Source organism: Pseudarthrobacter chlorophenolicus, from assembly GCF_000962805.1.
Classification (GTDB): Bacteria; Actinomycetota; Actinomycetes; order Actinomycetales; family Micrococcaceae; genus Arthrobacter; species Arthrobacter chlorophenolicus_A.
Genome location: NZ_JZTW01000007.1, coordinates 173,015 through 223,853 on the forward strand (window position 1 = coordinate 173,015; position 50,839 = coordinate 223,853).

Here is a 50,839-nt window from a genome sequence, read left to right on the forward strand (position 1 = left end):
ACCCACTACCAGCTGGCCGAACGCAAAGCCCAGGGTGGTCCCTGCCAGGGTGAGCTGCACCTGCGCCTCGGTAACCCCAAGGCTGGCCTCCAGGGCGGGGAAGGCCGGCAGGTAGAGGTCGATCGTGAAAGGCCCCAGGGCGGTCAGGGCACCGAGGAGGAAAATGTACAAAAGTCTGCGGCGGGGGCTGAGCAGGTCGCCCGGATTGGAAGCAGTGGTCACGGATGTCCATCCTAGGCCCGGCACCCCACGATTTGCAGCGTTGTAGTCAGTGCCGCCCGGCAAGCCCCGAAGTTCCCCCTGAACCTGAATGGTAGTTTTGTGGCGGGGACTGTGCCTGTGCACATTTCCCGGGACACACGATGCCGGATCGAGCACACAAACCAGTTAGGCGGAACCGATGAGCGGACGTCACAGCGGGCAGACCAGACCCGGATTGCGCATTACTGCGCTGCCCGGAACGGTCAAGCTCCTTGCCAGGTTGGCGCCCCGCCAGATCAATGACGAGATTGCGTTCGCCAAGATCGAACTTAAGCGCAAAGGCACCCAGGTGGGCGTCGCGGCCGCCTTCTTCGCCGTTGCCCTCGTCTTCCTGGCGTTCCTGGTGGTCGGACTGATCGTTGCAGCCATCATGGGCCTGGCCACCATCATGCCCGCCTGGCTTGCGGCCCTGCTGGTCTCCGCCGCGTTCCTGCTGATCGCCCTGGTCGGCGGCCTCATCGGCCTGTCAAGGTTCAAGAAGGCCATGCCCCTGCTGCCGGAAGAAACCATCCGCGGAATCAAGCACGATATCGGCGTGGCCAAGGAAGGCTCGGCCTTCAACCCCGCCGTGCTGGACCCGGCAAGCCCCGAGGCCAAGGCCGCGAAGGCTGCCAAGGAAGAAGCCGCGGCCAAGGCAAAGGCTGAGAAGGCTGCCAAGGCCGCCGAGCACGACAAGGAATTCCCGCACGCTTCGGAGCCGGAACTGTCGCGGCGCCTGAGCCAGCGCCGCCAGCACCTCACCGAGGTCCGCGACAACCTGGGAACGGAACTGGACGTCAAGACCCAGGGGAGGTACCTGCTCGCGGTTGCCCAGGACAAGGCCCGGCAAGGGCAGGCGCTGGCTGGACGCGGCAAGGACGCAGCAGCCCACAAGCTCGCTGGCCTGTCCGAATCCTCCGGCGGACTGCAGGACCGGTGGAAGCCGCTGGCCGCATTGGGCGCCGCCGGAACTGTCCTGGTGGTCCTGCTGCGGAAGCTGATCCGCACCTACTAGGACCAACCGGCCGGGCAGGAGCGCCCGGGCCAGCAGCTTAATCGACATTCCAGGCCACGTGGTGGCGGGCGGCACAGCTACCGCCGGCAGGCCACTGTCCGGCAGGACCACGCCGCAGGGCGGCAACAGGAAGGGGGGGACAGGTGAAGTTCATTGGCGCCGGTTCCCGTCCGGACCGCCCCCAGGTTGACCACGACATCGTGTTCACCATCCCCAATCTGCTCACCGTGGTGCGGTTCATGGGGGTTCCGCTCTTCATCTGGCTTGTGCTGGCGCAAAAGGAATACGGCGCCGGTGTTGTGGTCCTGGCAGTCATGGCGTGCACCGACTGGGTGGACGGCTATGTTGCCCGACGGTTCGACCAGGCTTCCCGGCTCGGCCGGGTCCTGGACCCCATCGCGGACCGGCTGGCGCTCCTGGCCGTAGCCGTCACCCTGGTGATTGCCGGCGTCGTGCATTGGCTCTACCTTGCCGCGCTGGTCATTCCGGACGCAGTCCTGCTCGCGCTGACGCTCTCGCTCTTCCGCGGCCACCCGGACCTCCCCGTCAGCGCGGTGGGCAAGGTGCGCACCGGGCTGCTGCTCCTTGGGACCCCCATGCTGGTTCTTTCCAGGCTGGACACCGGCTTCTCCGACGCACTCTTCATCGCGGCGTGGATCGTGCTGGGCCTGGGCCTGGTGGGCCACTGGATCGCCGCCTACAACTATGTCTGGGCCATGCTGCGCAAGGGCAGGGCCCGGACAACGCCCGACGGCGGGGCCTCCTGATGGTATGGATAGCCGTCCTCCTCGCCGTGCTGGGAGCGTTCTGCCTCGCCCTGGGAGCCCAGCGCCAAGGCAGCGCCGTGAAGGCAGATACCGGGGGACTCGCCCTGAGCTCGAACGGATTCCTGCGCCTGCTGCGCAATCCCCGCTGGGTGTTCGGGCTGCTGCTGCTGTGCGCCGGAATGGCCATGAATGCGGTGGCCCTGGTATCCGCACCGCTGACCGTGATCCAGCCGATCGGCGCGATCGCCCTGGTGATCACCACCATCGTGAACGCGCGGGACCAGGACCTCACCATCAACCGCGCCACGGTGGTCGCCATTACCGCCTGCGTGACGGGGTCGGCGCTCTTCGTCCTCCTTGCGGTCAACGTCACCCAGGAGAACCACCACGTCAGCCCCGAGGACGAACTGACCATCGTGCTGCTCCTCGCCCTTGCGGTCGGCCTCTTCGGGACCCTGGCAGTCATGTTCCGGCACCGGATGAACGCCTTCATCTACATCCTTGGCGCCGGTGTCCTGTTCGGCTTCGTCGCGGTGCTGACCCGCATCATCGGCAAGCACCTGCTGGACCCCAACGGACTGTTCCTGCTGAACGTGCAGTGGTACTCCGTGGTGGCGATCATCGCCGCGGGCGGCCTGGGGTCCTGGTTCGTGCAGAGCGCGTACTCCTCGGGTCCGCCGGACCTGGTGATCGCCGGCCTGACGGTCATCGATCCCATGGTGGGAATCGCCATCGGCATCGTCATCCTGGGTGAACTGCGCCCCGACGTCCACGCCGTCATGGCCATTGCCATGGGAACCGCCGCGCTCCTTGCTATCGTTGGGGTTATCGCCCTTTCGCGGCACCACCCCGAGGTCACCAAGCGCAAGAAGGACGCACGGAAGTCCCCGGGCAGGCCGTCCCACTAGCCCATCCGCCCACCAGCCATCCAGCCCATGAGGCCCAGCCGCGCCGACGCCGGCGGCCAACCGTGCAGCCAGCCACTACTGTCCGCACCGTGACCATCAGGAGCCCTCCACGTGACCACGCCAGCCGACCAGCCACTGACCATCCTGATCGCCGCGGACACCTACCCGCCCCACGTGAACGGCGCCGCCCAGTTCGGCTACCGCCTTGCCAAGGGCATGACCGGCAGGGGCCACAACGTCCATGTCCTGGCCTGCCGCGACGGCAAGGGCAAGAGCTACTCCGAGTTCCGCGACGAAGCGACCGTACACCGGCTCCGCTCGCACAGCGTGCCTACGCATGAGACGTTCCGGATCTGCCTCCCCTGGGAGATCAAGAAAGAAATCAGCCTGCTGTTCGACAGGGTCAAGCCTGATGTGGTGCACATCCAAAGCCACTACATGATTGGCGAGCACGTCCTCTACGAGGCCGTGAAGCGCGGCATCCGGATCGTGGCCACCAACCACTTCATGCCGGAAAACCTCAACCCCTTCCTGCCGTTCCCGCAGTGGTTCAAGGACATCGTGGGACGGATCTCATGGAAGGACATGGGCAAGGTCATGGGCCAGGCGGACGTGGTCACCACGCCCACTCCGCTGGCAGCCAAAGCAATGCATGAGCACGCATTCCTGCGCAAGGTGCTCCCGCTCTCCAACGGCATTGACTCCGCGGCCTACGAGCCGCAGCCCGGGGAAACCATTGAACCGCACGCCCACCCCACAGTGCTGTTCGCAGGCCGGCTGGCCGAGGAGAAGCACGTGGACGTGCTGATCAAGGCCATCGGCAAGACCCCGCCGGAACTGAACGTACACCTGGAAATTGTTGGCGGCGGCGAGGTGCGGCCGGCACTCGAAGAACTGGTGCAGCGCCTCGGACTGGGGAGCCGAGTGAAGTTTCTGGGCCTCGCCAGCGACGAGGACCTGCGGAGGGCCTACATCCAAGCCGACCTCTTCTGCATGCCGGGAACGGCCGAGCTGCAGTCGCTGGTGACGCTCGAGGCCATGTCCGCATCCACCCCGGTGGTCCTGGCAGACGCCATGGCACTGCCGCACCTGGTCCGGGACGGCCAGAACGGCTACCTGTTCACCCCCAATGACAGTGACGACCTCGCCAAGAAGATCACCCAGATCCTGGAGCTTCCGAAGGATCAGCAGGCCGCCATGGGCCAGGCCAGCCGCCAGATGGTGGAACCGCACAGCATCCAGGGCACCCTGCAGACCTTCGAGGACCTGTACCGCGGCGCGCGGTACGAGGACATGGTGGTCTGACAGCACTCCGGCATTTGCTAGAGTGTTCCTGCCCTGCCGCCGCGCCCCGCGCGGAAGGCCTGGGGCTTTTTGGGGCTATAGCTCAGCTGGTTAGAGCGCGGGACTCATAATCCTAAGGTCCTCGGTTCAAGTCCGAGTAGCCCTACTGTGCCGTGTGGAACGGCGGGCAGAAATGCGCAACCGCGGCCGACGATCAACGTCGGGCCGCGGTTCTTTTCTTTAAACCGGATTCGTGCGCCGGTCAGTAACCTGCTGCCTCCACCGGGAGGCCCTCGTCCGGGATCCGGCTTCCTTTCCTAACCACACGATCTGAGGTATGTTACTGACCAGTAACTTATGGCGTCCCTGCATATGGGCGTCGGCCGCTGATCTTCCGGAAGGCAACCATGTCCACACCTGCTGCAGACCCCCGCGACCTCCCCTACGCGGACGGCGACTTCTACGCCTTCGAACAGCTCCTGTCCGCCAAGGAGCGGGACCGCCTCGCCGAGGTCCGCGACTTCCTGGCCCGTGAGGTGCGCCCCATCGCCGCGGACTGCTGGAACAGGGGCGAGTTCCCCATGGACCTCATTCCCAAGCTCGCCGAAGTGGACCTCGTCAGCCCTGTCCGGCGCCAGGGTCACTCCAACCTCTTTGCCGGGCTGGTCCATGCCGAATTGACCCGCGCCGACGCCTCCATCGCCACCTTCCTGGGGGTCCACGACGGGCTCTTTACCGGGTCCATCGAAGCGCTGGCATCCCAAGAGCAGCAGGAGGAGTGGCTGCCCGACATCTACGCGCTGAAGAAGATCGGCGCGTTCGGCCTCACCGAACCGCTTGGAGGCAGCGACGTGGCAGGCGGGACCCGCACCACCGCCCGCCGGGACGGCAACGCGTGGATCCTCAATGGCGCCAAGCGCTGGATCGGCAACGCCACCTTCTCCGACTGGGTGGTCATCTACGCCCGCGACGTCGCTGACAACCAGGTCAAGGGCTTCCTCGTGGACACCACCCTGCCGGGTTTCACTGCCACCAAGATCGAGAACAAGATTTCGCTGCGCACCGTCCAGAACGCCGACATCGTCCTCAAGGACGTCGTGGTGCCGGACTTCTTCAAGCTCGCCCATGCCAACAGCTTCCGGGACGTCAACAAGGTCCTGAAGGTAACGCGGCTGGCTGTAGCGTGGCAGGCCGTGGGCCAGCAACTGGCGGCCTTCGACGTCGCCAGGAGCTACGCCGTGGAGCGCAAGCAGTTCGGCCGTCCACTGGCATCCTTCCAGCTCATCCAGAACCAGCTGGTGCAGATTCTTGGCAACGCCGTCAGCTCCATGGGGATGATGGTGCGGCTTGCCCAGCTCGAAGACAACGGACTGGCCAAGGATGAGCAGTCCGCCCTGGCCAAGGCCTTCACCACCGAACGGATGCGCGAGAGCGTGGCCCTGGGGCGGAGCATCCTCGGCGGCAACGGCATCGTCACGGACTATGGAATGGCAAAGATCTTCGCCGACGCAGAGGCGATCTACTCCTATGAAGGCACGGCCGAGATCAACACCTTGGTCACCGGGCGCGCCATCACCGGCATCTCGGCCATCGTCTAGGGCGATCCGTGCAGGGGCAGCAACACTGAAGGCCTCAGGTCCAGGACGAACTGCAGGGGATTGACGTACTCCTCGTCCTCCCGGACGCCCCAGTGGATACAACCGGCGGCCTGGCAGTGGCCGGGGAGCGCGGTGCCGATGACCTGTCCCTTCGTCACGGTACTGCCAACCGTGAGGGGACTCTCCACGGGCTCGAAGCTGCTCCGCAGGCCGGCGCCGTGATCTATGGTGATCACGGGCCGGTCCACCACCACGCCCACGAAGCTGACGGTTCCGGCCGCCGGCGACACAACTGCCGCCGCCGGACCTGCCGTTTCCAAGTCCACGCCGCGGTGGCCGCTCAACCACGGTTTGGGCGGCGGGTCAAAGCCGCGCAGCACCGACGGGCGGGGAGCCAGCGGCCAGTCCCACGACGGGCGGGCAAGGCGGGCAACGAGGGCACCCACGTCCTCCGCCGCCGCCGGTAGCGCCGGAAGCGCTGCCTGCGCTGTACCCGGCACCTGCGGGCTGTAGGCCAGCGGCTGCGGGGTGGATGAGACCGACGCAGGAAGCAACAGCAGCGCGGCAAGCAGGACCGGTGGTTTCATGTTCCCCAGCATGCGCCCGTCTAACCGGCGCGGTCACCGAGCGCCCCGGCCTATGTGGAAAAGCCCCGGAGGCGCCCGCTGGGCGTCCTGTGGGCGGTGGTCCCTGTAGTACTATTGACGGAGCAGTTTGCTGCGCCCTCAACGCGTCCCGCCCCGGCAGTCCACCTTTTCGGTAATGCTGCCTGTCCAGGTTGCGTCGGCACAACTCATTCAGGAGTGTGGGGGAGCAGCCGGCTGACTACGCGCATCCAGCCCTCCAACGGCACGGCCCCGGCCGCACCATCGGAGGATCGCGCCTCCTGCGGTCCGTCCAACAGTACGGATGGGAAGCGCGATGGATGCCAGGAGCACGGCCCAACCCGGGCCACGCTAATCAACCGTCAACTATTGGCAGGGTAAGAAGCCTCGCGGCTATCTCATGAATGACCTGCCGGAAGGAGCGTCGGCATGCCCGTCGTAACCATGCGCCAGCTGCTTGACAGCGGCGTCCACTTTGGACACCAGACCCGCCGTTGGAACCCGAAGATGAAGCGCTTCATCTTCACCGAGCGCAACGGCATCTACATCATTGACCTTCAGCAGTCGCTGTCCTACATCGACCGCGCCTACGAGTTCGTGAAGGCCACCGTTGCCCACGGCGGCACCGTACTCTTCGTCGGCACCAAGAAGCAGGCCCAGGAAGCAATCGCAGAGCAGGCCACCCGTGTAGGCCAGCCCTACGTGAACCAGCGCTGGCTCGGAGGCATGCTGACCAACTTCCAGACGGTCGCCAAGCGCATCCAGCGTATGAAGGAACTCGAAGAGATTGACTTCGACGACGTCGCCGGTTCCGCTTACACCAAGAAGGAACTGCTGCTCCTCAAGCGCGAGCTCACCAAGCTCGAGTCCAACCTGGGCGGTATCCGCAACCTGACCAAGGCACCTTCCGTGCTCTGGATCGTGGACACCAAGAAGGAGCACCTCGCCGTTGACGAGGCCAAGAAGCTGAACATCCCGGTTGTGGCCATCCTGGACACCAACTGCGATCCCGACGAAGTCGACTTCCCGATCCCGGGCAACGACGACGCCATCCGCTCCGTGAACCTGCTGACCCGCGTTGTTGCCGACGCCGTCGCCGAGGGCCTGATCGCCCGCAACAACCGCGGCTCGGGCACCACCGAAGCTCCCGAAGAGCCCCTGGCTGAGTGGGAGCGCGAGCTCCTCGAAGGCAGCAAGGCCGAGGAAGCCGCTGCGGCCGCTCCGGCGGAAAACGCTGAAGCCCCGGCTGCTCCGGCCGCCGAAGCCCCGGCTGCTGCCGAGGCTCCCGCCGAAGACGCCAAGTAACACAGCTAAATCCGGATTCTCCGTGCTGTCCGCAGCCGGAGCTGCTGACAGGATGGCCGCCCGCACTGCGGGCAGCCATCCTGTCAGTCCGTACACCACAACAAATTTCTAGACAGAGGGGTTCACATGGCGAACTACACTGCCGCTGACATCAAGGCCCTGCGCGAGCGCACCGGCGCCGGCATGATGGACGTCAAGAAGGCTCTTGACGAAGCCAACGGTGACGCCGAAAAGGCCATCGAAATCATCCGCATCAAGGGCCTCAAGGGTGCCACCAAGCGCGAAGGCCGCTCCACCGCCGAAGGCCTCGTTGCTGCCAAGGTCAGCAACGGCGTCGGCGTCATGATCGAGGTCAACTGCGAGACCGACTTCGTTGCCAAGGCTGACAAGTTCATCCAGCTGGCCGACAAGGTCCTGGCCGTTGCCGTCGAGTCCGGCGCTGCCGACCTCGAAACCCTCCTCGCCACCGATGTCGACGGCAAGCCGCTGTCCGAGGTCGTTATCGAAGAAGGCGCTGTCCTGGGCGAAAAGGTCGTCGTCCGCCGCATTTCCCGCATCGAGGGTGCAACGGTTGATGCCTACCTGCACAAGACCTCGAAGGACCTCCCGGCCCAGGTGGGCGTCCTGTTCGCTGTCGACGGTGAAAGCGAAGCCGCTGCCACCGCCGCCCACGACGTCGCCGTCCACATCGCCGCCATGGCCCCGAACTACCTGACCCGCGAGGACGTCCCGTCCGACCTGGTCGAGTCCGAGCGCCGCATCGCTGAAGAGACCGCAAAGGCCGAAGGCAAGCCCGAAGCCGCCCTCACCAAGATCGTCGAAGGCCGCGTAACGGGCTTCTACAAGGGTGAGGTACTGGTTGACCAGGCCTTCGCCAAGGATGCCAAGAAGTCCGTGGCACAGATCCTCGAAGAGGCCGGTGTCAAGGGAACCGCTTTCGCACGTTTCCGCGTCGGCTCCTAGCCGAACATGTAAGGGGGTGGCCACTTCGGTGGCCGCCCCTTTTGCATGCGCAGGGTTCGTGCCCTGAGTTTTGCGCCGGGCGCCGGGCGCCGGTCGCCGGGCACCGCCGGTTCCGGCCACCGGTTCAGGCAGGATAACCTTTTTTCGAAAGACACCAACGGGAAGGCACCATGGAAGCCGTCAATACTGTAATGCAGCCAGAGAAGAGCCGGCGGCGGGTCCTCCTGAAGCTCTCCGGCGAGGTTTTCGGCGGCGGGAAGCTGGGTGTCGATCCCGAGACCGTCCGCAACGTCGCCAAGCAGATTGCCGCTGCCGTCCCGGACGTTGAAGTGGCCATCGTGGTGGGCGGCGGCAACTTCTTCCGCGGTGCCGAACTGTCCCAGAGCGGGATGGACAGGTCGCGGGCGGACTACATGGGAATGCTCGGCACCGTCATGAACTGCCTCGCCCTGCAGGACTTCCTGGAGCAGGCGGGCGTTGAGACGCGCGTGCAGAGCGCCATCACCATGGGACAGGTGGCTGAGGCCTACATCCCGCGCCGCGCCATCCGCCACATGGAAAAGGGCCGCGTCGTCATTTTTGGGGCCGGTGCCGGCCTGCCGTACTTCTCCACTGACACCGTGGCCGCCCAGCGTGCCCTTGAAGTCCACGCCGATGTTGTCCTCATGGCCAAGAGCGGCGTTGACGCCGTCTACACCGCGGACCCCAAGAAGGATCCCACCGCCGAACGGCTGGAGACCCTGAGCTACGACGACGCCCTGCGGCGGGACATCCGGGTCATGGACCAGACCGCCATGACCATGTGCAAGGACAACGACCTGTCCATGGTGGTGTTCGGCATGGAAGGCGAAGGCAACGTCACCCGCGCCATCCGGGGCGAGAAGCTGGGCACCCTGGTCACCACCTAGCTCCGGCTAGGATGTTTTCAGGACAGTTCCGCTGCCGCCCCCGGGCGGTGGCGGAAGCAGCGACAGAGAACCACGCGTGCATGGAACCGGCGCCCCGGACCGCACCAGAACCCCAGGAGAGACCGTGATCGAAGAAACCTTGCTCGAAGCCGAAGAAAAGATGGACAAGGCCGTAGAGGTTGCCAAGGAAGACTTCGCTTCCATCCGCACCGGCCGCGCCAACCCCGGCCTGTACAACAGGGTCCTGGTGGACTACTACGGCTCGCCCACACCCCTGCAGCAGCTCGCCTCGTTCGCCATCCCCGACGCCCGGACCATCCTCATCACCCCGTTCGACAAGACCGCGCTGCGCGAGATTGAACGCGCCCTGAGCGATTCCGAGGTGGGGGCCAACCCGTCCAACGACGGCAACGTCATCCGGATCACCATCCCGGAACTGACCAAGGAACGCCGCAAGGAATACGTCAAGATCGTCAAGACGAAGGGCGAGGACGCCAAGGTGTCCATCCGCAATATCCGCCGCAAGGCCAAGGAAGCCCTGGACCGCCTGGTCAAGGACGGCGAAGCCGGCGAAGACGAAGGCACCCGGGCCGAAAAGGAGCTGGACGGCCTGACCAAGGCCCACGTGGATGGCATCGATGAGCTGCTCAAGCGCAAGGAAGCAGAGCTGCTCGAAGTCTGATGGGCCAGGCAGATCAGGCCCCCGCACCACGGGCGCGCATACGGGGGAAGCAGCCCAGGAGCAATCCGACACCGAAGGCCGGCCGGAACCTCCCGGCGGCCGTTGCGGTGGGCCTGGCCATGCTGGTTGCCGTACTCGGCGGACTGCTGTTCCTCCCGTTGGCGTTCGTGGCCATCGTTACGGCTTTCGCCGTGTTCGGGGTCTGGGAGATCTACCGTGCCCTGGAAGCCAACGGGACCAGGATGCCCATCGTCCCGGTAATGACCGGAACTGTGGCCATGCCCTTTGTGGCGTACTTCGGAGGCATTGAAAGCCTGCTCTTCGGCATGCTGCTCAGCTCCGTGGCTGTGCTCCTTTGGCGGTCCATCGACACCGCTGCCGGCTCGGCCAACAGCATCTTCGCTGGTGTCTTCACCCTGGGCTGGGTGCCCTTTTTCATCAGTTTCGCCGCGCTGCCGCTGCATGCTGCGGGCGCCGCGGCTCCGCTGGGGCTGTGGCCGGGCGGCACCATTCCCGAAGGCGCCTGGCAGATCGCCGTCATGCTGCTGCTGGTGGTGTCCAATGACACGTTCGGCTACCTGGTGGGGGCATCGCTGGGCAAGCACCCCATGGCGCCCAAGATCAGCCCCAAGAAGTCCTGGGAAGGTTTCGCCGGATCAGTGGCCGGCGCCGTCCTGATCGGCGTCCTCGCCTGCATCTTCATCCTGGACAAGCCCTGGTGGGTGGGTGTGGTCCTGGCCGTCGGCACCGTGGCCGCCTCCACTGCCGGCGACCTTGCCGAGTCCATGGTGAAACGCGAACTTGGCGTCAAGGACATGAGCAGCATCCTCCCCGGGCACGGCGGGGTCATGGACCGGCTGGACTCCATCGTGTTCGCGTCCCCGCTGGTCTACGTCCTCTACGGGTTCGTCACCGGAAGCTGGTGAACCCCCTGTTTGCGGGGAAGCCCGGCCCTCACAGGGCAGCATCATCCCGGCACCAATAGACTGGTGCCACAGCGCTACGGCTGAAGAGCATTGAAGGAACCAACAGTGGCATTGGATATTCATCGGCAGATCCCTGCGTCATTTGAGCGCGTGCAGCGCAGTGAATACGGTTACAACGCCAAGCAGGTGGACCAGTTCCTCCAGCGGGCACGGGTGTCCCTGGAGTCACCCCACGATGCCGCGCAGCCCATCAACAGCTCAGACGTCCGGGCTGTGTCCTTTGACCCGGTCAAGGGCGGCTACTCCGCTTCCGTGGTGGACGCGGCCCTGGACCGGTTGGAAGACGCGTTCGCCCGCAGGGAGCGCGACGAACTGATTGCGGCCAGCGGCGAGGAAGCCTGGCTGCGCGAAATCGGCAAGCTCTCGGGAATCCTCCGCGGACGCCTCCACCGCCCGGATGGGGAACGTTTCCGGCGGCCCGCCAAGAACAAGGCCCGCAGCTATAACACCGCCGATGTGGACCGGCTTTGCCACGAACTCGTGGCCTATCTGGAACACGACAAGCCGCTCAGCGTGGACAGCGTCCGCCGCGCCGTGTTCCGCCCGGAAACCGGGCGCGACGGCTATGAAGAAGCCCAGGTGGATGCGTTCCTGGACCGCGTCATTGAGCTGATGGCCGCCATCGACTGACGCCTTCCGGCCCGCACGCCTCCTAGATTCCTTCTGGTGGCGTGGGGGAGAGCGGCGTGAACCGGCTCCAGATGTCCCGGTAGCTCCGGTAGCCGTTCACTGCCGAGACGGCCAGGAACGAGAACCCGCACGCACCGCCCATCAGCAGCGCCGCAACAGTTCCGGCCCCAAGAAGGGTCAGCAGCAGCCCAGCCAGGATGGCAATCAGGGCACCGTTCGCCATCGACATGAAAATCATGCTGCTGCCGGCCACGTGGCGGAAATTGCCGCGGTTGCCGAAGAAATAGTACGTCTGGACAGAACCGGCCTCATCGTCGTGATGGGCTGCCATCAGGTACGGGGCGACGCCCGGATCAAGCTCGACGTAAGCAGCCCTGAGCCGGTTCATGGCGGTGACGTACATCAGGTCCTCATGCGCCACGTTCATGACCCGCAGCTGGGTCAACAGCCCCATGGCAACGTCAATGAACAGCACCACCACGGCCAGCAGGACGAACGAATCCGAGAATCCGGTGGCCTGGCCCACCAGCGCGACGCTCACCAGTCCTGCCGAGGTGAAAGTCAGGAACATGCTGATCCTGGTCAGCACCTCACCCTGGGCCGTACTGCGGGACGCCAGCAGGCCCCAGTGCTCCGTGGCGAGCAGCTGCGCCCGCACGGACGGCGGAACCGGTTCCGCTGCCGGGTTTTCGTCCCGGATGGACATGGCGTAATTGTCCACCCAATCAGCGTCCGGTAGCCAGCGGCCTTTCCGGCGTGTGCAGCCGGGTCATGACGCGGACCAGCGTCTTGGGTACGCGGCCTGCCGTGGCCCGGGACACCAGCACCATGACGGCGAAAGCCGTGGGGACGGACCAGGCCGCGGGCTGGGCGAGCCATGCCGGCGTACTGGCCGCCCCCGCCAGCGAGCCGGCGATCATGGCACCGCCGCAGAGCACCCCGCCGGTCACCATGCCGGCGATGGCTCCGGCGTCGGTCAGGCCCCGCCACCAGATACCCAGCAGCAGGACCGGGCAGACGGTGGAAGCGGTGAAGGCGAACACCAGCCCCACGCTGCCGGCCAGCGCCAGGGAGCCCGTCATCAGGGCGAAGCCGAGAGGCACGACGGCGGACACCACCGCTGCGAGGCGGAAACCTCCTACGCCGGCCCCCAGGACGTCCTGGCTGATGACGCCGGCCAGGGACACCACCAGCCCGGACGTGGTGGACAGGAATGCTGCGAAAGCGCCAGCCACCACCAGCGCAGAAAGCAGGTCTCCGGCGGGGCCACCGATGAGTTCACGGGGCAGCAGCAGGACCATCGCGTCGGGCTGGCCCGAGCGGGCAAGGTCCGGCGCGAACATGCGGCCCACCAGGCCGTAGGCGGTGGGGAACAGGTAGAACACGGACAGCAGTCCCAACACGATCAGGGTGGTGCGCCGCGCGGACTGCCCATCCGGGTTGGTGTAGAACCTGACCAGGACGTGCGGCAGGCCAAGGGTCCCGAACAGCAGTGCAACGAGAAGCGAAACGTTGGTGTACCACCCTGCAGGGGCCAGGCCGGTGGGATTTTCGGACGGCGGGGCGAGGGCCGGTGTTCCGGTGCCGGCAAGCAGAAAGACGATGAAGAGGATGGGTACCGCCAGGGCGGTCAGCTTCAGCCAGTACTGGAACGCCTGGACGAACGTGATGGACCGCATTCCGCCCGCCACCACGGTCAGGCAGACAACCACCACCACCGCCACCGATCCCACCCAGGACGGCAGCCCGGTGGTGATCCGGATGGTCAGGGCTGCCCCGTGCAGCTGCGGAACGATGTACAGCCAGCCCACCAGCACCACCACCAGGCTGGTGACCTTGCGGACCGCCCGGGAGTCCAGCCGGGCTTCGGTGAAGTCAGGGATGGTGTACGCCCCGGAACGCCGGAGCGGGGCGGCCACGAACAGCAGCAGCATCAGGTAGCCGGCCGTGTAACCCACCGGGAACCACAGGGCGTCCGTCCCGGAGAGCAGCAGCAGGCCCGCGACGCCAAGGAAGCTGGCGGCCGACAGGTATTCGCCGCCGATCGCGGACGCATTCCACCATGGCCGCACAGTCCGCGACGCCACGAAGAAATCGCCGGTGGTCCGCGAGATACGGAGGCCGTAGAAACCGATCACCGCGGTGGCCACGGAGACCACGGCCAAGGCAGCGGCTGCAATCCCCGGGTTCACGCCGGGCTCCGCTTCACCATGTACCCGGGGGAATCACTGGTCACCGGCCAGGTCCCGGTAGCGGGCCTCGTTGCGGGCGGCCGTCCGGGTGTACAGCCAGGCGCTGAGGCCGATCACCGGGTAAATGCCCACACCCAGGAGGATCCAGTCGAACGGGATGCCGGCAATGGTCGTCTCGGCCAGGCCGGGGACGGCGGCCAGCAGAAGGGGGAAAGCGCCGAGGATCACCAGGAATCCGCCGGCCACCACCAGTGCCAGGCGCAGTTGCGACCGGATGAGGGACCGCACGAACACCTGGCCCACATCGGACTCCTGCGCCGCTTCGCGGGATTCCGTGACGGGGCGGGCAGCCGCGGCCGGGGCCGTCACCCGAACCCTGGTCATGCGTTCGGCCTGATCCGGTTTGCCTGCAGGCGCTCCCGCACGGTGGGCAGGTGCCGGCGGCTGATGGGCAGCCCGGCGCCCGCCACGGTGACCCGGGGGCCGTCCGCCGCAAGCTTCATGGAAGTGATGTGCTTCAGTGCCACCAGGTATGAGCGGTGCGTCCGGATGAACCCGGCATCGGCCCACTGCTGTTCCAGGTCGGCCAGCGGAACCCTGATCAGGTAGCTGGCGTCGGCGGTGTGGAGCCGCGCGTAGTCTCCCTGCGCCTGGACGTACGTGACGTCGTCGCGCCTGATCATCCTGGTGGTGCCGCCCTGGTCCACGGTGATCATCTCCGGTGCGCCGCCGCCGTCGCGCAATTCGCTGATGCGGCCCACGGAGCGCGCCAGCCGCTCGGCCCGGATGGGTTTGAGGAGGTAGTCAACGGCAGCCAGTTCAAAGGCGGCCAGGGCGTGGTCCTCGTCAGCGGTCACGAACACCACCGCGGGCGGATGGCTGCCGGCGGCAATCGCGCGGGCGATTTCCAGCCCCGACACGGCAGGCATGTGAATGTCCAGGAAGACCGCGTCCACCTGCGCGGACGCCAGGGCGCGGAGGGCTTCGCTGCCGGAGGTTGCCCGCAGGACCTTGCCGATGCGCTCGTCGCGGCCCAGCAGGAAGGCGAGTTCTTCCACGGCCGGCAGCTCATCATCAACGACGAGGACGTTAATCATGCTCCAAGGTTAGCTTTCCGCAGGCGTGCAGCAGGCCAGCACCGGGAATCAGGCATCGTGGCCGGGCTGCGATTTCGGCACTTTCATGGTGATGAGGGTCCCTTCGCCCGGTGCCGTCTCGATGACCAGCCCGTGGGCGTCGCCGTACACCTGCCGGAGGCGGGCGTCGACGTTCCGCAGGCCCACGTGCTCGCCGTCGATGTGTCCTGCGAGCATCGACTGCAGCTGCTCCGGATCCATCCCCACGCCGTCGTCCTCGATGGTCACCTGCGCGTAGGCTCCGGCGTCGTCGGCAGTGATGGTGATGTGCCCGGGCCCCTCCTTCGCTTCGAGGCCGTGCCGGACGGCGTTCTCCACCAGCGGCTGCAAGCTGAGGAACGGGATGACGGTACTGAGGACCTCCGGTGCGACCCGGAGGCTGACCTGTACGCGCTCGCCGAAGCGTGCCCGCTCCAGCAGCAGGTACCGGTCGATGCAGCGCAGCTCCTCGGCCAGGGTGGTGAAATCGCCGTGCCGGCGGAAGGAATAGCGGGTGAAATCGGCGAACTCCACCACCAGCTCGCGTGCGCGGGCGGGGTCGGTGTTGATGAAGGACGCGATGGCGTTGAGCGAGTTGTAAATGAAATGCGGGCTGATCTGGGCACGCAGGGCCCGGACCTCGGCTTCCATCAGCTGGGTCCGCGATGCATCCAGCTCGGCCAGCTCCACCTGCACTGCCACCCAGTCTGCCACCTCGCCGGCGGCCCGCACCAGACCCGACCCCGCTGACGAAGCGAAGGCGGCGACGGCGCCCACTACGCGCGAACCGGCCCGCACTGGCGCTATGACCGCCGCCAGGGTGCCACCGGTCCCGTCCGGGCCGGGCGACAGCACAGCCGTCCGCCCGCCGGCGAGGACATCCGCGGCCAGTTCCATCAGCCGCGGCTTCAGCTCCTCCGCCGCTCCGTCCCAGGCGAGCACACCGGAAGTATCCGCAATGGCCAGCGCGTCACAGCCAAGCAGCGTGCGCAGGTGGCGGCTCGCCTTCGAGGCGCCGGCGGGATTGAGGCCACGGCGCAGGTGCTGGCCTGCCTGCGAGGCCGCGTGAAGGGTGTGGTACGTGGCGCGCTCGGCGTCCGTGCCAAGGTCGCGGAAAGAGCGGAGCACCTTCAATCCCACGCCGACGACGACGGCGATGGCCATGGCGATCACGGCCACGGCCGCGGCGGTCAGGAGGGGGGAGTCCGGCATGGGCCCAGCGTAGCCGCGGGTGCCGTTTGTCGCAGCATCCCGACCGTTGAGCGACCACAGCGCCGGAGGGGCTGGAAGTGGCTGCCGTGACACAGCAGAGTGATTGCTGTCACACCAGCGGCGTTTCCTCATCCGGGCCTGCCGTCCAGTGTGCACCGGCATGTCTCAATGAGGAGGAACCATGGGTAACGATGCCCAAAGTCCGGACGCTGCAGCGTCCGTCGACTTTGAACAGGTCCAGTCGACCGAGCAGTTCCAGGAACTGCGCAAGCGCCACCGCAGCTTTGTTTTCCCCATGGCAGTTGCCTTCCTGCTGTGGTATTTCGCCTACGTCCTGCTCGCGGACTACGCGGTGGAATTCATGTCCACCAAGGTCTGGGGAAACATCAACATCGGCCTGATCCTGGGCCTGCTCCAGTTCGTCTCCACCTTCGCGATCACCGGATGGTACGTCAGCTACTCCAACAGGAAGCTGGACCCCATCGCCTCTGAGATCCGGAACGAGATCGAGGGCCACGAATTCGACAAGCACGGCAACCGGGTGGGTGGAGCCAACAAATGATTACTATCGCAACCGCAGTGGACGTGGCCGCGCTCAAGGACACCACCCTGCTGAACATGGGCATTTTCGGCCTCTTCGTAGCCGTCACCATGGTGATCGTGTTCCGCGCCAGCCGGAACAACAAGACCGCCGCCGACTACTACGCAGCCGGACGCTCCTTCACGGGATCGCAGAACGGCACCGCGATCGCCGGCGACTATCTCTCCGCAGCCTCGTTCCTGGGCATCACCGGCGCCATCGCCATCAACGGGTATGACGGCTTCATGTACTCCATCGGGTTCCTGGTGGCCTGGCTGGTGGCGCTGCTCCTGGTGGCTGAACTGCTCCGCAATACCGGTAAGTTCACCATGGCGGATGTGCTGTCCTTCCGGCTCAAGCAGCGGCCCGTCCGCATCGCGGCAGCCATCTCCACCCTGGCTGTCTGCTTCTTCTACCTCCTGGCCCAGATGGCCGGTGCCGGCAGCCTGATCTCGCTGCTGCTGGGTATCAGCGACTGGGGCGGACAGGCCCTGGTGATCATCGTCGTCGGCGCCCTCATGATCATGTACGTCCTGATTGGCGGCATGAAGGGCACCACGTGGGTGCAGATCATCAAGGCCATCCTGCTGATCGCCGGCGCCGCCGTCATGACGCTCTGGGTCTTGGCCATCTACGGGTTCAACCTTTCGGCCCTCCTGGGCGGTGCCGTGGAAACGGCCAACAACCCTGCGGTCCTCAACCCGGGCCTGCAGTACGGCAAGAGCGAAACCTCCAAGCTGGACTTCATGTCCCTTGGCCTTGCCCTGGTCCTGGGCACGGCGGCACTGCCGCACGTCCTGATGCGCTTCTACACGGTCCCCACGGCCAAGGAAGCCCGCAAATCGGTGGTCTGGTCCATTTGGCTGATCGGCCTCTTCTACCTGTTCACCCTGGTGCTCGGCTACGGTGCTGCCGCACTGGTGGGTGCCGACACCATCAAGTCCGCTCCCGGCGGCGTGAACGCTGCCGCTCCGCTGCTGGCCTTCCACCTCGGCGGCCCGCTGCTGCTGGGCTTCATTTCCGCCGTGGCCTTCGCCACCATCCTGGCAGTGGTGGCCGGCCTGACCATCACCGCCGCCGCCTCGTTCGCCCATGACATCTACGCCAACGTGATCGCCAAGGGCAAAGCGGACGCTGCAACCGAGGTCCGCGTGGCCCGCCGCACAGTGGTGGTGATCGGGGTCCTCGCCATCCTCGGCGGCATCCTGGCCAACGGCCAGAACGTGGCGTTCCTCGTGGCGCTGGCCTTCGCCGTGGCCGCTTCGGCCAACCTGCCCACCATCATCTACTCACTGTTCTGGCGGCGGTTCACCACCCAGGGCGCCGTGTGGAGCATGTACGGCGGACTCGGTGCAGCCATCATCCTCATCATCTTCTCGCCGGTGGTGTCCGGCGGGGCCACCTCGATGATCAAGGACGCGCACTTCGCCATCTTCCCGCTCAGCAACCCCGGCATCGTCTCCATCCCGCTGGCGTTCTTCCTGGGCTGGCTTGGCACGGTGCTCGACAAGAAGAGCGAGGACCCTGCCAAGCAGGCCGAAATGGAGGTCCGGTCCCTCACCGGCGTGGGTGCCGAGAAGGCAGTCAACCACTAACGCCGGATCCGGCAACGCCTAAAACGAAAGGCCCCCGCCAACGTGGACTGTCCACGTGGCGGGGGCCTTCCGGTTGTGCTGCTAGGCGGCGGGGCGCAGCTTGATGTTCGTCATCTTCATCTCGTCAGTGCCCTCGAAGCGGTAGGCCAAGTCAACCTTCTTGCCCTCGCAGGTGATGACTCCGCCCACGTCCGCCGACTTGACGCCGTTCTCGGTGGCAACCTTCATGCTGTTGTACGCGGGCGTGCAGGTGCCGTCCATTTTCAGGCTTTCGACGCCGGAGATGAAGGTCTCCTTGGACAGCTGCTCCTGGAGTGCCGGGTCCAGGTAGTCGTCATAGGCTTTGGAGCTGTCGCCGGCAATGACGAGCTTGGTGAAACCGTCAGCCAGGTCTTTGGCGTGGTTGGTGGCGCTGCCGGCCACATTAACCAGGATGACGATGCCCACCACCACAAGCAGCAGCACGCCGCCGATGGCCGTCAGGATGATCCACAGCCGGGGCCGCTTCCTTGCCGGCGGTTCTCCGCCGGGGAGTCCAAACGGACCTGCGCCCCGGTACTGCTCCGATTGCTGGGCGTACGGGTTCTCCGGGTTCCCGGGGTTCTGGACGCCCGGATAGGGGCTGCCCTGCTGCGGCTGGCCGTACGGGGGATTCGGGGTGGGGCCGGGGTATCCGGCGGGAGGCTGCTGAGTTGGCTGCGGCAGCTGCCCGGAGCCGGGGTGCCCGGGCTGGTACGGTTCCTGGGGATTGCTCAATGTGGAGCCTTTCCGGATGTGGTGCCTGGCACCGCCTGGTGCGTGCCTGTCCAGGCTCCGCACGGATAACTGCCACAAGCCTATAACCCGTGCCGCCGCCTTCGGGCTTTGCCCCAGGCCATGTACCTCCGGCCGCCCCTGCCACTAAGGGCGTCAGCTTCCCTGCGGACCCCGCTCGAGCAGCGGCTGTACGCGGAAGGGGATGAGCTCGCCCATCGCCAGCGCCGTGTCCGCGCGTTCCACGCCGTCACACGCGAGGATCTTGCCGTTGATGCGGAAAAGGTCCTCGGCATCCTGGGCCACCACCCGCAGCAGCAGGTCTGCGGATCCGGTCAGCCCGTAGCCCTCAAGGATCTCCGGGATGGCCGCCAAATCCTGTGCCAGCCGGGTGAGCTTCTGCTGCTGTACGTGCACGGAGATGAAGGCCATCAGCGGGTAACCCAGCGCTGCAGGGTTGATCCTGCGTTCGAAGGACAGGAAGACGTGCTTCTTCTCGAGCTGGGCCATCCGTGCCTGGACAGTGTTCCTGGACAGTCCCAATTTCTGGGCGAGGGCCACCACGGTCCTCCGGGGGTCCTGGGCCAGTGCCGAAAGCAGGCGGGTGTCAGTGCCATCCAGAGCTTGCATAATGCGCAACGGTAGCACGGTGCGGAGGGCTGCCACAGGGCATTCTGCTCAATAAATGCCCTGGTGGTTGTACCCCCTGAGCATTGTGAGTAGGGTCACAGTATCCGGGCGAAGGGGCCCGGAAGGCCGCGGTTTGCGGGACCACAAGTCCCAGCTCCGCAGGTCACCGACGACAGAAGTTGCGGGGCTATCGTGTCTACAGACGAAACGGGCCAGGGCGGCGCACAAGCCCACGAGGGTGCCGGGGAATTCCAGGAGCCGGGATCATCCGGCGTCCCGGTACAAAAGCTGGTCCAGCTGATCACACCGTCGGGGGAGAGGGTGAGCCACCCCGAGTTCGATCTCTGGGTGCAGGACATCACGGACGAACACCTTTGCTCGCTGTTCGAGGACATGACCGTCATCCGGCGCATCGACGTCGAGGCGACGGCCCTCCAGCGCCAGGGCGAACTCGCCCTGTGGCCACCGCTGCTTGGGCAGGAAGCGGCACAAATAGGTTCCGGCAGGTCACTGCGCAGCGACGACTTCGTTTTCTCCAGCTACCGTGAAAACGGTGTGGCGTACTGCCGCGGCGTGGACCTCACAGACCTCCTGCGGGTGTGGCGCGGCAACGCGTCCGGAGGCTGGGATCCGTACGCCATCAACATGGCAACGCCCCAGATCATCATTGGCGCCCAGACCCTGCACGCCACCGGCTACGCCATGGGCATCCAGAATGACGGCGCAGATTCTGTGGCCGTCACCTACTTCGGCGACGGCGCAACGAGCGAGGGTGACGTGAATGAAGCTTTGGTCTTCGCCGCCAGCTTCCAGTCTCCCGTGGTGTTCTTTTGTACCAACAACCACTGGGCCATCTCGGAACCGGTCCGGCTCCAGTCGCACATCCAGCTCGCGGACCGGGCTGCGGGCTTCGGGATTCCCAGCCTGCGGGTGGACGGCAACGACGTCCTGGCCGTCATGGCCGCCACGCGCGTTGCCCTCGACCGGGCACGGCGCGGCGGCGGGCCAACGTTCATCGAAGCCGTCTCCTACCGGATGGGGCCGCACACCACCGCTGATGACCCCACCCGCTACCGCGACGCCAACGAGCTCGAGGACTGGGCCGCGAAAGACCCGATCAGCCGGGTGGCGGCACTGCTGGAACGCAAGGGGCTGCTGACCGGTGAACTGCAGGACCACGTCAGGAACAAAGCCGACGCAGTGGCCCGTGAGATGCGGAAAGGCTGCACCACCATGCCGGACCCGCAGCCCATGGACGTTTTCAAGCACGTCTACAGCGCACCGAACTCGTGGCTGGACCGCCAGCAGGACCATTACGCCCGATACCTGGCCTCCTTCGGGGACCCCGCAGGTGCCGTTCCAGGAGAAGGTGCACGCTGATGACTTCCATGACCTTTGCCCGCGCCATCAATGCCGGGCTGCGCAAATCGCTCGACCATGACCCTAAGGTGGTCCTCCTCGGTGAGGACATCGGCACCCTTGGCGGGGTGTTCCGGGTGACCGACGGGCTGCAGAAGGACTTTGGCAAACACCGCGTGGTGGACACGCCGCTGGCCGAATCCGCCATCGTGGGTGCCGCCGTCGGCCTTGCCTACCGCGGGTACCGCCCTGTGGTGGAGATCCAGTTCGACGGCTTCATCTATCCCGCGTTCGACCAGATCGTCAGCCAGGTGGCCAAACTGCATTACCGCACCCGCGGAGCAGTAAAGATGCCCATCACCATCCGGGTCCCGTTCGGCGGCGGCATCGGTTCGCCGGAGCACCACTCCGAGTCGCCGGAAGCCTACTTCACGCACACGTCCGGACTGCGGGTGGTCACCGTTGCGAACCCTCAGGACGCATACACGGTCATCCAGCAGGCCATCGCCAGTGACGACCCCGTCCTCTACTTCGAGCCGAAGCGGCGGTACCACGACAAGGGCGAGGTGGATGAAGCCGCTGGGCTGGACTCCGCGGATCCCATGGGGCAGGCCAGGGTCCTGACCGACGGAACCGACGTCACCCTGGTGGCCTATGGCCCGTTGGTGAAGACCGCCCTGGACGCCGCCTCGGCCGCCGCCGACGAAGGCATCTCCATCCAGGTCATCGACCTGCGCTCGCTGGCACCGGTGGACTACGACACCGTGGTGGCTTCGGTCCGGAAGACCGGCCGCCTGGTCATCACCCATGAGGCCGGGCAGTCCGGCGGGCTGGGGGCCGAGGTGGCAGCCAGCATCACCGAGAGGTGCTTCTACCACCTGGAAGCCGCGCCCGTCAGGGTTACCGGCTTCGACATCCCCTACCCATATTCGAAACTCGAGATGCACCACCTCCCGGGCCTGGACCGGATCCTTGATGGCGTGGACCGTGCATTGGGGCGGCCGAACTCACTCAGCGGGCTGGAAGGATGAGCACCACCATGATCAAGGAATTCCGGCTTCCCGACCTCGGGGAAGGGCTCACCGAGTCAGAAATCCTCAGCTGGAAAGTGGCCGTGGGGGACACCGTCAGCCTGAACCAGGTCATTGCCGAGGTGGAGACAGCCAAGGCGGTGGTGGAGTTGCCGTCCCCTTTCGCCGGCGTCATCAGGGAACTGCATGAGCAGCCCGGCACGGTTGTTGAGGTGGGCAAGCCCATCGTCTCCTTCGAGGTAGCGGACGACGCCGGGCCGGCACCGGCGGGGCACGCCGCACCTTCACTGGGCCTCGTGCCAGCCGCCCGGCCGGCGGCGGGGGAGGAACCGGCGGCGCCGAAACGGGAACCCAACCTCGTGGGGTACGGTGCCGTCGTCGAAAGCTCCGGCCGCCCCGCGCGCCGTCCTCGGATCTTTGCCCCGGTGGTTGAACCTGCCGATACCGAGTCCCCGGTGGTTGAGGCTGCCGACACCACGGTCATCGAAGCCAGGGCCGGCGTGCCCTCAGGCGACCGGCCCCGCTCCACGCCTCCGGTCCGCAAGCTGGCCAGGGACCATGGTGTTGACCTGGCGCTGGTTACCGGTACCGGCCCTGCTGGCCTGATCACCCGGGAGGACGTGCAGGAGTTCCTGCGGCAGGGCAGTGCCGGCCAGGCTGCGGCGGCCGCCGGCCAGGCACGTGCCGGGGGCGAGGGGGAGCGGGAAACCCGGACGCCCATCAAGGGTGTCCGCAAGCACACGGCGGCCGCGATGGTCTCCAGTGCCTTCACCGCTCCACACGTCACCGAGTTCCTCACCGTGGATGTCACCCCCACCATGGAGCTGCTGGCGAAACTGCGGGGCGCCCGGGCATTCGCCAACCTCAAGCTGACTCCGCTGACGCTCGCTGCCAAGGCTGTGCTGATCGCCCTGCGGCGCAATCCGTCGCTGAACTCCCGCTGGGACGAGGCGAACCAGGAGATCGTTTCGTTCAACTACGTGAACCTGGGCATCGCGGCGGCCACCCCGCGGGGGCTGACGGTGCCGAACATCAAGGATGCGCACTCGCTGACCCTGGAGCAGCTGGCGGAGGCGCTGGCGTTGCTGGCGGACACCGCGCGGTCCGGGAAAACGGCGCCGGCAGACCTGTCCGGCGGGACCATGTCCATCACCAACATCGGCGTTTTCGGCATCGATGCCGGCACTCCCATCCTCAACCCCGGCGAAGCCGCCATCCTGGCGTTGGGGGCCGTGCGGTCCATGCCGTGGGAGTATCGCGGTGAGGTGGCCCTGCGCCAGGTGATGACCCTGAGCCTGTCCTTCGACCACCGCCTGGTGGACGGTGAGCAGGGCTCCCGGTTCCTGGCCGACGTCGGAGCGATCCTGGCCGAACCGGGAATGGTCCTGACGATGGTCTAGCCGTACCTCCCTCCACGAGTTTTTGGGCAGGAACGACGGTTTCGAGGGCGCTTAGGTCGTCGTATCTGCCCAAAAACTCCAAGCGTCAGCGCGCTTGCGGGCTCTCCACCGTCAGGGCGGCGAGCGCCATCTCCTCGAGCAGCGGCCTGGCCGCGGCCGCCATCCGGCGGCCGTGGCTCCGGACCGAGTGCGGGGTGGAGTTGATCAGCCCGAAGGTGGCGTGCGCCCGGGTCCGGAGCTCGGCGGCGTCCGTGCCGGGGTGGAGCCTGGACAGGACATCCACCCACACCTCCACGTAGCTGCGCTGCAGCGCCCGCACGGCTGACTGGTCCTGTTCCGAGAGGTTGCTGAGGTCGCGGTCCTGCACGCGGATCACCTCGGGTTTGCCGAGGGCGAAGTCCACCTGGAACTCCACGAGCCGGCGCAGTGCCAGGCGGGGATCGGAGTTCTCTGCCACCACCTTCCGCCCGCCGTCCAGCAGCTCCCGGCTGACGGTGGCCAGCAGGTCCGCCAGGACGGCCTGCTTGCCGGGGAAGTGCCTGTAGACGGCCGGTCCGCTGACTCCCGCCGCCGCGCCGAGGTCTTCGAGGGAAACACTCTTGAACCCGTTGACGGCGAACAGGGAAGCGGCCGCGGCGAGCAGGGCCTGGCGGCGGTCTTCCTTGGCTTTGCTGCGCTGGGTTGCCCCGGCGGGCCGGGCGGCGGGGGCATCCGCCCCGGCGCTGTTGGCTTCATCGGTTGTGGGCACATTTCCTCCTCAAACCCCGCAGAGTCTAACAAGGCAACCGCCTGTGTTGGACATCACAGTTAATAGAGACTAACCTGAATTTCAGTTACTGGGCACTAACCGAGTCTGTTGTTTAGCGGCCGTGCGAACTGTATTTTGCTACCGGATCCGGCTACAGGATCCGCCGAGAGAACAGGAAGCGTCGATGGAGACCCTTGCCAGCAGGCTGGACCCCGCCAGCGGAGCTTTCGCCGCCAACAGGGATGCGCAGCTGCAACTGGTGGAGGACCTCCGGAAGCGGTTGGCGGACGCTGCCCTGGGAGGCCCGCAGAAGTCGCGTGAACGCCACGTTGCCAGGGGCAAGCTCCTGCCGCGGGAGCGCATCGACCAGCTGCTGGATGACGGCAGCCCGTTCCTTGAGATAGCACCGCTGGCCGCCAACGGGATGTACAACGATGACGCGCCGGGCGCGGGCGTGATCGCCGGCATCGGATTGGTGCACGGCCGCCAGGTGCTGGTGATCTCCAACGACGCCACCGTCAAGGGCGGCACCTACTATCCCATGACGGTCAAGAAACACCTGCGCGCCCAGGAAATCGCCCTGGAAAACCACCTTCCGTGCATCTACCTGGTGGACTCGGGCGGAGCGTTCCTGCCCAAGCAGGACGAGGTCTTTCCGGACAAGGACCACTTCGGGCGGATCTTCTACAACCAGGCACGCCTGTCCGCGGCAAAGATCCCGCAGCTCGCCGCCGTGATGGGCTCCTGCACCGCGGGCGGTGCCTACGTCCCGGCCATGAGCGACGAAACCGTGATTGTCCGGAACCAGGGCACCATCTTCCTGGGTGGGCCGCCCCTGGTGAAGGCCGCGATCGGAGAGATTGTCACCGCCGAGGACCTGGGCGGCGGTGACGTGCACTCCAGGATCTCCGGCGTGACGGACCACCTGGCCGACAATGACGAACACGCGCTGCAGATCCTTCGCGACATCGTGGCCACCCTGCCGCCCGCCGCGGCGCCCGCCTGGCAGGTGGAACCCGCCGTCGAACCCGTGGCTGATGCCGGGGAGCTCTACGGTGCCGTGCCCGTGGACGTCAACGCCCCGTACGACGTCCGTGAAGTGATTGCCCGGCTGGTGGACGCCAGCAGGTTCCACGAATTCAAGAAGGATTATGGCACCACCCTGGTCACCGGCTTCGCCAGGATCCACGGGCACCCGGTGGGCATCGTGGCCAACAACGGCGTCCTCTTCAGCGAGTCCTCACTCAAGGGCGCGCACTTCATCGAGCTGTGCGACCAGCGGGGGATTCCACTCCTCTTCCTGCAGAACATTTCCGGCTTCATGGTGGGCCGGGACGCCGAGCAGGGCGGCATCGCCAAGAACGGCGCCAAGATGGTCACGGCGGTAGCCACCGCCCGCGTACCCAAGCTGACGGTGGTGATCGGCGGATCGTTCGGAGCAGGCAACTACTCCATGTGCGGCCGCGCCTATTCCCCGCGGTTCCTCTGGATGTGGCCGGCGGCAAGAATTTCGGTGATGGGCGGGAACCAGGCCGCCAGCGTGCTGGCCACCGTCAAGCGCGACCAGTACGAGGCCGCAGGGGAAGACTGGCCGGCGCAGGACGAAGAAGAGTTCAAAGCCCCCATCCGCCGGCAGTACGAGGACCAGGGGAGCCCCTACTACTCCACTGCCCGCCTCTGGGATGACGCCGTCATCGATCCCGCCGACACCCGGACCGTCCTGGGCCTTGCCCTGGACGTCGTCTCCCGCACGCCCCTGCCGGAGACCTCCTTCGGCCTTTTCAGGATGTGAGCCGGAACATGACCACGCCTTCGTTGACCTCCACAGCCACCGCTTCCACCGCCGGCAACCAGGAGTCCGGCCGTCCGCTCTTCGGCACCGTCCTGGTGGCTAACCGGGGTGAGATCGCCTGCCGGGTGATCCGGACCCTGCGTGCCCTGGGAATCCGCTCCGTGGCCGTCTACAGCGATGCCGACGCCGGCGCCCGGCACGTACGCGAGGCTGACACGGCCGTGCGGATCGGCCCCGCCGCCGCCACCGAAAGCTACCTCAACATCGGCAACATCATTGCCGCCTGCCGGGAGTCCGGCGCCGAAGCCGTGCACCCGGGCTACGGATTCCTCAGCGAGAATGCCGACTTCGCCCGCGCCCTGGACGCTGCGGGGATCGCGTTCATGGGCCCCGGGGTGGAAGCGCTCAACCTCATGGGCGACAAGATCCGCTCCAAGAACCATGTGGCCGGCTACGGCGTCCCCGTCGTGCCCGGCGTTGCCAGGCCCGGCATGACCGACGCCGAACTGATTGAAGCAGCCCCCGCCGTCGGCTTCCCCCTCCTGATCAAGCCCTCCGCCGGCGGCGGCGGCAAGGGCATGCACGTGGTGGAGAAAGCCGAAGACCTGCCTGGAATCCTGGATACTGCCCGGCGCGTTGCGGCCAGTGCCTTCGGCGATGACACCCTGTTCCTGGAACGGCTGGTCACCACCCCGCGCCACATCGAAGTCCAGGTGCTGGCGGACAACCACGGCAACGTCATCCACCTGGGCGAGCGCGAATGTTCCCTGCAGCGGCGCCACCAGAAAGTCATCGAAGAAGCGCCATCGCCGCTGCTGGAAAGCCTGCCCCACGGCGCCGAGGTCCGGGCCCGCATCGGTGAGGCAGCCTGCAACGCCGCGCGGAGTGTCAGTTACAGCGGAGCCGGGACGGTGGAATTCCTCGTCTCCGACGACGCCCCGGACGAATTTTTCTTCATGGAGATGAATACCCGCCTGCAGGTGGAACACCCCGTCACCGAAATGGTCACCGGCACTGACCTGGTGGAGTGGCAGGTGCGCATCGCCGCCGGGGAAGAAGTCACCGTCCGGCAGGCCGACGTCGAACTCTCCGGCCATGCGGTGGAGGCGCGCGTCTACGCCGAGGTGCCGGAGAAGAACTTCCTGCCGTCCACCGGCACCGTGTACCTGCTCGACGAGTTACCAGCGGATGCCGGCGGCCGGATCCGGGTGGACTCTTCCCTGGTGGAAGGGCTCGTGCTGTCCTCCAGCTACGATCCCATGCTGTCCAAGGTCATCGGCTGGGGGGCGGACCGGGCGGCCGCCCTGGACACGCTGGACCGGGCGCTTGCCGGGTACACGGCCCTGGGTGTTGAAACCAACGTCGAATACCTGCGGCTCCTGGTCAATGATCCCGACGTCCGGGCCGGCCGCCTCGACACGGGGCTGATCGCCCGCAAGCTGCCGGAGCTGGTGTTCCGCCTTGTGGAGGAGGCCGAACTCGTGGCCGCGGCGCTCTCCTCCGTGGCAGCATCGGCCGCGTCAGCCACCCACGACGGCGATTCCAACGGAAGCCCGTGGCAGGCGCGGAGCGGCTGGCGACTGGGTGCACCGGCACCGCTCCGGGTGAGCCTGGGAACGCCCGACGGCGGGGTGGCCACCGTCGCGGTGACCGGCGCCGTGGCGTCGGGGCCGGTAGTAGTGGCGGTCGACGGCGGACCGGAGCGCACGGCCTCCCTAAGCCTCACGGAGCCGGGCCGGGCAGTACTGGACCTCCACGGGGAGGTCCATGACTACGCACTGGCCACCGCGCCTGACAACCCCTCACGCATCTTCCTGGGCAATCAGGGCTGGTCCTGCCGGCTGGACGTCCTGACCCGGGAGGCGCGGCTGGAACGGGTCCGGGCAGCCATCCAGCGGGACGAAGGGGACGCAGATCCCGCCGTGCGCTCGCCGATGCCGGGCACTGTGGTGTCCGTCCCGGTCAAGGACGGCGACGCCGTCGAGGCGGGCCAGGTCCTGGCCTCTGTCGAAGCCATGAAGATGGAGCACCAGCTGGTGGCACCGCTGGCCGGGACCGTGCACCTGGCCGCCAAACCCGGTGACCTGGTCAAGACGGACCAGGTCCTCGCCACCATCCACCCCGCACCACGGCCCGAAAATGCCCGGGACAACAACACGACCGGTGAGACCACCAACGGCGAAGGAGCCCAGTAACATGTCCGGTTTTGAACTCAGCGAGGAATACCAGGACCTCAGCGACACCGTCCGGGACTTCGCGGACAATGTGGTGGCCCCGGTGTCGGCCAAGCACGACGAGGAACACAGTTTCCCCTACGAAGTGGTCAAGCAGATGGCCGACATGGGCCTCTTCGGCCTGCCGTTCCCGGAAGAGTACGGCGGAATGGGCGGAGACTACTTCGCCCTTGCTTTAGCCCTGGAACAGCTGGGCCGGGTGGACCAGTCCGTAGCCATCACCCTTGAAGCAGGCGTTTCCCTCGGCGCCATGCCCGTTTACCGGTTCGGTACCGAGGAGCAGAAACAGCAATGGCTGCCCCAGCTGGCCTCGGGACAGGCCCTCGCGGGCTTCGGCCTGACCGAACCCGAAGCGGGGTCGGACGCCGGCGGCACCAAGACCACTGCCCGCCGCGAGGCCGTCGGAGACAAGACCGAGTGGGTGATCAACGGCAACAAGGAATTCATCACCAACTCCGGGACGGACATCACCAGGCTGGTCACCGTCACCGCGGTCACCGGACAGCATGACCGTGGGGACGGCACTGTCCGGAAGGAGATCTCCACCATCCTGGTGCCCACCGACACGCCCGGCTTCAAAGCCGAAAAGCCGTACAACAAGGTGGGGTGGAACGCCTCGGACACCCACCCGCTGACCCTGAAGGACGTCCGGGTACCGGAAGCAAACCTGCTGGGGGAGGAAGGCCGGGGCTACGCCAACTTCCTGTCCATCCTTGATGAGGGCCGCATCGCGATCGCCGCCCTGGCCACCGGAGCAGCCCAGGGCTGCGTTGACCTTTCCGTCCGGTACGCCAGGGAACGCAAGGCGTTCGGCCACGAAATCGGCAAGTACCAGGCAATCTCGTTCAAGATCGCCCGCATGGAGGCGAGGGCCCACACGGCACGCCTCGCCTACTATGACGCCGCCGCCCGGATGCTCGCCGGGAAGCCGTTCAAGACCCAGGCGGCCATCGCTAAGATGGTCGCAGGCGAGGCGGCCATGGACAATGCGCGGGATGCCACCCAGGTATTCGGCGGCTATGGCTTCATCAACGAGTTCACCGTGGCACGCCACTACCGCGACTCCAAGATCCTTGAAGTGGGGGAGGGCACCACGGAGGTCCAGCTGATGCTGATCGCCCGCGAATTGGGGCTGTAGCGGCGCCGTTCGACGCACGCAGGACTGTAGCCGGCCTGAAAGGATCGATGATGATTGACAAGGTTGTTGCCAGCGCCGACGAGGCCGTGGCGGACATTCCCGACGGCGCCTCCCTGGCCGTTGGCGGGTTCGGCCTCTGCGGCATTCCGGTCACCCTCATCGACGCCCTGCACCGGGCCGGCACATCCGGGCTGGAGACGGTCAGCAACAACTGCGGCGTGGACGACTGGGGCCTGGGCATCCTCCTCCGGGACGGCAGGATCCGCCGAACCGTCAGCTCCTACGTGGGCGAGAACAAGGAATTCGCCCGGCAGTACCTCGCCGGGGAGCTGGAAGTTGTCCTGACACCGCAGGGCACCCTGGCCGAGAAGCTCCGCGCCGGCGGTGCGGGCATTCCCGCTTTTTACACCAAGGCGGGCGTGGGCACGCAGGTGTCCGACGGCGGCCTGCCGCAGAAGTACGACGCCGACGGCGGCATTGCGGTTGCGTCGGCCCCCAAGGAGGTCCGCCCCTTCGGCGGGGTGGATTACGTCCTGGAGGAAGCCCTTACCCCCGACTTCGGCCTGGTCCACGCCTGGAAGGGCGACCGGCACGGCAACCTTGTGTTCCATGCCACCGCCATGAACTTCAACCCGCTGTGCGCCATGGCCGGCAGGATCACCATCGCCGAGGTGGAGGAACTCGTCGAACCCGGTGAACTGGACCCCGAACACATCCACACCCCAGGCATCTTCGTGCAGCGCGTGGTGCTGGCTCCTGACGCGGAAAAACGCATCGAAAAGCGGACTGTTGCCATCAGCCGGGAGGCAGGAGCATGACCATGCAGGAAAACAGGGCAGAGAGTACCGGCACGGACCCGAACAGCCCCGACGCGCCGCGGCCCGAAGCCGTCCGCCACGAGTATCGCCGTTCGGCTTCCCAACCGCACGCGGGAGCCGCCGGTGCCACGGCATCGGCGGACAGCAAGGGATGGACCCGAAATGAGCTGGCCGCCCGGGTGGCCAAGGAGCTCCACAACGGCCAATACGTGAACCTCGGCATCGGCATGCCCACGCTGATCCCCAACTACATTCCGGACGGCGTGGAAGTGGTGCTCCACTCGGAGAACGGCATCCTGGGCGTCGGGCCGTACCCGGCGGAAGACGCCATCGATCCGGACCTGATCAACGCCGGCAAGGAAACTGTCACGGTCAACAAGGGGGCTGCGTTCTTCGATTCGGCGGCATCCTTCGGCATGATCCGCGGCGGCCACGTTGACGTCGCCGTCCTGGGTGCCATGGAGGTTGCGGCCAACGGGGACCTCGCCAACTGGATGATCCCGGGAAAGATGGTCAAGGGCATGGGCGGTGCGATGGACCTGGTGTTCGGGGCCAAACGGGTGATCGTGATGATGGAACACGTGGACCGGAACGGCAACCCCAAGATCGTCCAGCAGTGTTCGCTGCCGCTGACCGGCAAGGGCTGCGTGGACCGGATCATCACTGACCTGGCCGTCATCGACGTGGTCCGCGACAGCTCCGGTTCCCGCCTGGTCCTGCAGGAGCTGGCGCCGAATGTCTCGGTGGAGGATGTCATCGCCGCCACCGGCGCAGAACTCTTCGAGGAAGACCGGGAACTGACGGTATGACGGCGGAGAAACCCCGGGTTATTGAGCAGCGCGGGCTGTACTACGACGAACTTGAAGAGGGCGTGGTCTACGCCCACCGTCCCGGCAGGACGGTGACTGAGGCGGACAACGTCCTGTTCACCACCCTCACCATGAACACGCAGGCCCTCCACCTCGACGCAGCCTGGAGCGCCACCCAGCCGTTCGGCCAGCGCCTGGTCAACTCCATGTTTACGCTGTCCACCCTGGTGGGCCAGTCCGTCACCCAGCTGACCCAGGGAACCATCATCGCGCAGCTGGGCCTGACCGATGTGTCCTTCCCGCATCCGCTGTACCACGGAGACACGCTGTATACGGAGACTGTGATCAGCGGCAAACGGCCCTCGGGCTCCCGGCCGGGGCAGGGAATAGTCACCATGGAACATACGGGCCGGAACCAGGACGGCACCGTAGTGGCCCTGGCCACCCGCAGCTGCCTGATGTGGATCCGTGCCGCGCACCACGAGGCGCAGCACGGAAAATAGGCCCGGCACGACAAAATCATCGGAGAATGGCTGTATGACCTTTGTGATGGGCCCCGCCCTCCTCTTCTGCCCCGCCGACCGGCCCGAGCGGTACGGGAAAGCCGCCGCCCGCGCTGACGCAGTCATCCTTGACCTCGAGGACGCCGTGGCGCCGGCGGACAAGCAGCGCGCCCGCGGCGCCATCCTGGCCCAGGTGGGTTCCACGGGCGAGGAGCCCGAGCTCGATCCCAGCCGCACCATCGTCAGGATCAACCCTTCGGGCACCGAGGAGTTCGAAAAGGACCTGCACTGCCTGGCGCATACGCCGTACAGGACGGTGATGCTGGCCAAAGCCGAAAGCGCCGACCAGCTCAAAGCCCTGGAGGGGTACCAGGTGGTGGCCCTCTGCGAAACGGCGCTGGGTGTCCTGAACGCTCCCGCCATCGCCGCCGCCCCCAACGTCGTGGCGCTTATGTGGGGTGCCGAGGACCTGCTCGCCACCCTGGGCGGCACCTCCAGCAGGACGGACGACGGCGGCTACCGGGCCGTCGCCCTCCACGCGCGGTCAACGGTTCTCGTGGCAGCCCGGGCCTTCGGGAAGCAGGCGGTTGACGCTGTGTACGTTAACATCCCCGATACGGACGGGTTGGCCGCTGAAGCAGCCGACGCCGTCGCGTCCGGATTCAGCTCCAAAGCCTGCATCCATCCCACACAGGCAGCCGTGGTGCGGGAAGCCTACGCGCCATCCGATGCCGACGTCGCCGCTGCCGCAGAGCTGCTGGACGCTGCCGCGGAAGCCGGCTCGGGCGTTTTCCGGCATCAAGGAAAAATGATTGACGGGCCCATCCTCAAGCACGCCGAATCCATCCTTCGGCGGGCCGGCCAGAAAGCCTGACCGTCCGCGGCACCCCGTAGCCGGCCTGGCCGGCCGATCTGCTAACCCTGGCGTCCCTGCGGGCGCCGCAGTGACAGGGGCGGGATGGGCTCGGAGAGGAATGTTCGCACCCAACGGTTCCCGGACGCCCGGAACTCCGCCCGGGTGGCGAACCGGTAGTGGTACCGGCGGACGCGCACCCAGCGCGGCGTCCCGCCGTCGAACGGGTCATGCCGGAGCAGCCGCAGGGTGGCCCGATCCGCTTCCAGCAGCTTGCCGAGGAAGGCATAGAACCATTCTTCGTGCACTGTCCGCAGCGGCAGGAACCACATCAGCCAGTCCAGCCGCAGGTGGTAGGGCGCCCACTGGCGGGGTATCCGGCGCAGGTCCCCGGGCTTGCCCTTGAACCCGTACTCCCGCCAATCCGCGGTGGTGTCCGGCTCGTCGTCCAGCGTGCCGGACACCACGATTTCAATGCGCTGCTTCGTCACCGTTCCGAAGGCGCCGTAGGCGTTGACCAGCTGCCACCGGTTGAAGCTGGCGTTCATCAGCTGCCGCTTCGAAAACAGGTTGCGCAGCGGCTGGTAGCTCAGGGCCAGCAACAGGGCGGCGGCGGCCAGCGTGATGGCCAGCCACCACAGTGGCGTTTCCTGCGTCCCGGCATGCCAGTCCAGCGGGATTATCGGCAGGACAGCATGGGCCACCGGATCGCTGACCGAAGCGAATGCCAGCACAATCGCGATCCAGTTCAGCCAGGCGAAGTTCCCGGACGCCACCAGCCAGAGCTGGGTGGCGATGATGATGCCTGCTGCCACGCTGGCAGCGGGCTGGGGCGCGAACAGCAGGAACGGCACCACCAGCTGGGCAAAGTGGTTGCCCACCACTTCCACCCGGTGGAGCGGTTTGGGCAGCAGGTGCGCCTGCCGGCTCAGTGGCCCCGGCATGGGCTGGGTTTCGTGGTGGTAGTAGAGGGCAGTGAGGTCCCGCCACTCTCGGCCGCCGCGGATCTTGATCATTCCCGCACCGAACTCGAGCCGGAACACCAGCCACGCAATAAGGATCAGGATGGTGCGCGGGGGATTGGTCTGGTCCGAGCCGAGGAAGGCCACGGTGAAGCCGGCCTCCAGCAGCAGCATCTCCCAGCCGAAGCCGTAGAACGTCTGGCCCACGTTCACGATGGACATGTACAGCAGCCACAGTGCCAGGAAGGCGATCAGCGGAACCCACGGCGGCCCCAACTGCGGAACACCGGCTACGAGCAGGGCCGAGACCACCAGCCCTGCTGCGCAGACACCCCGCAGCAAGCCGTCCGAGTAGCGCCAACGGAAAAGGGTGGGCCGGCGCAGGCGGCTGAAACCGGCCAGGTGGTCGGGGACCGGCAGCAACCCGCGCTCACCCAGCAGCGCCGGGAACTGGTTGAGGGAGGACAGGAACGCCACGAAGAACAACGCGGCCACCCCCCGCTGCAGTACCTGACGCGCGAACTCGTAGTCAGCCGCATCGAACCAGGAAAGCCAGTCCACGAAACCCACGTTACGCCCGGGCGTGGCGGGGTCAAGGCCCCGGCGCCGCGTCGCCGTGGGCCGTGCCGGTGCGGGATACTTAACCCATGCAGCCACGCAGAATCGTCATCCTCGGATCCACCGGTTCCATCGGCACCCAGGCGATTGACGTCGTCGACGGCGCCCCGCACCTGTTCGAGGTCGTGGCCCTGAGCGCCGGCGGCGGCAAGCTTCCGCTCCTGGCCCGGCAGGCTGTCCACACCGGTGCGGCCGCAGTGGGCATCGCCGCCGGAGACGCCCGCGAACTGGCAGTGCTGATCGATGAGGCCGCAACTGCAGCGGGCCGCACCGGCTACCGCCCGGAGATCATCGCCGGACCGGATGCCTCAACCCGCATCGCGGAGATCGATGCAGACGTGGTGCTCAACGGCATCACCGGGTCCATCGGCCTGGCACCCACCCTCGCCGCCCTGAAATCGGGGGCCACCCTGGCGCTGGCGAATAAGGAATCGCTGATCGTCGGCGGGTCGCTGGTGAAAGCTGCGGCCCGGGACGGCCAGATCGTGCCGGTGGACTCCGAACACTCCGCCATCGCCCAATGCCTGCGCTCGGGCAGCGCAGCGGAAGTGGACAAGCTGGTCCTAACCGCCTCCGGCGGGCCGTTCCGCGGCCGGAGCCGGGAACAACTGCACGGGGTCACCCCACAGGAAGCCCTCGCCCATCCCACCTGGGACATGGGCCTGATGGTTACCACCAACTCCGCCACCCTGGTCAACAAGGGGCTCGAGGTGATCGAAGCCCACCTCCTCTTCGACATCCCGCTGGACCGGATCGACGTCGTGGTCCATCCGCAGTCCGTGGTGCACTCCATGGTGCAGTTCGTGGACGGCTCCACCATCGCCCAAGCTTCCCCGCCGGACATGCGCCTGCCCATCGCGCTGGGGATGGGGTGGCCGGACAGGGTCCCCAGTGCGGCGAAACCCTGCGACTGGACCCAGGCGGCCACGTGGACTTTCGAACCGCTTGACGCTGGAGCCTTCCCCGCCGTCGACCTTGCCAAGGACGCCGCTAAGCAGGGGAGCACCTTTCCCGCGGTCTTCAACGCGGCCAACGAAGAAGCCGTCACCGCCTTCCACACGGGGCGGATCCGCTTCACGGACATCGTGGACACCGTGGATGCCGTCCTCAGCGAACACACAGGTTCCTCCCGGCTGACGGTGGAATCCGTGCTGGATGCTGAGAGCTGGGCACGGGCCCGCGCACACGAACGTTTAGCAGTCAGCAGTCTCTAGGGAAGCAGCAGCACCTCCATGACCCCCGTTCTACTCTTCATCCTCGGCGTCGTCTTCGTAGCCATCGGCATCGCCGCCTCAATTGCGCTGCACGAAGTAGGGCACCTGGTACCCGCCAAGCTCTTCAAGGTGCGGGTCACCAAATACATGATCGGTTTCGGCCCCACCCTGTGGTCCCGGCGCAAGGGCGAAACCGAATACGGCGTGAAGGCCATTCCGCTTGGCGGCTACGTCTCCATGATCGGCATGTACCCGCCCAACAAGGAGGACGGGTCCGTCCGCCCCTCCAGCACCGGAATGTTCCAGACTTTGGCCACCGAAGCCCGGTCCATGGCACATGAAGAGGTGGGCCCCGGCGACGAAAAACGGGTCTTCTACCGCCTGCCCGTCTGGAAGAAGATCATCGTGATGCTGGGCGGGCCGGCCATGAACATGATCCTCGGCGTCCTGCTGATGGCCATCCTGCTCATGGGCTTCGGCACGGCAACGGCCACCACCACCATCTCCGATGTCTCCAAATGCCAAGTGGCAGCCGGCGAAACCGTGGACCCCGATTCGGCCGATTGCCAGCTCACCCCAGCAGCCGCGGCCGGCCTGCAGCCTAACGATAAAGTCACCTCGTTCGACGGCAGGGACGTCACCAGCTGGGACCAGCTGACCGAATGGATCCGCGCCTCGGCGGGCCGCGAAGTGCCCATCACGGTCGAGCGGGGCGGCAATTCCGTGTCCACCACCGTCACGCCCGTTCTGTCCGCGCGTCCCATTATCGGCGTTGACGGCCGGCAGGAAACCGATGAGTCCGGCACTCTCCGCTACCAGGACGTGGGCTTCCTCGGCATCGGGTCGCAGACCGAGCTGGTGCCCCAGCCGGCGTCGTCCGTTCTGCCCATGGCGGGGGAGAACATCAAGCAGGTGGCCGGGGTGATCTTCAACCTCCCGGCCCGCGTGGTGGGAGTGGCCAAGGCGGCCTTCAGCGAGGAACCGCGCGATCCCAACGGACCCATCAGCGTGGTGGGCGTGGGGCGGGTTGCCGGCGAAGTGGCTGCCATGGAGGAGATCCCGCTCCAGTCCCGGGTAGCGACCCTGGTTGGGCTGTTGGCCGGGTTGAACTTCGCACTGGCCGTTTTCAACCTGGTTCCGCTGCTGCCGCTGGACGGCGGACATGTGGCCGGCGCCCTGTACGAAGGTGCACGGCGCCAAGTGGCGAAACTCTTTGGAAAGCCGGACCCCGGTGCCTTCGACATCGCCAAGCTCCTCCCTGTCACGTACGTGGTGGCCGCCCTGCTGATGGGCATGAGCGCGCTGCTGATCTACGCCGACATCGTCAAGCCCGTGAACCTTTTCGGCTGACGGGCAGGCCGTCAATGAGATCCCGTAGCTTCAGGCGACTGACTATACATAATCAGCTAAATGCAGGTGATATTAAACAATCACCTTTTATTGATTGATTATTGGGTATCACCCGCATACGGTTGATGCATGTTCGTATTGACCATCGACCAGCGGGGCAGCACCTCCGACGTCGACCGCGTCCCTGACCTGATTGCGGAACTGCGCAGCCTCACCGGCGCCCATTTCGAACGCTCTGTCGGCGACGAACTCCAGGGGGTGGTGGGTGACGCCCGGGACGTAGTGGATATTGCCTTGCATGCCCTCCGAAGCGGGCACTGGTACGTCGGTATTGGCCTCGGCGACGTCCGCCTCGAGTCAGGCCGGAGCCCGCGGGAAGGAACCGGAAGCGGCTTCGTCGCGGCCCGTGCCGCAGTGGAAATCGCCAAGGGTGCGGCCGGCCATGTTCCGTTGTCGGTGGTGGCGGGCACCATGGGCAGTGTCAAAGGTGCAGCCCGGAATTCCCGGGACGGGACCGCCGGTGCAAACAAGGGAGCCACTGCTGGAACGAGTGCCGCACTGAACGCTGCAACGGATGCGGCGAACGCCGCAGCGAATGCCCAGGCCGTCCTGCGCCTGATAGGACGCCTGGTGCAACAGCGGACGGAGGCGCAGTGGCGGGTGGTTGACCGGCTGCGTGCAGCGGGCGGAGCAGGCAGGCATGGCAGCCAGAAGCCCGTGGCCCGGGAACTGGGAATTACGGAGCAGTCGGTGAGCCGGGCCGTCCTTCGTTCCGGCTGGCAGGAAGAATGGGCTGCCAGGCCGGCAGCAGCAATGCTCCTGGAATACGCCCTGGCCCAGACCGAAGGAGACAGGTGACCGCACTGTGGATCGCTGCCGCACTGGTGGCGGCAGGTTTTGGCGGCTGGCCCGTCACCGCCCTCGTTTTCCGGCTGGCCCGGACGATCGACGACAAGGCGGACGCGGCAGCCAAGGGACGTGACACTGCAGTCGATCCCTCTGCCGACGTCACGGTGGATGTCCCGGGCCCGGCCCCGGACGAAACCGGCCAGGCTGTCAACGGCGAGCTGACGGCGTCGCCTGGCCAGCCGGCGTCGGACGTTCCCGCGGCACCCACCCAGAGGATCCTCCGCGGCGGTGCCATCATCGGGGTCCTGGAGCGGCTTGGTGTCTGCCTGGCCATCCTCGCCGGCCAGCCGGTTGCCATCGCGTACATTGTCGCCATCAAGGGACTGGGCAGGTTCGCTGAACTCAAGGAAACCCCGGTGGCGGCAGAGCGGTTCATCATCGGCACGCTGGCGTCCATGCTGTGGGCCGCGGGGATAGCGGCAGCCGTGAAGGTGATTTTCCTGGCCTAGGCCGGCGGAGCGATAGGGTAGCGCTATGACAGTTTTTGCCGTTGAGTACGTTTACGCCGCCGATTCCACCGAAGCCCGCAACGAGGCACGGCCCGCCCACCGCGAATGGACCGGCGGCCTGGCCGAGGACGGCGTGATCCTTGCCAGCGGACCCTATGGAGACGGCGCCGGCGCGCTGCTGATCTTCAAAGCAGACAACGAAGCATCCCTGAACTCGGTCCTCAAACAGGATCCCTTCGCCGCTGCCGGAGTTATCGCCGGCATCCGCGTCACCGAATGGTCACCCGTGACCGGCATGCTCGCCGGCCTCGCAGCCTAAGCCGTTTCCCCTTCACCTCTAGGAGTCCACGTGACCTCGGTCAGCCTGGGAATGCCCGCAGCACCGCCGCCCGTCCTTGCCCCGCGCCGCAAGACGCGCCAGATCAAAGTCGGTTCGGTGGGAGTAGGCTCGGATTCCCCCATCAGCGTGCAGTCGATGACCACCACGCCCACCACCGACATCAACGCCACCCTGCAGCAGATCGCGGAACTGACCGCATCCGGCTGCGACATCGTGCGCGTTGCCTGCCCGTCGGCCGATGATGCCGAAGCATTGCCCATCATTGCCCGCAAGTCCCAGATACCCGTTATCGCGGACATCCACTTCCAGCCCAAGTACGTCTTCGCCGCCATCGAAGCCGGCTGCGCGGCCGTCCGGGTCAACCCCGGCAACATCCGCAAGTTCGATGACCAGGTCAAGGAAATTGCCGCTGCCGCCCGGGACCACGGGACGTCAATCCGCATCGGCGTCAATGCCGGCTCGCTGGAACCGGGAATCCTCAAGAAGTACGGCAAGGCCACCCCCGAAGCACTGGTTGAATCCGCCGTCTGGGAAGCCTCCCTCTTCGAAGAGCACGGCTTCCACGACTTCAAGATCTCGGTCAAGCACAACGACCCCGTGATCATGGTGGCCGCCTACGAGATGCTCGCCGAAAAGGGCGACTGGCCCCTCCACCTCGGCGTGACCGAGGCCGGTCCGGCGTTCCAGGGAACCATTAAGTCAGCCACCGCCTTCGGCGCACTGCTTTCCCGTGGCATCGGCGACACCATCCGCGTCTCCCTCTCGGCCCCGCCCGTTGAGGAGATCAAGGTGGGCAACCAGATCCTGCAGTCGCTGAACCTGCGGCCCCGCAAGCTCGAAATCGTGTCCTGCCCGTCCTGCGGACGTGCGCAGGTGGACGTCTACACGCTCGCGGAACAGGTCACAGCCGGCCTGGAAGGCATGGAGGTCCCGCTGCGCGTCGCCGTCATGGGCTGCGTAGTCAACGGGCCGGGCGAGGCACGCGAAGCCGACCTCGGCGTTGCTTCCGGCAACGGCAAGGGGCAGATCTTTGTGAAGGGTGAAGTCATCAAGACTGTGCCGGAGAGCCAGATTGTTGAGACACTGATCGAAGAGGCCATGCGTATCGCGGAAGAGATGGGGGAGGCCGATGGCGAAGATGCTGTCAAAGGTGGCCCCGTGGTTAGCGTCTCGTAAGGACGAGCCGGACCCGCCGGGGATATCCGTCCGCACCCTGGACGGCGCGGACACTGCTGCGCTCAGGCACCTGGCTGAGCAGGACCGTGTGGCTAACGTGTTCATCCTCGCGCATTTACGCACTGCCGGTACTGCCGCTCCCACCAGCGGCGGTGCCGGCATCGTCGGAGTTTTCGACGACGGCATCCTGGTGGGTGCCTGCTGGGCGGGCGCCAATTTGGTCCCCGTCCAACTTGACCCGGCCTTCGCACCACTGGTGGCCGAAGCGGCCAACCGGTCCGGCCGGCGCTACGCGTCCGCTTTCGGCCCCGCGGATGCGGTGCTGGCCCTGCACGGGGAACTCGCTGAACTGGGGCACCGCGCCCACGAAATCCGCCCGGACCAGCCCCTGATGGTGATCGACGGGCCAGCTGACGTCCCGCCCAACCCGGGCTTGGGGCTGGGCGACCTGGCAGACTTCGAACGCATCCTGCCCGCCTGCGCCGCCATGTTCGAAGAAGAAGTGGGCTACTCGCCGTTCCTGGGCGGCCGGGAGTTTTACAGCCGCCGGGTTGAAGGCCTGATCCGGCAGGGCTATTCGCTGGTCCACCTCAATGAAGCCAGGGAAGTGGTCTTCAAGGCCGAGCTCGGCGCCGTCACCGCCGAGGTCACCCAGGTGCAGGGGGTCTGGATGAATCCCCTCCACCGCGGCAAGGGGCTGAGCTCCGGCTACATGTCCGCCGTCGTGGAACAGGCGCAGAAGATCGCGCCGCTGACCAGCCTCTACGTCAACGGCTTCAACGTCAGGGCCAGATCCACCTATGAACGTGTCGGCTTCCGCCAAGTGGGCACGTTCGCTACAGTTCTCTTTTAGCGGCCCGACGCAGGACCGCATGTGACTTGGGGGAAAATTGAAGACTTCTGTGCTGGGTACATTCGCGGTTTCTGCGGTTCTGGTGATCGGTGTTTCAGCGTGCGGGGGCACCTCGGCACCCGCGGGAGAGGCTGCTTCGGCGGGGAGCTCCGCTTCCGCCGGGCCATCGGCGGATACAGCCACTTCCTCGCCCACCCCTACGCCGGACAAGGCGTACACCAGTGAGGAGCTGGCCGGGGTTGTGCGCGAGGTGCGGGACTCGGCAGACCGGCGGCTGACACCGGTCCCCGGCGAAGAGTTGGCCAGCACCTTGCAGCAGTCCAAGGACATGGTGTCCTCCATCGAGGTTGAGCCGGCGGCATGCAAGGAACTTGCGGCCTCCGGCCAGGTACCGTCCGTGGATGGGGCGGCAATTGCCCTGGGACTCAGCACGGACGCCGCTTCCGGTATGGTCACCGCCCTGTCCCTGATGTCGGGACTGGACCAGGCCGCGCTGGCGAAGGTCTCAGACCCCTCGGAGCAGCTGGAGAAGTGCTCGAACATGGTCATGACGGTGGCGGGGGTCAAGGTGGCGGTTGCCATCACCCGCATCGACGGCGTCAGCGGGGTTGCGGGAACCACCGCGTTCCGCACCGAAACGACGCTGCCTAACGGCCAGGTCCAGTCGGTGACCACCGCCCAGGCTGTCCACCATGGCGTGGTGCTGTCCGCCGTCGCATCCGGCGGAACCGACGGTGCGGCTGCCCAGGAGCAGGCAGGTTCGCTCCTGGATTCTGCGGCAGCCCTTATCAAGTAGGCCGCGCGGCGGCGTACTGTCCGGTTTTTTCTTCCGGTCAGTAGCGCTCTAAGGAAGAAATTACTTGTCAACGTGCCCGCCATCACATAGGTTCGATCTAGCTGCGCTGAGTGGAGTGGGCGGTCTCACCAGTCCTCACCTGTAATAAGGCGATAACGGCGTTGAGCCACGCCCGGATGCAATGACCAGCCCTATTGGGGGGCCAGGGGCTTTGCAACCGGGCGTGGCTCTACTGTTTCCGGGCGAGTGGTGCTGTGCCGGTAGATTAGTATGCAGACGAATTTGTCCGGCCCTGCTGATCCAGCACTTTTCCAGAAACGGATACCACCCGTGGTCCTTAGAATGTCCCAGCTTTTCCTGCGCACCCTGCGTGAAGATCCCGTCGACGCAGAGGTGGCCAGCCACAAACTGCTGGTCCGTGCCGGCTACATCCGCCGCGCGGCTCCCGGGATCTACACCTGGCTGCCGCTGGGCCTGAGCGTACTCCGCAAGGTAGAGCAGGTCATCCGTGAGGAAATGACCGCCATCGGCGCCCAGGAAGTCCACTTCCCGGCCCTGCTGCCGCGTGAACCCTACGAGGCAACCAACCGCTGGACCGAATACGGCGAGGGGCTGTTCCGGCTGCAGGACCGCAAGGGCGCCGACTACCTCCTGGCCCCCACGCACGAGGAAATGTTCACCCTCCTCGTGAAGGACCTGTACTCCTCGTACAAGGACCTGCCGCTCAGCCTGTACCAGATCCAGAACAAGTACCGCGACGAGGCACGTCCGCGGGCAGGCCTCCTCCGCGGGCGCGAGTTCATCATGAAGGACTCCTACTCCTTCGACGTGGACGACGCCGGCCTGGACGCCAGCTACGCGGCGCACCGGTCTGCCTACCTCAAGATCTTCGCGCGGCTCGGCCTCGACGTCGTCCCGGTGGCAGCCACCGCCGGCGCCATGGGCGGCTCCCGGAGCGAGGAGTTCCTGTTCCCCACGGACATTGGCGAAGACACCTTCGTCCGGTCTGCCGCAGGTTACGCAGCCAACGTCGAAGCCGTCACCACCGTGGTGCCCGAGGACATCGACTTCACGGGTGCGCCTGCCGCGGAGGTCCTGGACACCCCGGATACGCCAACCATTGAGACCCTGGTCAACGCCTCCAACCAGATCGCGCCCCGGGCCGAGGCCGACGGCGGCGCCTGGACTGCCGCTGACACACTGAAGAACGTCGTCCTCGCCGTAACGCTGCCCACCGGTGAGCGCCAGCTGGTGGTCATCGGCCTTCCCGGCGACCGCGGCGTGGACCTGAAGCGCGTCGAGGCCAACATTGGCGCGTTCCTGCCGATGGCCGGTGAGATCGGACTCGAGCAGGCCGGCGAGGAGGACCTGAAGAAGCAGCCCCTGATCGTCAAGGGGTACCTGGGCCCAGGCCTGTCCCTGGACGCCCCGCTCCTGGGCTCCGAAGGAACCACCAAGCTGCTGTACCTGGTGGATCCGCGGGTGGTGAGCGGCACCAGCTGGATCACCGGCGCCAACGAAGCCGGCAAGCACGTCTTCGGCCTCGTTGCCGGCCGCGACTTCACCTGGGACGGCGTCATCGAGTGCACCGAGGTCCGCGCCGGCGACCCCGCACCGGACGGCTCCGGCCCCCTGGAAACAGCACGGGGCATCGAAATGGGCCACATCTTCCAGCTGGGCCGCAAATACGCCGCCGCCCTGGACCTCAAGGTGCTGGACCAGAACGGCAAGCAGGTCACGGTGACCATGGGGTCGTACGGCGTTGGCGTCACCCGTGCGGTGGCCGCCCTGGCCGAGGCCAATCACGACGCCAAGGGCCTCACCTGGCCCCGCGCCGTGGCACCTGCCGACGTCCACGTGGTGGCAGTCGGCAAGGGCGAGGACATTTTCGCCGCCGCTGAGCAGCTGTCCCTGGGCCTCGAAGCCGCCGGCCTCGACGTTATTTACGATGACCGCTTCAAGGTGTCCCCGGGCGTGAAGTTCGGTGACGCCGAACTGTTGGGCGTGCCCACCATCCTGGCCGTCGGCCGCGGACTGGTGGACGGCGTCGTGGAAATCAAGGACCGCCGCACCGGAGAAGCCGAGAACGTCGCTGTGGACAAGGCCGTTGACTACGTGGTCAACGCCGTCCGCAACAGCTGATCCCAGGCGTGGACTTTGGTGTTGAGCACCTCCAGCTGACCACCCTCATCCTCATCGTCCTGGCCGGCTTCGGTGCCGGCTGGGTCGATGCGGTGGTGGGCGGCGGAGGGCTGATCCAGTTGCCCGCGCTGCTGCTGGTCCCGGGCATCACGCCGGTGCAGGCGCTGGCAACCAACAAACTGGGTTCGATTTTCGGGACAACCACAAGCGCCGTCACGTATTACCGGCGGGTGGGGCCGGACCTGAGGACGGCGCTGCCCATGGCGGTAATTGCCCTCGCGGGGAGCTTCGGCGGGGCGATCCTGGCGGCAAACCTGCCCGCCAGCGTCTTCAAGCCGATCATCGTGGCCGCGCTGGTTGTCGTGGCGCTTTTCACAGCCCTCAAGCCCAACGTCGGGGACATTACGGCGCTGCGGCACGACGGCCACAAGCACTACGTGGTGGCGTGCCTGATCGGGGCGGTCATCGGTTTCTACGATGGCCTGATCGGTCCGGGCACCGGATCATTCCTGGTCATCGCACTGGTATCGGCCATGGGCTACGCGTTCCTGGAGGCCAGTGCCAAGGCCAAGATCGTGAACATGGCAACCAATGCCGGTGCCCTGATGTTCTTCTTGCCGCACGGCTCGATCCTGTGGGGACTCGGGCTGCTGCTGGGCGTTGCCAACATGGCGGGAGGCTACCTTGGGGCAAGGACTGCGGTCAGGCAGGGCAGCCGATTCGTGAGGGTGGTTTTCCTGGTGGTGGTGGCCGCCCTGATCGTCAAACTCGGGTTTGACGTGTGGCAGGAAAACTTCGCCTGACCGGCCCTGCCCCGGCATGGTCCGGCCCCCCGGTGGCAGCCCTCGTCGCGGCGCTGGACAGCGCGTAGCATGCAGGTATGTCACATGGCGACGACGCCTACCGGCCGGCCCTCGAAGCTGCCGTGAGGCACGCCTCGGCCTGGCTGGAAAGCCTTCCTGGCCGGCATGTGGGCCCGGCCGTAGGGGCACATGACCTTACGGACGTGTTCGGCGGAATCCTCCCGGACCAGGGCCTCCCTGCGGATGATGTGGTTGACTTCCTGGCCCGGGCTGCCGAGCCCGGCCTCATGGCGATGCCTTCCGGCCGTTTCTTTGGCTGGGTCATCGGCGGGACGTTGCCCGCGGCGCTGGCAACGGATTGGCTGGTCAGCGCCTGGGACCAGAATGCCGGGCTGCGTTACGCCACCCCGGCCATGGCTGCCATCGAGGAAGCCGCCGGCACCTGGCTCCTGGACCTGCTGGGGTTGCCGGCGGGCTCCGACGTCGGATTCGTGACAGGAGCCACGATGGCCAACTTCACCGGAATGGCTGCCGGGCGGTGGCGGCTCCTTGCCGATGCCGGCTGGGACCTGGACCGCGACGGGCTGGCGGGCGCACCGCGGATCCGCTGCTTTGTGGGCCGTGAGCGGCACGACACCGTGGACCTGGGCCTGCGTTACCTGGGACTGGGCCAGCCGGCGGTGGTCGAGGCCGACAGCCAGGGGCGCATTATTCCTGCTGCCCTGGACGCGGCACTTGAGGCAGGGAGCGGCCCGGCGCTGGTCTGCCTGCAGGCCGGGAACCTCCACTCCGGTGCCTTCGACCCCTTCACCGAGGCCATCAAGGTGGCCAGGAAACACGGCGCCTGGGTGCACGTCGACGGAGCCTTCGGGTTGTGGGCGGCGGCGTCGCCCGAACTCCGCCACCTGACGGACGGATTCGACGGCGCTGATTCATGGGGGACTGATGCCCACAAGACCCTCAACGTCCCTTACGACTGCGGCATCGCCATAGTCCGGGACGCGCCAGCCCTGCGTGCCGCGATGGGGCTGCATGCGAGCTATCTGGTGCATGACGCCGAAGGGCCGGGGGACCCGTTCGAAAAAGTCCCGGAACTGTCCCGGCGGGCCCGGGGCGTCCCGGTGTGGGCGGCGCTCAGGAGCCTGGGCCGGGACGGCGTTGCCGCACAGGTCAACGGGCTGGCCACCGCGGCCGCGCGGATTGCTTCCGGCCTGCGTGGCATCGACGGGGTCGAGGTACTCAACGACGTGCAGTACACGCAGGTCAGCCTGTCATTCGGCGACGACGACACCACCCGGGCCGTGACCGCCCGCATCATCGCAGACGGCAGGGTGTGGATGTCAGGCTCCCGGTGGCGCGACCGGGATATCCTTCGTGTCTCCGTCAGCAACTGGCGCACCGGCGCCGACGACGTCGAAACTGCGGTGGACGCGGTCAGGTCCGCCCTTGGAGCCGTGCGGGCGCCCTAGCGGCTGGTCAGCAAACCGGTAAGGGAACCGGCCGCTCAGGGGAGCGTTCGGGACCCACTGTCCTGCTCCGGTTCAGGCAGCGAACGTGCCGGCGGCAACCCGGCAAGCCTCCGTCCCGCCAGCGTACTGGCCACCCAGAGCGACCGGGCAAGGTCGCCCTGATGGTGGGGTTCGGCCGCATACCAAAGGGCATTCGCCACCTCCCGGGCCACCGCCCACTGCCGGGCCACCTCCGGGTCCAGTCCTGCTGCCGTACTGAAGTCCGCACAGCGGCGCCGCAGCGCCGCCTCCGGACCGTCCGCGGGCAGGTCATGAAGCCGGTTCCATAACAGCGGCGCCACGGCGAACTCGGCCTCGCCGATCAGCGCCTGGGGGTCGATGGCAACGTACCGTCCGCCCGGCTGCGGGTCTCTGGCCCGTCCGGTGCCAGGACGGGCCAGGATGTTCAGGAAGTGCAGGTCCGTGTGGACCAGCACGTCACGGGCGGAGCGGCGGCCTACGGCGCCGCGGGTCTGGCAGACCTCAAGGGCAGCCTCGAGCAGCCATCGCGGAAAGGGCCGGCCCAACTGGTCCCAGTCCGCGGGCAATTCATCGCTCCACTGCTCGGCGCGGGCGGCGATGTGTTCAAAGGAGCTCCACTCCGGCCGCGCGTCGGGGACCAGGCTGAGTTGCCGGACCAGGCCGCCCCACACTGCTGCCGCTTCGTCCAGCGGCATGTCGTGGAGGGAGTCGCCCGCTTCCAGGCGTTCCAGGAGCATGGAACATGTTTGACTGTCCTGCTCCAGCAAGCCCACGGCCCCGCGACCGGCCCACAGCGCCAAGGCGTGGGGCTCGCCGAGCGCTTCGTCATGGGGGTAGGCCACCTTGAGGGCGGCCGGTGTGCCGTCCTCCCTCAGCACGGGAACCACCACCGCGCCGTGGCCGCTCCACGGGAGCTCGCCAGGACGGAGCGCGGACGCCAGGTGCCACTGTTCCATCCGGCCGGCAACCAGTCCCGGCAGCGAGGCAAGCCAGGCCCGCCCGGAACTGCTGCGGCGGTACCTGGCGTCGAGTTCGGGCGGGATGGGCACGCCCGTTGCTGGAGTCATTGGCATCAGCCTGGTGTCTGCAGGACGGGCTAACCGCTGGCCGGCAGGGCCGGCAAGGCGGCTGGATCCAGCACGATACCTGGCACCGGACCCGGGTCGGCGCCCCAATGGACGGTCCGGGCAACAGCTGATTCAAGCATCGAGAGGGCCCACGTCCGGTCCGCGCCCCCGGTCAAGGCAACAAGATCGCCGTAAACGGGCAAGGCAGCTGCCTCGAGCGTGCCGAGCGCGGTGGCCGGGGCGCCGAGGAAATTTGCGTCCAGGGCGTATCCCGGCGGTTGCGGCCGGGCCGCCTGGCACGCCAGCCGGAGGCGGTTTTCGGTTTCTTCCGCGGCAGCCCGGTGCTGCTGCAGGAATTCCGACGCCGGCCCGGCATCTGCCGCGGCCAGGCGCGGCATGGCTGCCTGGTAGCCGTAGGCCGCCTGCTGCTCGGCCTGCAGGACGGCTGTTAGCACCGGACCAACAGTTCCGGTGCCGGCAGGTTCTCCGGCGGCACTCTCCGCGGGAGGGCTGCCGCTCGCGGGCGAAGCTCCTCCCGGTGTGGAGCCTCTGGGCACCGTGGTGGTGTCAGGTGCCATGAACGGGCAGTCCGCCGGCAGCGGGGTGGGGGCGGGGCCGGCCTGAGGGCCGGAACCTGCGGTTGCGTCTGCCTGGTATGGGGTAGCCGCCGTGACTGCGCCGGGCTCGCCCGCGGCTGCGGCCAGCTGCCGGGCGGCCAGCAGCTGTGCGGTCCCCGCGCCCGCGAGCAGGCGCGCCATCCCGCCGTCGGCCTCCTGCGCATCCTTGAGCCGGCGCGAACCGCTGGCGGCCAGGGCCTTGGCGAGATCCACGGGGGTGGCCGTGGCAGCAGGTGCCGCGGACGGCGACGCTGTCGGGTGGGACGTCGCGGACGGGCCGGGTGTCCCGGCCGGGCCGGGCGGCGTGGACGGGCGGGCCGATGGTGTAGCCGGCGAGCCGGCAGGCAGGAAGGCGCGGGCCTGGAGAGTCAGCAACGTCACAACCGCCTGTGTGGGGCGTCCAGCAGCGCCGTCTCCGGCAGCCGTGGCGGCAAGGTCCAGCCCTGCGGCCCGCAGTGCGAGGGCGTCTTCCAGGGCAGAGGTACGGGCCTGCTCGGTATACGACGGCGGAGCCGGAGCGGGCTGCTCGCCCGGAATGACGGCAAATCCGAGGCTGAGGACCAGCAGGGCGGCCAGCGAAATGACGGCGTACCTGGCGTAGCGCATCCGCGGTTTTCTTTCCTGGCTGTCGTCTTCCACAACAGACCATGGTGTCACGGCGGAGGGGGATCCGGGTGCACCACTGGACCGGTAAAATGGCTACGCTAGTACACACCACATCATCTATAAGGGAGGCGGCCGGCATCGTGAGCAATGCAGAAGCCCAGGCTTCATCAGACCACACCGCGCCGGGGAAGGCTGATTCCGCGCCGGCCCACAACCCGGAAGCCGACAGGCTCCGGACCCTCCTTGAACCGTCCGTCCTGGCCAACCGGCTGTACCTTGAGGACGTCGCAATCAACATTGCCGGCTCCCACCGGGTCCTCCACGTGGTGGTGGACCTGCCGCAGGACGAAACCGGCGGCGTGAGCCTCGATGTCATCGCTGACATCTCGAAAGTGCTCTCGGATGTCCTGGATAACGATCCCGGCGCCGATACCCGCCCGTACGACCTTGAGGTCTCGTCACCAGGCGTCGGCCGCCCCCTGACGGAACCGCGCCACTGGCACCGCGCCAAAGGCCGGATTGCCAGCGTCAAGGTCATCCAGGGTGAGAACATCACCGGACGCATCCAGTCGGTGGATGACGGGGGAGTCACCCTGGTACCCGAAATCGCCGTCAAGAAGGGCATGAAGCCCAAGCAGGGCGATCCCGTAAAACTTCCTTTCGACAGGATCCGTACCGGAAAAGTCGAGATCGAATTCAGCCACCTTTCGGAAGATGGCCTGGAACCAGAACACAATGGACCTTCCGAGGAGGCCTGATGGATATTGACATGAGCGCACTGAGACTTTTGGAGCGTGAGCGTGAAATTCCGCTGGACCTCCTGATTCCCACCATCGAGCAGGCTCTGCTGGTGGCTTATCACAAGTCGCCCGGCGCCTTCGAAAAAGCCCGTGCCGAGCTTGACCGCAAGAGCGGCCATGTGACCATCTGGGCTGTGGAAATTGACGACGACGGCGCCCCGATCGGCGAATTCGAAGACACCCCCGCGGGCTTCGGCCGCATCGCTGCCAGCACCGCCCGCCAGATCATCCTGCAGCGCCTGCGCGACGTTGAAGATGACAACGTGCTGGGCGAGTTCAAGGGCCGCGAAGGCGAGCTGGTGTCCGGCACTATCCAGCAGGGCAACAACCCGCACATGATCCAGGTGAACCTCGGTTCGCTGGAAGCGCTGCTGCCGCCGCCCGAACAGGTGCCGGGGGAGAAGTATATCCACGGCAACAGGCTCCGCGCCCTCGTCATCGACGTCCACCGCGGCACCAAGGGTCCGTCCGTCACGCTGTCCCGATCCCACCCGGGCCTCGTCCGCAAGCTGTTTGAACTGGAGGTCCCGGAAATCGCGGACCACTCAGTGGAGATTGTGGCGTTGGCACGCGAAGCCGGTCACCGGACCAAGATCGCCGTAAAGGCCAACGCAGCCGGCATCAATGCCAAGGGTGCCTGCATCGGTGAAATGGGTTCCCGCGTCCGCGCCGTCATGACGGAGCTCAACGACGAAAAGATCGACATCGTGGACTTCAGCGAGAACCCGGCGACGTTCATCGCCAGCGCCCTCTCGCCGTCGCGCGTGAATTCCGTCACCATTACCGACGAAGCAACCCGCTCCGCGCGGGTGGTGGTCCCTGACTACCAGCTGTCCCTGGCTATCGGCAAGGAAGGCCAGAACGCCCGCCTCGCCGCCAAGCTGACCGGCTGGCGAATCGACATCGTTTCCGACGCCGCCACGCCGAAGGAAAACTGAAGCACTTACGGCGCCCTGTCGAAGGTGGCCTGCCACACCGTGGCAGGCCACGGGTTCGGGCAGAACGGCCTGAAGGGGCTAGAATAGATAGGTCCGCGCCTAACGGCCGGCAGTAGTGCGCCTTCGCGTGCCCGTTCCGCAACAGCGGCACAGGACCTGCGGAGGCCGGCAGATATGAACGTCAGGACGATCACCGTGGCAGCAACACCTACCAGCGGAAATCGACCGGAACGTACCTGCATCGGCTGCCGGAAGAAGGGTCCGCAGACAGAGTTACTCCGGCTCGTCGCCGGGGACAGCGGTTCGTCCGTTGTCCTGGTGGATGAACGACGCCGGATGGCTGGCCGGGGTGCATGGCTGCATCCCAGCGAATCGTGCCTTGCCCTGGCGCTCAAACGGCGGGCATTCGGGCGTGCCTTGCGTGGCGCAACCGAAACCGCCGACGTCGAACGCCGGATCAAGCAAGGCCCGACCGCCGCAGGCGCCCCGGTGGCTGCAGCACTAACCGTCCAACCTGAAAGCGGGTCAGAAGTCTGATGGAAACCCGATGAGTTCCCAGCGATGAGTGCGTAACGATGACAACTTTGTTGCGCTCTGCAATGGGCCCCTCCGCACCAAGCGCGGCCGGGGTCCGCAGTAAGAAGTAGACGGTTCGTACCTGGCTCGGTGCGGACCGAGACAGGAGAAATGTGGCCAAGGTCCGCGTACATGAGCTCGCCAAAGAGCTCGGTATCACTTCCAAAGATGCAGTAACAAAACTGCAGGAACTGGGCGAATTCGTTCGCTCCGCCTCTTCCACCATTGAGGCCCCCGTCGTGCGGAAGCTCCGTAACGCCTTCCCCGACGCCGCCAACAAGGCTGCGGCACCCGCCGCCCCCAAGGCACCCGCTCCCGCGGCAGAATCGCGCCCGGCAGCTCCGGCTCCCGGTCCCGCCGCGCCCAAGGCTCCGGCCCCCAAGGCTGAGGCGCCAGCCCCCGCTGCTCCGGCAGCTCCGGCAGCTTCCGCGCCCGCGGCACCCCAGGCGTCGTCTGCGGCACCGGCGGCACCGTCCACGG

General features: G+C 66.6%; 51 protein-coding genes and 1 tRNA gene (1 of these 52 only partly in view). 39 read left to right on the top strand and 13 right to left on the bottom strand.

Going from position 1 to position 50,839, the window contains the following annotated elements; translation table 11 throughout:
- Positions 1-222: the start of a multidrug effflux MFS transporter gene (locus UC32_RS09440; RefSeq protein ID WP_045730968.1), read on the bottom strand. Its footprint begins 999 nt before the window's first position; only the first 222 of its 1,221 coding nucleotides appear in the window; it begins with the start codon at positions 220-222; its stop codon lies beyond the left edge, outside the window.
- 178 nt (positions 223-400) lie between these two features.
- Here UC32_RS09440 and UC32_RS09445 point away from each other — a divergent pair, with 178 nt between their 5' ends.
- The 6 genes from UC32_RS09445 to UC32_RS09470 all read left to right on the top strand — a co-directional run bounded on the left by UC32_RS09445 (position 401) and on the right by UC32_RS09470 (position 5,812).
- Positions 401-1,255: a phage holin family protein gene (locus UC32_RS09445; RefSeq protein WP_045730969.1), complete on the top strand. Its 855-nt coding sequence runs from the start codon at positions 401-403 to the stop codon at positions 1,253-1,255.
- Between the two features lie 143 nt (positions 1,256-1,398).
- The gene (locus tag UC32_RS09450) at positions 1,399-2,022 is read left to right on the top strand and encodes a CDP-alcohol phosphatidyltransferase family protein (RefSeq protein ID WP_045730970.1); all 624 of its coding nucleotides are present in this window, start codon (positions 1,399-1,401) and stop codon (positions 2,020-2,022) included.
- Entirely contained in the window at positions 2,022-2,930 is a 909-nt protein-coding gene (locus tag UC32_RS09455) for a DMT family transporter (protein ID WP_015936593.1), read from the top strand. The genes UC32_RS09450 and UC32_RS09455 overlap by 1 nt, the downstream gene beginning before the upstream one ends.
- 111 nt (positions 2,931-3,041) lie before the next feature.
- Positions 3,042-4,235 (top strand): glycosyltransferase, encoded by a 1,194-nt coding sequence (locus UC32_RS09460; RefSeq protein ID WP_045730971.1) that lies wholly within the window; start codon positions 3,042-3,044, stop codon positions 4,233-4,235.
- 71 nt (positions 4,236-4,306) lie between these two features.
- A tRNA-Ile gene (locus tag UC32_RS09465) sits at positions 4,307-4,380 on the top strand.
- A gap of 241 nt (positions 4,381-4,621) precedes the next feature.
- Entirely contained in the window at positions 4,622-5,812 is a 1,191-nt protein-coding gene (locus tag UC32_RS09470; RefSeq protein ID WP_045730972.1) for an acyl-CoA dehydrogenase family protein, read from the top strand.
- Here UC32_RS09470 and UC32_RS09475 read toward each other — a convergent pair.
- On the bottom strand, positions 5,809-6,399 hold the full coding sequence (locus UC32_RS09475; RefSeq protein WP_045731022.1) for a M23 family metallopeptidase: 591 nt from the start codon (positions 6,397-6,399) through the stop codon (positions 5,809-5,811). The genes UC32_RS09470 and UC32_RS09475 overlap by 4 nt on opposite strands.
- A 447-nt stretch (positions 6,400-6,846) precedes the next feature.
- Here UC32_RS09475 and rpsB point away from each other — a divergent pair, with 447 nt between their 5' ends.
- The 6 genes from rpsB (at position 6,847) to UC32_RS09505 (ending at position 11,891) form a co-directional block, all read left to right on the top strand.
- Positions 6,847-7,722, top strand: a complete 876-nt coding sequence (gene rpsB, locus UC32_RS09480) for a 30S ribosomal protein S2 (RefSeq protein ID WP_015936597.1) — start codon at positions 6,847-6,849, stop codon at positions 7,720-7,722.
- Positions 7,723-7,848: 126 nt separating this feature from the next.
- The gene (gene tsf / locus UC32_RS09485) at positions 7,849-8,685 is read left to right on the top strand and encodes a translation elongation factor Ts (RefSeq protein WP_015936598.1); all 837 of its coding nucleotides are present in this window, start codon (positions 7,849-7,851) and stop codon (positions 8,683-8,685) included.
- Positions 8,686-8,855: 170 nt separating this feature from the next.
- The gene (pyrH, locus tag UC32_RS09490; protein WP_015936599.1) at positions 8,856-9,593 is read left to right on the top strand and encodes a UMP kinase; all 738 of its coding nucleotides are present in this window, start codon (positions 8,856-8,858) and stop codon (positions 9,591-9,593) included.
- A 124-nt stretch (positions 9,594-9,717) separates the two neighbouring features.
- Entirely contained in the window at positions 9,718-10,275 is a 558-nt protein-coding gene (frr, locus tag UC32_RS09495; RefSeq protein WP_045730973.1) for a ribosome recycling factor, read from the top strand.
- Positions 10,275-11,201: a phosphatidate cytidylyltransferase gene (locus UC32_RS09500; protein WP_045730974.1), complete on the top strand. Its 927-nt coding sequence runs from the start codon at positions 10,275-10,277 to the stop codon at positions 11,199-11,201. The genes frr and UC32_RS09500 overlap by 1 nt, the downstream gene beginning before the upstream one ends.
- A 105-nt stretch (positions 11,202-11,306) precedes the next feature.
- Entirely contained in the window at positions 11,307-11,891 is a 585-nt protein-coding gene (locus UC32_RS09505; protein WP_045730975.1) for a DivIVA domain-containing protein, read from the top strand.
- A gap of 22 nt (positions 11,892-11,913) precedes the next feature.
- Here the strand turns inward: UC32_RS09505 and UC32_RS09510 are convergent, their stop codons facing one another.
- From UC32_RS09510 to UC32_RS09530, 5 genes are read right to left on the bottom strand one after another with little or no spacing between them, the layout of a single operon-like run.
- The gene (locus tag UC32_RS09510; protein WP_045731023.1) at positions 11,914-12,597 is read right to left on the bottom strand and encodes a hypothetical protein; all 684 of its coding nucleotides are present in this window, start codon (positions 12,595-12,597) and stop codon (positions 11,914-11,916) included.
- Positions 12,598-12,616: 19 nt separating this feature from the next.
- Positions 12,617-14,083 (bottom strand): sodium/solute symporter, encoded by a 1,467-nt coding sequence (locus UC32_RS09515; RefSeq protein WP_045730976.1) that lies wholly within the window; start codon positions 14,081-14,083, stop codon positions 12,617-12,619.
- A gap of 33 nt (positions 14,084-14,116) precedes the next feature.
- Positions 14,117-14,467 (bottom strand): DUF485 domain-containing protein, encoded by a 351-nt coding sequence (locus tag UC32_RS09520; protein ID WP_045730977.1) that lies wholly within the window; start codon positions 14,465-14,467, stop codon positions 14,117-14,119.
- The gene (locus UC32_RS09525; RefSeq protein WP_045730978.1) at positions 14,464-15,180 is read right to left on the bottom strand and encodes a LytR/AlgR family response regulator transcription factor; all 717 of its coding nucleotides are present in this window, start codon (positions 15,178-15,180) and stop codon (positions 14,464-14,466) included. The genes UC32_RS09520 and UC32_RS09525 overlap by 4 nt, the downstream gene beginning before the upstream one ends.
- A gap of 48 nt (positions 15,181-15,228) precedes the next feature.
- Positions 15,229-16,410: a sensor histidine kinase gene (locus UC32_RS09530; RefSeq protein WP_045730979.1), complete on the bottom strand. Its 1,182-nt coding sequence runs from the start codon at positions 16,408-16,410 to the stop codon at positions 15,229-15,231.
- Between the two features lie 181 nt (positions 16,411-16,591).
- On the opposite strand from UC32_RS09530, the gene UC32_RS09535 reads away from it, so the two are divergent.
- Positions 16,592-16,972 (top strand): DUF485 domain-containing protein, encoded by a 381-nt coding sequence (locus UC32_RS09535; RefSeq protein WP_045730980.1) that lies wholly within the window; start codon positions 16,592-16,594, stop codon positions 16,970-16,972.
- Positions 16,969-18,585, top strand: coding sequence for a solute symporter family protein (locus UC32_RS09540; protein ID WP_045730981.1), 1,617 nt, complete (start codon positions 16,969-16,971; stop codon positions 18,583-18,585). Before UC32_RS09535 ends, UC32_RS09540 begins: the two co-directional genes overlap by 4 nt.
- A gap of 81 nt (positions 18,586-18,666) precedes the next feature.
- On the opposite strand, the gene UC32_RS09545 is transcribed toward UC32_RS09540, so the two are convergent.
- Positions 18,667-19,341 (bottom strand): hypothetical protein, encoded by a 675-nt coding sequence (locus tag UC32_RS09545; protein ID WP_045730982.1) that lies wholly within the window; start codon positions 19,339-19,341, stop codon positions 18,667-18,669.
- 153 nt (positions 19,342-19,494) lie between these two features.
- Positions 19,495-19,968, bottom strand: a complete 474-nt coding sequence (locus UC32_RS09550; protein ID WP_045730983.1) for an Lrp/AsnC family transcriptional regulator — start codon at positions 19,966-19,968, stop codon at positions 19,495-19,497.
- A 192-nt stretch (positions 19,969-20,160) separates the two neighbouring features.
- On the opposite strand from UC32_RS09550, the gene pdhA reads away from it, so the two are divergent.
- Genes pdhA through UC32_RS09565 form a run of 3 tightly spaced genes read left to right on the top strand, consistent with a single transcriptional unit; the run spans position 20,161 to position 23,758 of the window.
- Positions 20,161-21,348: a pyruvate dehydrogenase (acetyl-transferring) E1 component subunit alpha gene (gene pdhA, locus UC32_RS09555; protein ID WP_045730984.1), complete on the top strand. Its 1,188-nt coding sequence runs from the start codon at positions 20,161-20,163 to the stop codon at positions 21,346-21,348.
- Positions 21,348-22,358: an alpha-ketoacid dehydrogenase subunit beta gene (locus UC32_RS09560; RefSeq protein WP_045730985.1), complete on the top strand. Its 1,011-nt coding sequence runs from the start codon at positions 21,348-21,350 to the stop codon at positions 22,356-22,358. The genes pdhA and UC32_RS09560 overlap by 1 nt, the downstream gene beginning before the upstream one ends.
- Positions 22,355-23,758, top strand: a complete 1,404-nt coding sequence (locus UC32_RS09565) for a dihydrolipoamide acetyltransferase family protein (protein ID WP_045730986.1) — start codon at positions 22,355-22,357, stop codon at positions 23,756-23,758. The genes UC32_RS09560 and UC32_RS09565 overlap by 4 nt, the downstream gene beginning before the upstream one ends.
- Positions 23,759-23,843: 85 nt before the next feature.
- On the opposite strand, the gene UC32_RS09570 is transcribed toward UC32_RS09565, so the two are convergent.
- Entirely contained in the window at positions 23,844-24,506 is a 663-nt protein-coding gene (locus UC32_RS09570; RefSeq protein ID WP_045730987.1) for an SACE_7040 family transcriptional regulator, read from the bottom strand.
- Positions 24,507-24,690: 184 nt separating this feature from the next.
- Between UC32_RS09570 and UC32_RS09575 the strand changes: the two genes are divergently transcribed.
- The 7 genes from UC32_RS09575 to UC32_RS09605 are packed head-to-tail and all read left to right on the top strand — an operon-like array spanning position 24,691 to position 32,674.
- Positions 24,691-26,298, top strand: a complete 1,608-nt coding sequence (locus tag UC32_RS09575) for a carboxyl transferase domain-containing protein (protein WP_045730988.1) — start codon at positions 24,691-24,693, stop codon at positions 26,296-26,298.
- Positions 26,299-26,306: 8 nt separating this feature from the next.
- Positions 26,307-28,493, top strand: coding sequence for an acetyl/propionyl/methylcrotonyl-CoA carboxylase subunit alpha (locus UC32_RS09580; protein WP_045730989.1), 2,187 nt, complete (start codon positions 26,307-26,309; stop codon positions 28,491-28,493).
- Between the two features lies 1 nt (position 28,494).
- Positions 28,495-29,670, top strand: coding sequence for an acyl-CoA dehydrogenase family protein (locus UC32_RS09585; protein ID WP_045730990.1), 1,176 nt, complete (start codon positions 28,495-28,497; stop codon positions 29,668-29,670).
- A gap of 50 nt (positions 29,671-29,720) precedes the next feature.
- Positions 29,721-30,488, top strand: a complete 768-nt coding sequence (locus UC32_RS09590) for a CoA transferase subunit A (protein WP_045731024.1) — start codon at positions 29,721-29,723, stop codon at positions 30,486-30,488.
- Positions 30,485-31,297, top strand: a complete 813-nt coding sequence (locus UC32_RS09595) for a CoA transferase subunit B (protein WP_412178021.1) — start codon at positions 30,485-30,487, stop codon at positions 31,295-31,297. The genes UC32_RS09590 and UC32_RS09595 overlap by 4 nt, the downstream gene beginning before the upstream one ends.
- Positions 31,294-31,800 carry a MaoC family dehydratase gene (locus UC32_RS09600; RefSeq protein ID WP_045730992.1) on the top strand — a complete coding sequence of 169 codons (507 nt, stop codon included), beginning with the start codon at positions 31,294-31,296 and terminating at the stop codon, positions 31,798-31,800. Before UC32_RS09595 ends, UC32_RS09600 begins: the two co-directional genes overlap by 4 nt.
- Before the next feature lie 34 nt (positions 31,801-31,834).
- Positions 31,835-32,674 carry an HpcH/HpaI aldolase/citrate lyase family protein gene (locus UC32_RS09605; RefSeq protein WP_045730993.1) on the top strand — a complete coding sequence of 280 codons (840 nt, stop codon included), beginning with the start codon at positions 31,835-31,837 and terminating at the stop codon, positions 32,672-32,674.
- A 41-nt stretch (positions 32,675-32,715) separates the two neighbouring features.
- On the opposite strand, the gene UC32_RS09610 is transcribed toward UC32_RS09605, so the two are convergent.
- Positions 32,716-34,176, bottom strand: coding sequence for a lipase maturation factor family protein (locus UC32_RS09610; protein WP_045731025.1), 1,461 nt, complete (start codon positions 34,174-34,176; stop codon positions 32,716-32,718).
- A gap of 86 nt (positions 34,177-34,262) precedes the next feature.
- Here UC32_RS09610 and dxr point away from each other — a divergent pair, with 86 nt between their 5' ends.
- From dxr to UC32_RS09665, 11 genes are all read left to right on the top strand, one after another.
- Positions 34,263-35,447 carry a 1-deoxy-D-xylulose-5-phosphate reductoisomerase gene (dxr, locus tag UC32_RS09615; RefSeq protein WP_045730994.1) on the top strand — a complete coding sequence of 395 codons (1,185 nt, stop codon included), beginning with the start codon at positions 34,263-34,265 and terminating at the stop codon, positions 35,445-35,447.
- Between the two features lie 18 nt (positions 35,448-35,465).
- Positions 35,466-36,797 (top strand): M50 family metallopeptidase, encoded by a 1,332-nt coding sequence (locus tag UC32_RS09620; protein ID WP_045730995.1) that lies wholly within the window; start codon positions 35,466-35,468, stop codon positions 36,795-36,797.
- 129 nt (positions 36,798-36,926) lie between these two features.
- A complete protein-coding gene (locus tag UC32_RS09625; RefSeq protein ID WP_045730996.1) occupies positions 36,927-37,655 on the top strand; it encodes a hypothetical protein in 729 nt (242 codons plus the stop codon).
- Entirely contained in the window at positions 37,652-38,155 is a 504-nt protein-coding gene (locus tag UC32_RS09630) for a hypothetical protein (protein WP_045730997.1), read from the top strand. The genes UC32_RS09625 and UC32_RS09630 overlap by 4 nt, the downstream gene beginning before the upstream one ends.
- Before the next feature lie 25 nt (positions 38,156-38,180).
- Positions 38,181-38,474 carry a YciI family protein gene (locus UC32_RS09635; protein ID WP_015936628.1) on the top strand — a complete coding sequence of 98 codons (294 nt, stop codon included), beginning with the start codon at positions 38,181-38,183 and terminating at the stop codon, positions 38,472-38,474.
- Positions 38,475-38,504: 30 nt separating this feature from the next.
- Positions 38,505-39,671, top strand: coding sequence for a flavodoxin-dependent (E)-4-hydroxy-3-methylbut-2-enyl-diphosphate synthase (gene ispG / locus UC32_RS09640; protein WP_045730998.1), 1,167 nt, complete (start codon positions 38,505-38,507; stop codon positions 39,669-39,671).
- Positions 39,634-40,524 (top strand): GNAT family N-acetyltransferase, encoded by an 891-nt coding sequence (locus tag UC32_RS09645; RefSeq protein WP_045730999.1) that lies wholly within the window; start codon positions 39,634-39,636, stop codon positions 40,522-40,524. Before ispG ends, UC32_RS09645 begins: the two co-directional genes overlap by 38 nt.
- 37 nt (positions 40,525-40,561) lie before the next feature.
- Positions 40,562-41,320 carry a hypothetical protein gene (locus tag UC32_RS09650; RefSeq protein WP_045731000.1) on the top strand — a complete coding sequence of 253 codons (759 nt, stop codon included), beginning with the start codon at positions 40,562-40,564 and terminating at the stop codon, positions 41,318-41,320.
- A 330-nt stretch (positions 41,321-41,650) separates the two neighbouring features.
- Positions 41,651-43,462, top strand: a complete 1,812-nt coding sequence (locus UC32_RS09655; RefSeq protein WP_045731001.1) for a proline--tRNA ligase — start codon at positions 41,651-41,653, stop codon at positions 43,460-43,462.
- Positions 43,463-43,470: 8 nt separating this feature from the next.
- Entirely contained in the window at positions 43,471-44,265 is a 795-nt protein-coding gene (locus tag UC32_RS09660; RefSeq protein WP_045731002.1) for a sulfite exporter TauE/SafE family protein, read from the top strand.
- 77 nt (positions 44,266-44,342) lie between these two features.
- Complete coding sequence (locus tag UC32_RS09665; RefSeq protein WP_045731003.1) at positions 44,343-45,734, top strand: pyridoxal phosphate-dependent decarboxylase family protein; 1,392 nt, start codon at positions 44,343-44,345, stop codon at positions 45,732-45,734.
- 35 nt (positions 45,735-45,769) lie between these two features.
- Here the strand turns inward: UC32_RS09665 and UC32_RS09670 are convergent, their stop codons facing one another.
- Entirely contained in the window at positions 45,770-46,822 is a 1,053-nt protein-coding gene (locus UC32_RS09670) for an aminoglycoside phosphotransferase family protein (protein WP_045731004.1), read from the bottom strand.
- 29 nt (positions 46,823-46,851) lie between these two features.
- Positions 46,852-48,045, bottom strand: coding sequence for a DUF4439 domain-containing protein (locus UC32_RS09675; protein ID WP_045731005.1), 1,194 nt, complete (start codon positions 48,043-48,045; stop codon positions 46,852-46,854).
- A gap of 140 nt (positions 48,046-48,185) precedes the next feature.
- On the opposite strand from UC32_RS09675, the gene UC32_RS09680 reads away from it, so the two are divergent.
- The 4 genes from UC32_RS09680 to UC32_RS09695 form a co-directional block, all read left to right on the top strand.
- Positions 48,186-48,803: a ribosome maturation factor RimP gene (locus UC32_RS09680; protein ID WP_045731006.1), complete on the top strand. Its 618-nt coding sequence runs from the start codon at positions 48,186-48,188 to the stop codon at positions 48,801-48,803.
- Complete coding sequence (gene nusA / locus UC32_RS09685; protein ID WP_045731007.1) at positions 48,803-49,783, top strand: transcription termination factor NusA; 981 nt, start codon at positions 48,803-48,805, stop codon at positions 49,781-49,783. Before UC32_RS09680 ends, nusA begins: the two co-directional genes overlap by 1 nt.
- A gap of 174 nt (positions 49,784-49,957) precedes the next feature.
- Positions 49,958-50,320: a YlxR family protein gene (locus UC32_RS09690; RefSeq protein ID WP_045731008.1), complete on the top strand. Its 363-nt coding sequence runs from the start codon at positions 49,958-49,960 to the stop codon at positions 50,318-50,320.
- A gap of 152 nt (positions 50,321-50,472) precedes the next feature.
- A partial coding sequence (locus UC32_RS09695; RefSeq protein WP_045731009.1) for a translation initiation factor IF-2 N-terminal domain-containing protein occupies positions 50,473-50,839 on the top strand: 367 nt, incomplete at its 3' end.

What these genes read in the sequence shown, in the direction of transcription:
- UC32_RS09550 (WP_045730983.1), bottom strand. Translation starts at nt 19,968, where the DNA reads ATGCAAGCTCTGGATGGCACTGACACCCGCCTGCTTTCGGCACTGGCC.
- UC32_RS09575 (WP_045730988.1), top strand. Translation starts at nt 24,691, where the DNA reads ATGGAGACCCTTGCCAGCAGGCTGGACCCCGCCAGCGGAGCTTTCGCC.
- UC32_RS09625 (WP_045730996.1), top strand. Translation starts at nt 36,927, where the DNA reads ATGTTCGTATTGACCATCGACCAGCGGGGCAGCACCTCCGACGTCGAC.
- UC32_RS09540 (WP_045730981.1), top strand. Translation starts at nt 16,969, where the DNA reads ATGATTACTATCGCAACCGCAGTGGACGTGGCCGCGCTCAAGGACACC.
- UC32_RS09525 (WP_045730978.1), bottom strand. Translation starts at nt 15,180, where the DNA reads ATGATTAACGTCCTCGTCGTTGATGATGAGCTGCCGGCCGTGGAAGAA.
- pyrH (WP_015936599.1), top strand. Translation starts at nt 8,856, where the DNA reads ATGGAAGCCGTCAATACTGTAATGCAGCCAGAGAAGAGCCGGCGGCGG.
- UC32_RS09665 (WP_045731003.1), top strand. Translation starts at nt 44,343, where the DNA reads ATGTCACATGGCGACGACGCCTACCGGCCGGCCCTCGAAGCTGCCGTG.
- UC32_RS09675 (WP_045731005.1), bottom strand. Translation starts at nt 48,045, where the DNA reads ATGCGCTACGCCAGGTACGCCGTCATTTCGCTGGCCGCCCTGCTGGTC.
- UC32_RS09590 (WP_045731024.1), top strand. Translation starts at nt 29,721, where the DNA reads ATGATTGACAAGGTTGTTGCCAGCGCCGACGAGGCCGTGGCGGACATT.
- UC32_RS09595 (WP_412178021.1), top strand. Translation starts at nt 30,485, where the DNA reads ATGACCATGCAGGAAAACAGGGCAGAGAGTACCGGCACGGACCCGAAC.
- UC32_RS09530 (WP_045730979.1), bottom strand. Translation starts at nt 16,410, where the DNA reads ATGCCGGACTCCCCCCTCCTGACCGCCGCGGCCGTGGCCGTGATCGCC.
- UC32_RS09635 (WP_015936628.1), top strand. Translation starts at nt 38,181, where the DNA reads ATGACAGTTTTTGCCGTTGAGTACGTTTACGCCGCCGATTCCACCGAA.
- UC32_RS09670 (WP_045731004.1), bottom strand. Translation starts at nt 46,822, where the DNA reads ATGACTCCAGCAACGGGCGTGCCCATCCCGCCCGAACTCGACGCCAGG.
- UC32_RS09500 (WP_045730974.1), top strand. Translation starts at nt 10,275, where the DNA reads ATGGGCCAGGCAGATCAGGCCCCCGCACCACGGGCGCGCATACGGGGG.
- UC32_RS09475 (WP_045731022.1), bottom strand. Translation starts at nt 6,399, where the DNA reads ATGAAACCACCGGTCCTGCTTGCCGCGCTGCTGTTGCTTCCTGCGTCG.
- dxr (WP_045730994.1), top strand. Translation starts at nt 34,263, where the DNA reads ATGCAGCCACGCAGAATCGTCATCCTCGGATCCACCGGTTCCATCGGC.
- UC32_RS09580 (WP_045730989.1), top strand. Translation starts at nt 26,307, where the DNA reads ATGACCACGCCTTCGTTGACCTCCACAGCCACCGCTTCCACCGCCGGC.
- UC32_RS09520 (WP_045730977.1), bottom strand. Translation starts at nt 14,467, where the DNA reads ATGACCAGGGTTCGGGTGACGGCCCCGGCCGCGGCTGCCCGCCCCGTC.
- UC32_RS09690 (WP_045731008.1), top strand. Translation starts at nt 49,958, where the DNA reads ATGAACGTCAGGACGATCACCGTGGCAGCAACACCTACCAGCGGAAAT.
- UC32_RS09565 (WP_045730986.1), top strand. Translation starts at nt 22,355, where the DNA reads ATGAGCACCACCATGATCAAGGAATTCCGGCTTCCCGACCTCGGGGAA.
- UC32_RS09585 (WP_045730990.1), top strand. Translation starts at nt 28,495, where the DNA reads ATGTCCGGTTTTGAACTCAGCGAGGAATACCAGGACCTCAGCGACACC.
- tsf (WP_015936598.1), top strand. Translation starts at nt 7,849, where the DNA reads ATGGCGAACTACACTGCCGCTGACATCAAGGCCCTGCGCGAGCGCACC.
- UC32_RS09455 (WP_015936593.1), top strand. Translation starts at nt 2,022, where the DNA reads ATGGTATGGATAGCCGTCCTCCTCGCCGTGCTGGGAGCGTTCTGCCTC.
- UC32_RS09605 (WP_045730993.1), top strand. Translation starts at nt 31,835, where the DNA reads ATGACCTTTGTGATGGGCCCCGCCCTCCTCTTCTGCCCCGCCGACCGG.
- UC32_RS09645 (WP_045730999.1), top strand. Translation starts at nt 39,634, where the DNA reads ATGCTGTCAAAGGTGGCCCCGTGGTTAGCGTCTCGTAAGGACGAGCCG.
- UC32_RS09445 (WP_045730969.1), top strand. Translation starts at nt 401, where the DNA reads ATGAGCGGACGTCACAGCGGGCAGACCAGACCCGGATTGCGCATTACT.
- nusA (WP_045731007.1), top strand. Translation starts at nt 48,803, where the DNA reads ATGGATATTGACATGAGCGCACTGAGACTTTTGGAGCGTGAGCGTGAA.
- rpsB (WP_015936597.1), top strand. Translation starts at nt 6,847, where the DNA reads ATGCCCGTCGTAACCATGCGCCAGCTGCTTGACAGCGGCGTCCACTTT.
- UC32_RS09470 (WP_045730972.1), top strand. Translation starts at nt 4,622, where the DNA reads ATGTCCACACCTGCTGCAGACCCCCGCGACCTCCCCTACGCGGACGGC.
- UC32_RS09510 (WP_045731023.1), bottom strand. Translation starts at nt 12,597, where the DNA reads ATGTCCATCCGGGACGAAAACCCGGCAGCGGAACCGGTTCCGCCGTCC.
- UC32_RS09560 (WP_045730985.1), top strand. Translation starts at nt 21,348, where the DNA reads ATGACTTCCATGACCTTTGCCCGCGCCATCAATGCCGGGCTGCGCAAA.
- UC32_RS09535 (WP_045730980.1), top strand. Translation starts at nt 16,592, where the DNA reads ATGGGTAACGATGCCCAAAGTCCGGACGCTGCAGCGTCCGTCGACTTT.
- UC32_RS09620 (WP_045730995.1), top strand. Translation starts at nt 35,466, where the DNA reads ATGACCCCCGTTCTACTCTTCATCCTCGGCGTCGTCTTCGTAGCCATC.
- UC32_RS09600 (WP_045730992.1), top strand. Translation starts at nt 31,294, where the DNA reads ATGACGGCGGAGAAACCCCGGGTTATTGAGCAGCGCGGGCTGTACTAC.